At 47.6% G+C, this 57,671-nt stretch carries 50 protein-coding genes, 1 pseudogene, 1 riboswitch and 1 other annotated feature (2 of these 53 running past the window's edge); of the genes and pseudogenes, 24 read left to right on the forward strand and 27 right to left on the reverse strand.

The window, feature by feature from the left end; translation table 11 throughout:
* The 18 genes and pseudogenes from BP97_RS0134380 to BP97_RS0134460 form a co-directional block, all read right to left on the reverse strand.
* Positions 1-1,118, reverse strand: the 5' portion of a protein-coding gene (locus BP97_RS0134380; protein ID WP_028553119.1) for an NCS2 family permease. 280 nt of this gene lie to the left of the window's left edge; 1,118 of the gene's 1,398 nt are visible here — the first part of the coding sequence; the start codon lies at positions 1,116-1,118; its stop codon lies beyond the left edge, outside the window.
* A 170-nt stretch (positions 1,119-1,288) separates the two neighbouring features.
* Positions 1,289-1,389, reverse strand: a riboswitch (purine riboswitch).
* 254 nt (positions 1,390-1,643) lie between these two features.
* Positions 1,644-3,182, reverse strand: coding sequence for a glutamine-hydrolyzing GMP synthase (gene guaA / locus BP97_RS0134385; protein WP_028553120.1), 1,539 nt, complete (start codon positions 3,180-3,182; stop codon positions 1,644-1,646).
* Positions 3,183-3,250: 68 nt separating this feature from the next.
* Complete coding sequence (locus tag BP97_RS40545; RefSeq protein WP_156043510.1) at positions 3,251-3,409, reverse strand: hypothetical protein; 159 nt, start codon at positions 3,407-3,409, stop codon at positions 3,251-3,253.
* A gap of 191 nt (positions 3,410-3,600) precedes the next feature.
* Positions 3,601-6,147, reverse strand: coding sequence for a transglutaminase TgpA family protein (locus BP97_RS38500; RefSeq protein ID WP_081824510.1), 2,547 nt, complete (start codon positions 6,145-6,147; stop codon positions 3,601-3,603).
* 124 nt (positions 6,148-6,271) lie between these two features.
* Positions 6,272-6,613: pseudogene (locus BP97_RS41825) on the reverse strand (DUF58 domain-containing protein); the annotation flags it as partial.
* Positions 6,537-7,055, reverse strand: a complete 519-nt coding sequence (locus tag BP97_RS40875; protein ID WP_197035589.1) for a hypothetical protein — start codon at positions 7,053-7,055, stop codon at positions 6,537-6,539. The gene BP97_RS40875 and the pseudogene BP97_RS41825, both read right to left, overlap by 77 nt.
* Positions 7,056-7,258: 203 nt before the next feature.
* On the reverse strand, positions 7,259-8,236 hold the full coding sequence (locus BP97_RS0134405) for an AAA family ATPase (protein ID WP_036747100.1): 978 nt from the start codon (positions 8,234-8,236) through the stop codon (positions 7,259-7,261).
* Positions 8,237-8,561: 325 nt separating this feature from the next.
* A complete protein-coding gene (locus BP97_RS38505) occupies positions 8,562-9,734 on the reverse strand; it encodes an alpha/beta hydrolase family protein (RefSeq protein ID WP_051621234.1) in 1,173 nt (390 codons plus the stop codon).
* A 320-nt stretch (positions 9,735-10,054) separates the two neighbouring features.
* Positions 10,055-12,445, reverse strand: coding sequence for a glycoside hydrolase family 95 protein (locus tag BP97_RS0134415; protein ID WP_028553123.1), 2,391 nt, complete (start codon positions 12,443-12,445; stop codon positions 10,055-10,057).
* A 32-nt stretch (positions 12,446-12,477) separates the two neighbouring features.
* Positions 12,478-13,788 (reverse strand): ABC transporter substrate-binding protein, encoded by a 1,311-nt coding sequence (locus tag BP97_RS0134420; RefSeq protein WP_028553124.1) that lies wholly within the window; start codon positions 13,786-13,788, stop codon positions 12,478-12,480.
* 75 nt (positions 13,789-13,863) lie between these two features.
* Positions 13,864-15,483: an extracellular solute-binding protein gene (locus tag BP97_RS0134425; RefSeq protein ID WP_028553125.1), complete on the reverse strand. Its 1,620-nt coding sequence runs from the start codon at positions 15,481-15,483 to the stop codon at positions 13,864-13,866.
* 90 nt (positions 15,484-15,573) lie between these two features.
* Positions 15,574-16,440: a carbohydrate ABC transporter permease gene (locus BP97_RS0134430; RefSeq protein ID WP_028553126.1), complete on the reverse strand. Its 867-nt coding sequence runs from the start codon at positions 16,438-16,440 to the stop codon at positions 15,574-15,576.
* 30 nt (positions 16,441-16,470) lie between these two features.
* On the reverse strand, positions 16,471-17,430 hold the full coding sequence (locus tag BP97_RS0134435; protein WP_051621236.1) for an ABC transporter permease: 960 nt from the start codon (positions 17,428-17,430) through the stop codon (positions 16,471-16,473).
* 253 nt (positions 17,431-17,683) lie between these two features.
* On the reverse strand, positions 17,684-19,897 hold the full coding sequence (locus BP97_RS0134440) for a helix-turn-helix domain-containing protein (protein ID WP_028553128.1): 2,214 nt from the start codon (positions 19,895-19,897) through the stop codon (positions 17,684-17,686).
* An 88-nt stretch (positions 19,898-19,985) separates the two neighbouring features.
* A complete protein-coding gene (locus tag BP97_RS0134445; RefSeq protein ID WP_051621237.1) occupies positions 19,986-21,341 on the reverse strand; it encodes a polysaccharide deacetylase family protein in 1,356 nt (451 codons plus the stop codon).
* Positions 21,342-21,543: 202 nt separating this feature from the next.
* Positions 21,544-22,014, reverse strand: coding sequence for a thioredoxin-dependent thiol peroxidase (gene bcp / locus BP97_RS0134450; protein ID WP_028553130.1), 471 nt, complete (start codon positions 22,012-22,014; stop codon positions 21,544-21,546).
* 71 nt (positions 22,015-22,085) lie between these two features.
* On the reverse strand, positions 22,086-23,360 hold the full coding sequence (locus BP97_RS38510; RefSeq protein WP_051621239.1) for a serine hydrolase domain-containing protein: 1,275 nt from the start codon (positions 23,358-23,360) through the stop codon (positions 22,086-22,088).
* A 152-nt stretch (positions 23,361-23,512) separates the two neighbouring features.
* Complete coding sequence (locus BP97_RS0134460; protein WP_028553131.1) at positions 23,513-24,199, reverse strand: hypothetical protein; 687 nt, start codon at positions 24,197-24,199, stop codon at positions 23,513-23,515.
* 241 nt (positions 24,200-24,440) lie between these two features.
* Positions 24,441-24,722, forward strand: a binding site (T-box leader).
* A 52-nt stretch (positions 24,723-24,774) separates the two neighbouring features.
* Here BP97_RS0134460 and metG point away from each other — a divergent pair.
* Positions 24,775-26,406: a methionine--tRNA ligase gene (metG, locus tag BP97_RS0134465; RefSeq protein ID WP_028553132.1), complete on the forward strand. Its 1,632-nt coding sequence runs from the start codon at positions 24,775-24,777 to the stop codon at positions 26,404-26,406.
* Between the two features lie 125 nt (positions 26,407-26,531).
* On the opposite strand, the gene BP97_RS0134470 is transcribed toward metG, so the two are convergent.
* From BP97_RS0134470 to BP97_RS0134480, 3 genes are read right to left on the reverse strand one after another with little or no spacing between them, the layout of a single operon-like run.
* On the reverse strand, positions 26,532-27,317 hold the full coding sequence (locus BP97_RS0134470) for an ABC transporter permease (RefSeq protein ID WP_028553133.1): 786 nt from the start codon (positions 27,315-27,317) through the stop codon (positions 26,532-26,534).
* Positions 27,318-27,321: 4 nt separating this feature from the next.
* Positions 27,322-28,116, reverse strand: coding sequence for an ABC transporter permease (locus tag BP97_RS0134475; protein WP_028553134.1), 795 nt, complete (start codon positions 28,114-28,116; stop codon positions 27,322-27,324).
* Positions 28,109-29,161: an ABC transporter ATP-binding protein gene (locus tag BP97_RS0134480; RefSeq protein WP_028553135.1), complete on the reverse strand. Its 1,053-nt coding sequence runs from the start codon at positions 29,159-29,161 to the stop codon at positions 28,109-28,111. The genes BP97_RS0134475 and BP97_RS0134480 overlap by 8 nt, the downstream gene beginning before the upstream one ends.
* 460 nt (positions 29,162-29,621) lie before the next feature.
* On the opposite strand from BP97_RS0134480, the gene BP97_RS0134485 reads away from it, so the two are divergent.
* The 6 genes from BP97_RS0134485 to BP97_RS0134510 all read left to right on the forward strand — a co-directional run bounded on the left by BP97_RS0134485 (position 29,622) and on the right by BP97_RS0134510 (position 39,569).
* Positions 29,622-30,713 (forward strand): LCP family protein, encoded by a 1,092-nt coding sequence (locus tag BP97_RS0134485; protein WP_028553136.1) that lies wholly within the window; start codon positions 29,622-29,624, stop codon positions 30,711-30,713.
* A 201-nt stretch (positions 30,714-30,914) separates the two neighbouring features.
* A complete protein-coding gene (locus BP97_RS0134490) occupies positions 30,915-31,712 on the forward strand; it encodes a PhzF family phenazine biosynthesis protein (protein ID WP_028553137.1) in 798 nt (265 codons plus the stop codon).
* Between the two features lie 53 nt (positions 31,713-31,765).
* A complete protein-coding gene (locus BP97_RS0134495) occupies positions 31,766-33,118 on the forward strand; it encodes a glutamate-1-semialdehyde 2,1-aminomutase (RefSeq protein WP_028553138.1) in 1,353 nt (450 codons plus the stop codon).
* A gap of 448 nt (positions 33,119-33,566) precedes the next feature.
* Positions 33,567-33,749, forward strand: coding sequence for a hypothetical protein (locus tag BP97_RS0134500; RefSeq protein ID WP_028553139.1), 183 nt, complete (start codon positions 33,567-33,569; stop codon positions 33,747-33,749).
* 76 nt (positions 33,750-33,825) lie between these two features.
* Positions 33,826-38,376: a glutamate synthase-related protein gene (locus BP97_RS0134505; RefSeq protein WP_036747104.1), complete on the forward strand. Its 4,551-nt coding sequence runs from the start codon at positions 33,826-33,828 to the stop codon at positions 38,374-38,376.
* 197 nt (positions 38,377-38,573) lie between these two features.
* A complete protein-coding gene (locus BP97_RS0134510) occupies positions 38,574-39,569 on the forward strand; it encodes an aromatic ring-hydroxylating dioxygenase subunit alpha (RefSeq protein WP_036747106.1) in 996 nt (331 codons plus the stop codon).
* Positions 39,570-39,577: 8 nt separating this feature from the next.
* Here the strand turns inward: BP97_RS0134510 and BP97_RS0134515 are convergent, their stop codons facing one another.
* From BP97_RS0134515 to bioB, 6 genes are all read right to left on the reverse strand, one after another.
* Positions 39,578-39,895, reverse strand: coding sequence for a hypothetical protein (locus BP97_RS0134515; protein ID WP_156043512.1), 318 nt, complete (start codon positions 39,893-39,895; stop codon positions 39,578-39,580).
* A gap of 200 nt (positions 39,896-40,095) precedes the next feature.
* Positions 40,096-40,575 carry a hypothetical protein gene (locus tag BP97_RS38520; protein WP_051621243.1) on the reverse strand — a complete coding sequence of 160 codons (480 nt, stop codon included), beginning with the start codon at positions 40,573-40,575 and terminating at the stop codon, positions 40,096-40,098.
* 177 nt (positions 40,576-40,752) lie between these two features.
* Positions 40,753-41,415: a bifunctional 2-keto-4-hydroxyglutarate aldolase/2-keto-3-deoxy-6-phosphogluconate aldolase gene (locus tag BP97_RS0134525; RefSeq protein ID WP_028553143.1), complete on the reverse strand. Its 663-nt coding sequence runs from the start codon at positions 41,413-41,415 to the stop codon at positions 40,753-40,755.
* Positions 41,416-41,509: 94 nt separating this feature from the next.
* Positions 41,510-42,487 carry a sugar kinase gene (locus tag BP97_RS0134530; protein WP_036747110.1) on the reverse strand — a complete coding sequence of 326 codons (978 nt, stop codon included), beginning with the start codon at positions 42,485-42,487 and terminating at the stop codon, positions 41,510-41,512.
* Positions 42,487-43,242, reverse strand: coding sequence for a 2-dehydro-3-deoxy-D-gluconate 5-dehydrogenase KduD (gene kduD, locus BP97_RS0134535; protein WP_028553145.1), 756 nt, complete (start codon positions 43,240-43,242; stop codon positions 42,487-42,489). The genes BP97_RS0134530 and kduD overlap by 1 nt, the downstream gene beginning before the upstream one ends.
* A 178-nt stretch (positions 43,243-43,420) precedes the next feature.
* Positions 43,421-44,413, reverse strand: coding sequence for a biotin synthase BioB (gene bioB, locus BP97_RS0134545; RefSeq protein ID WP_028553146.1), 993 nt, complete (start codon positions 44,411-44,413; stop codon positions 43,421-43,423).
* Positions 44,414-45,313: 900 nt separating this feature from the next.
* On the opposite strand from bioB, the gene BP97_RS0134550 reads away from it, so the two are divergent.
* The 17 genes from BP97_RS0134550 to BP97_RS0134630 all read left to right on the forward strand — a co-directional run.
* On the forward strand, positions 45,314-45,706 hold the full coding sequence (locus BP97_RS0134550) for a sigma factor-like helix-turn-helix DNA-binding protein (RefSeq protein ID WP_231506563.1): 393 nt from the start codon (positions 45,314-45,316) through the stop codon (positions 45,704-45,706).
* Entirely contained in the window at positions 45,696-46,211 is a 516-nt protein-coding gene (locus BP97_RS38525) for a hypothetical protein (RefSeq protein ID WP_051621245.1), read from the forward strand. The genes BP97_RS0134550 and BP97_RS38525 overlap by 11 nt, the downstream gene beginning before the upstream one ends.
* Before the next feature lie 324 nt (positions 46,212-46,535).
* A complete protein-coding gene (locus tag BP97_RS0134560) occupies positions 46,536-46,982 on the forward strand; it encodes a hypothetical protein (RefSeq protein ID WP_028553148.1) in 447 nt (148 codons plus the stop codon).
* Between the two features lie 45 nt (positions 46,983-47,027).
* The gene (locus BP97_RS0134565) at positions 47,028-48,077 is read left to right on the forward strand and encodes a phage tail sheath subtilisin-like domain-containing protein (protein WP_028553149.1); all 1,050 of its coding nucleotides are present in this window, start codon (positions 47,028-47,030) and stop codon (positions 48,075-48,077) included.
* Between the two features lie 39 nt (positions 48,078-48,116).
* Complete coding sequence (locus BP97_RS0134570; protein ID WP_036747112.1) at positions 48,117-48,560, forward strand: phage tail tube protein; 444 nt, start codon at positions 48,117-48,119, stop codon at positions 48,558-48,560.
* 132 nt (positions 48,561-48,692) lie between these two features.
* On the forward strand, positions 48,693-49,082 hold the full coding sequence (locus tag BP97_RS0134575; RefSeq protein WP_028553151.1) for a phage tail assembly chaperone: 390 nt from the start codon (positions 48,693-48,695) through the stop codon (positions 49,080-49,082).
* Positions 49,083-49,251: 169 nt separating this feature from the next.
* Positions 49,252-51,246: a tape measure protein gene (locus BP97_RS39345; protein ID WP_051621247.1), complete on the forward strand. Its 1,995-nt coding sequence runs from the start codon at positions 49,252-49,254 to the stop codon at positions 51,244-51,246.
* Positions 51,243-51,959, forward strand: coding sequence for a LysM peptidoglycan-binding domain-containing protein (locus BP97_RS0134585; RefSeq protein ID WP_028553152.1), 717 nt, complete (start codon positions 51,243-51,245; stop codon positions 51,957-51,959). Before BP97_RS39345 ends, BP97_RS0134585 begins: the two co-directional genes overlap by 4 nt.
* Complete coding sequence (locus BP97_RS0134590; protein WP_028553153.1) at positions 51,956-52,969, forward strand: XkdQ/YqbQ family protein; 1,014 nt, start codon at positions 51,956-51,958, stop codon at positions 52,967-52,969. Before BP97_RS0134585 ends, BP97_RS0134590 begins: the two co-directional genes overlap by 4 nt.
* Positions 52,970-53,015: 46 nt before the next feature.
* Entirely contained in the window at positions 53,016-53,414 is a 399-nt protein-coding gene (locus BP97_RS0134595) for a DUF2577 family protein (RefSeq protein ID WP_028553154.1), read from the forward strand.
* Complete coding sequence (locus tag BP97_RS0134600; protein ID WP_028553155.1) at positions 53,404-53,814, forward strand: DUF2634 domain-containing protein; 411 nt, start codon at positions 53,404-53,406, stop codon at positions 53,812-53,814. The genes BP97_RS0134595 and BP97_RS0134600 overlap by 11 nt, the downstream gene beginning before the upstream one ends.
* Positions 53,814-54,863 (forward strand): baseplate J/gp47 family protein, encoded by a 1,050-nt coding sequence (locus BP97_RS0134605; protein WP_028553156.1) that lies wholly within the window; start codon positions 53,814-53,816, stop codon positions 54,861-54,863. The genes BP97_RS0134600 and BP97_RS0134605 overlap by 1 nt, the downstream gene beginning before the upstream one ends.
* A gap of 1 nt (position 54,864) precedes the next feature.
* On the forward strand, positions 54,865-55,434 hold the full coding sequence (locus tag BP97_RS0134610) for a putative phage tail protein (protein WP_028553157.1): 570 nt from the start codon (positions 54,865-54,867) through the stop codon (positions 55,432-55,434).
* Between the two features lie 18 nt (positions 55,435-55,452).
* On the forward strand, positions 55,453-56,814 hold the full coding sequence (locus BP97_RS0134615) for a pyocin knob domain-containing protein (protein ID WP_028553158.1): 1,362 nt from the start codon (positions 55,453-55,455) through the stop codon (positions 56,812-56,814).
* 11 nt (positions 56,815-56,825) lie between these two features.
* Entirely contained in the window at positions 56,826-57,068 is a 243-nt protein-coding gene (locus BP97_RS0134620) for a hypothetical protein (protein WP_028553159.1), read from the forward strand.
* A 12-nt stretch (positions 57,069-57,080) separates the two neighbouring features.
* The gene (locus tag BP97_RS0134625; protein ID WP_028553160.1) at positions 57,081-57,434 is read left to right on the forward strand and encodes a hypothetical protein; all 354 of its coding nucleotides are present in this window, start codon (positions 57,081-57,083) and stop codon (positions 57,432-57,434) included.
* 2 nt (positions 57,435-57,436) lie between these two features.
* Positions 57,437-57,671: the 5' portion of a hypothetical protein gene (locus BP97_RS0134630; protein ID WP_028553161.1), read on the forward strand. 20 nt of this gene lie beyond the right edge of the window; the window shows 235 of its 255 coding nt (coding positions 1-235); it begins with the start codon at positions 57,437-57,439; its stop codon lies off the right edge, out of view.

Here is a 57,671-nt window from a genome sequence, read left to right on the forward strand (position 1 = left end):
GTAGCGGAGCCAGGAATCAAAGCCGCAATCGGAGCGAGGAACAAAGCAAGCAGGAAACACACGCCTGTTGTAACGGCTGTCAAACCAGTACGTCCGCCTTGAGCAACGCCCGCCGCGCTTTCGACAAAGGCCGTCACGGTGCTTGTACCTACCAATGCGCCACCGCTTACTGCAATCGCGTCAACCATCATGGCTTTACCGACTTTTTTGTTGCCTTCTTCTTTATTTTTCATGAAACCAGCACGGTTCGCCGTACCTACCAGCGTACCGAAGGTGTCGAACAATTCAACAAATGTAAAGGTCGCAATGACCGAAATAATCCCTGCGTTAAGTACGCCTTTGAAGTCAAATTGGCCAAAAGCCAGTTTGCTCAGATCAGGAACCCAAGTGGTTTTAGCATCCGTCAAGGTGCCCAAATTCACTTGTCCCATTAATAATCCGACCACAGTCGTCAGCAAAATACCGAACAAAATCGCTCCGCGAACTCGAAGCACCATCAAGATGGAAATAATCAAAATACCAACGATACAGAGCACTACATTCGGATCTTTCAAGCTGCCCATATGAATAATGGATTCGAACGATAGCAGGTCCGTATATTGATGAGCCTTCACGTCATTGCTTGTTTCTACCGCAATAGCCATCATACCGCTGTTTTTCAAGCCGACTATCGTAATAAACAATCCGATACCCACTGTAATTGCGTGCTTCAAGCTGTCAGGCACAGCAACCAGCAGCATTTGACGTACCTTCGTAACCGTCAATACAATAAAGATCAATCCGGAAATAAATACTGCCGTTAACCCCATTTGGAAAGTAAACGTACCTTGTGAAGCCAAAATCACCGTTGCAAAATAAGCATTCAATCCCATCCCTGGAGCCAAAGCGACCGGAAAATTAACGAATAACCCCATCGCGATAGTCATAACACCAGCAGCAATCGCAGTGGCCAAAAATACGGAAGTCCAGTCCATACCTGTGGCACCGGAGCCAAAGCTACTGAGAATGTTCGGATTTACGGCCAAAATATACGCCATCGTCATGAAAGTAGTCAAACCTGCCATGATTTCAGTACGCACATTGGTACCGTTTTCCTTCAGCTTAAAAAATCGATCCATTCCCCAAATCCCTCCAATGGTTTTTGGAACAACGAAAAAATCCGGCTTTGATCAGTGATCAAATGGCCGGACTCACAAGCAAAGCCGGGTCAAGACTGTGCGATTCCCCCGAAACCACAGAAAAAGGCTTTCTTCAAGCCCTCTTTTGTCATTTCGGGAGAGCGACTCGTCTCTCCGCTTTGTTTGCTCGTAGCCAGATCATTTACGGTGATCTCGTAGAAACTCCCAGGCCAATCCCCAGGATTATACGAAACAGTTATTCCCTAATATTCTTCATTTATTCTAAATTTCATGACGAAACTTGTCAATGGATTTTTCCGAACATTAACGAAAGTTTTTTTATTCTCGTTCGTTTATTGCTAATGGTTTCCTCTAAATGAAATCGCTTCAACGAGGTCGAACTAGCTTAATTGCTTTATTGGATGTCCATAAACAAGAAAAGAGCCCTTCCCCTTTAACGAGGAAAGACTCTTCCAAGGCACGATGCTAGAAGCATTACGCCTATTTTACAGTGACAGAATTCGACTATTCCCATTCGATCGTTGCCGGCGGTTTGGACGTAATATCGTACACAATACGGTTTACGTTATCCACTTCGTTAACGATACGCACAGAAATTTTCTCTAGAACATCCCAAGGAATACGTGCCCAGTCGGCTGTCATTCCGTCAATGGAAGTTACAGCGCGGATACCTACTGTGTAAGAATACGTACGGGCATCACCCATAACGCCAACACTCTTCATGTTCGGCAAAGCTGTGAAGTACTGCCAAATTTCGCGGTCAAGACCCGCTTTGGCAATCTCATCACGCAGAATCGCATCGGATTCACGAACAATCGTCAGCTTCTCTTCGGTTACTTCGCCCAGCACACGGATCGCAAGACCCGGGCCAGGGAATGGTTGACGCCATACGATAGCTTCTGGAAGACCGCACTCCAGGCCTACTTTACGCACCTCGTCCTTGAACAGGGCTTTCAACGGCTCAACAAGCTCAAACTTCATGTCTTCAGGCAATCCACCTACGTTATGGTGAGATTTGATCGTATGCGCTGTTGCTGTGCCACTCTCTACAATATCGGTATACAAAGTTCCTTGTGCAAGGAAAGCAAAATCGTCAAATTGAGCCGATTCCTCTTCGAACACGCGAATGAACTCGTTACCGATGATTTTACGTTTTTGCTCCGGATCGTCTACGCCGGCCAGTTTACCCATAAAGCGGTCGCGCGCATCGATTTTTACCACTTTCATATCAAATTTGCCGACAAAGGTATCCATAACGCCTTCCGCTTCCCCTTTGCGCAGCAAACCATGGTCGATAAACATACAAGTCAATTGATCGCCAATAGCTTTGTGAATCAGCATTGCCACGACAGAAGAGTCAACGCCGCCGCTCAGCGCACACAGCACCTTCTTATCGCCCACTTGATTGCGAATATCACGGATAGCATCTTCAATAAAGCTTTCCATGCTCCACTGTCCTTCACAACCACATACATGGTACAAGAAGTTGTGGATCATATCATTGCCATACACGGAGTGACGCACTTCCGGATGGAACTGAACCGCGAACATTCTTTTCTCAGGATGGCTCATAGCGGCTACAGGAGCATGCTCTGTGCTTGCATCCACGACAAAACCAGCAGGTGGCTCAACAACAAGGTCACTGTGGCTCATCCATACCGTTTGCTTTTTGTCCAAGTTATGAACCAGGCTGCAATGGTCGGCGAAATCAACCTCTGCTTTTCCGTACTCACGCTTGGAGGCTCTTTCTACTTTCCCTTGCAGTTGATGTGCCATCAGCTGCATCCCGTAGCAAATACCCATAATGGGTACGCCAAGATCGTAAACGGCTGGATCTACCATTGGGGAATCTTCACCGTATACACTTGCCGGTCCACCAGAGAACACGATACCTTTCGGCTGAAGCTGCTTCAGCTTCTCCACTGGCGTATTATAAGGCAGCAGCTCACTATATACTCCCAAATCGCGAATACGGCGGGCGATCAGTTGGTTGTACTGTCCTCCAAAATCGAGCACAACAATAATTTCATTTGGCTTGTCCATAATTTCCTCCTTAGAGTTTTCGTAGAAAACTTTCTTCGTAAGCATTGCTGAGTTTTGTTTAGCAAAACTTACTTCGTAAGCAGTGCTGAGTTTTCGTAGATTACTTTCTTTCTTCCGTCAATCCATGTGCTGCAGTTCCGCGGACGCAAAACCAGGTTCACACGCAAGCTTCCGCCTCTTCCATTCAATGACCAAGACCTGAAGCTCTGCTCTAAATCAATAGACATTATTATAAGCTTCCGTTACAGAAAGGGCAATGCCTCCATCAAAAATGCACAATTAGGCAAAAAATTAAATGCTTCACAACTAGTATTTCCTACATTTTGAAGTAAAAAAGATGTCCATAAATATATGCGCACATAAATAATGACCAATGGCGTATGGACGGCAAAAAGCCTGCGGCCGTATAATAGACGGCTCACAAGCTTTTTCGTATATTGTGCCATGCTTCTAACAGCTGGCGTCGGGTTACCGCCGGTGGACCTGCATTATATTTCAAAGTCTCCTGCAGCCGGATAAAACGAAGCAGAGACTCACGTTGAGCATCGGAGCCATATGAACGTGTCAGCAAATACTCCCTTAGGGTCTGTGTCGGTTCCGCGCGTCCCCATCGACGCTGCAGCTTCTTCCACACGCGATCAGACGCCCGCTGTACGGCATAGGCACGTACTCCGCCAAATCTTGCACCTCTGCGGAGCCGAATAGGTTTTTCTGCCTGTTCATCTGGCCGGTTACCTGCTGCGCCGGATTTAAAAGTAATCCACATGTGGATAAATATAGCTATTAAGCATGCTGCAGCTATCCACAAGGATAAAGGCAGCCAAGGCCGAATCCACAGCCATCCATTGTGGAAAAATGCGACCCCTTCTTTAGCTAATGTGGATAGGGTCTCTAAGAGGCCGATACCAGTGGGGATAAGCTGCGATAAAGATGAAGCCTGGCTCAGCAAGCGCTGCCATACAGAGCCGTCCGCTTTCTGATCAGAGGAAGGAGCCACCGTTTCGGCTGAAGCCGTCCGGACGTTGCTATCGGGAGCCGCTCCGCCGCTATAACCCGGTGTCGGGTCAAATGGAACCCATCCTTCCGAAGGCACATATACCTCCACCCACGAATGTGCGTTTTTATTACGCACCTCCACGTTATAGACGGTAGCCCCGTTTGTCCCGCCCGTTTCCGTAGCAATAACCTGCCCTGGCGAAAAGCCCTTCACCCACCGGGACGGAATCCCAACCGCCCTAAGCATAACGGCCATTGCCGTAGAAAAATGATCACAATAGCCCATTTTTTGTTCGAACAGAAATTGATCGACAAAATCCTGTCCTTCCACCGGTGGCCGCGTCTGCTCCAGATTGTATGTGTAGTGGCTGCGTAAATATTTTTGAATCGCCTGGGCTTTATCGTATGGGGTTGAGCTATTCTTCGTCACTTCGTATGCCAATTCGGACACCCGTGAAGGCAGTCTTTCAGGCAATTGCAAATAAGCATCATCTGCTTCAATGACTCCCGCTGCTTCTGATGAAGACTGCGTACTTGCCGCACGGTCCCAGGATGCAACCTGAACGGAATAAGACGATAACGGATCTGCTAATGCCGGTAAAAAATAACGTCCTGACCTTTGATCCTTCCAAACCCATTCCGGAGAGATGGGCTGACCGTTCTGTGAAACAAGCGAATCGATTTGGGTCAATTCACCTCCCAAAAACAGTTGGGTAAAACGCTGCTTGAGGAAGATTTGCTGCATAACGATCTTTTTATCTGCATCTGCCGGGTTATGAACCGCCGTCTTCATCTCTGAAGCGTCACTACTGCTATCCGTCTGTGTAAACGAAGACGACATTTGGACCGGATCGGAATCCGATGCATACCAACCACGACCGGTGTAGGTCGCCTTCGAATCGCCCCGCCAATAAGTCAACTGCGTGGTCCTTGCCACAAAGACGACGGTATCATCCTGAATTAACGGATAGCCGAGGAGAGAATCGTCCGACCCGTAGCCTGTTTTTCCTGCGGAGGCCAACCTGTTGTCCGAAGCAGCCCCTTCCAGGAAATGCAAATGTTCCTGCCACGAGGCAAGCGGTCCCGACCAATCGATCGACTTTCCCTGTACCGGATGCTGCAGCGCCCCGGCCCATGCTCCTAGCATTAAGAGTCCAGTCAAAGCGCAGCTTGCTGCAATAGGTGTCCATAGACTCGAACGTTCTTGTCTATACGGAGGCGAACGGAATCCGTATGCACTGGTGCCGCTCCGTTTCCAGCGAGTCCATCGCTCCGCTTGCAGCCAACCTTGCAGCAGCAATCCTGCCCCTGCAGCGCTAAGCAGACCATAGGACATATCCTTGTCAAAAATAAGTTGCAAAGCGATGAGATAAATTAGCGTCATCATGACAAACCACAGCAGCTGCTGACGATCGGCTACGAACGATTGCAGCACCCAGATAAAAAAGCCCCAGCCTGTTACAAACAGCATGGTCCGCGTAGCCGGTGATATATATTCCAGCTGCCCTTGGGCAGCATGAACGGCATCCTGATTAAGATCATGCAGCCATGACAGCCACCAATCGCCTCCTGGAAGCCATTGTCCGCTATGAAGCACAGCTGTTGCTGCGAAAATAATCGCTATCCTGAGAGGCCAGGCGACCGCTCCGGGCATACGAAGCGTATCGAGAGCAAGAAATAGCGCGAAAGCAACCAAAAACGGCGTAATCCGGTACACTTCCGTGAAATCGGATAGCTGCTGCAGCGGAACGAGCCAAGCCCGGATGAGCCAGAAAAGGAGCAGAGCGTAACCGATACGCAGCGTCCATGGTTGATCCGGCTCAGCCACAGCATTAGGCTCCGGCTGCGGCATGATTGGCTTCTGCGCCATAACTCTCACCCCCTCCGGCGGTGCGTCGATTCGATGCGCTGACCGCCGTAAACCGGCATCCGGCAGCTTCAGCCTGCCGCCGCCACTCCTGCACGGCATCGGGCGAAGCCTCCTTGCCGTGAACGTACACCATGTGAACGGCACGCTCCCGCAGCCGGAACAGGACTCGCATCAGCTGCTCATCCGGCTGAGCCGTGACGACGGCGATCACAGCCCCTCGCCCGGCGTGCAGCACCTCGTGCTGCACGCTCGGTGCCAGGGGGCTGTCGCCATCGCATGACAGCTGCGCAAGCAGCTCGAGCAGCTCTGCGAAGCGCTCGCGTCCGCGCGCTTCGATGGACCGCCCTTGCCGATCCGTAGCGGCAAGGTGCACGCCCATGCCCAGCTGCAGCGCGCGCTGGGCGAGCCCTGCAGCGGCCTCGACCGCCGTCCCGAACGCCTCTGCGTTCGGCACGCCCTTGGCCGCGTCGAGGCAGATGAGCAGCCGGTCAGCGCCGGGCTGCTCGGTCTCTTTCGCGCGCAAAGCTCCTGCGCGCGCGGTGGAGCGCCAGTGGATCCGGTTCAACGGATCCCCCGGCGCATAGGGCCGCGTCCCGTACGCCAGCGTGGACGCGGCCTGCCGCTGCAGCTGAGGCTGCGGCCCCGAGCGCGGGAGCTCTTCTCCCGCGCCCTCCGCGGCCGTCTGCAGCTGCAGCGGCCTTGGCAGCACCAGCATTCGGTGCTGGCCGGTTTGCACGCTGCGGCGATGGATGCGCAGCAGCCCGAAGGCGTCGATAATCCCGGTGCCGGATTCCTCCAGCCGGTATAAGCCTCGCGGCATACCGGGCAGCAGGAGCAACGCCTTCGCCTCGCCGTTCAAATTTAAGCGAACAGTGTCCCGAACAACAACCGTCTCTCCAGTTCCGGTATTCATCCAGCGGTCCTCTATAAGCAGCCACCCAAGAGGCATTAACGGGAAGCCATACCTCAGTTGGAGGGTGATTTCTACCGTTTCTCCACTCCAGCACCGAATCGGCTCTTTGGGTCGTTCCACACGAATCGGGCGCATTAAGCCGATAGTGCCGACACCTAAATAGAGTAACAGCAGGCTGAACCCATAAAAACAAATCCAGGCTGAACGACCGCCGAACATCTCAGACCAATACCAAGCTCCACCCCAGCAAACAAACAGCAGCAGTGTAATGAATACATTTCGCATGTCTGGACCCCCTTACTGTGCCGGGGCGTAGCGACGTGCCGGAATCGGGGCCGCCGCAGCGATCGATTCCATAATCGTCTCGCTTTGTTTGCCCGCCATCGCCGCTTCAGCCGTTAGCATCAGCCGATGCGCGAGTACAGGAAGCGCCATCTGCTTCACGTCATCGGGAATAACAAAGCCTCTTCCGGACAAAAACGCCCTCCCTTGAGCCGCCCGCATCAAAGCAATAGACGCTCGAGGACTTGCCCCGAGCGCAATGTCCAGATGCTTCCTCGTCGAAGTCACCAGCTGCACAATGTAGCTTTTTACGGTGTCATCGACATGAACTCTCGCCGCTTCCTTCTGCAGAGAAACGAATTCTTCCGGCAGCAGCAGCGGGCGCAGCTGACTGATAGGATGCCGCTCCTCGACCCGGTTCAACAGTTCCATTTCTTCTGCAGCATCGGGATAACCGAGACTCAGTTTCATCAAGAAACGATCGAGTTGGGCCTCTGGCAGCAGGAACGTCCCGGAAAAATCAATCGGATTTTGCGTAGCCAGCAAAAAAAATGGCTCCGGCAGCGGATGTGTTGCACCGTCCACCGTAATTCGCTTCTCCTCCATAGCTTCCAACAGTGCCGACTGTGTGCGCGGCGTAGCTCTGTTCAGCTCATCAGCCAAGACGAGATTAGCCATTAATGGACCGGGACGAAATTCGAACTGCGATGTTTGCTGATTGAAGATGCTGCTTCCCGTCAGATCCGACGGCAGCAAATCAGGTGTACATTGGATGCGCTGAAAGCTGCCGTCGATCGTTCGGGACAAAGCGCGAACCAGCATCGTCTTCCCCACACCCGGAACGTCCTCCAGCAGCACATGCCCTCCGCATAAAAGGGCGATCAGCAGCTTTTCTATGACATCGCGTTTGCCGATAATTACTTTCTCCATTTGATAGATGACTCGTTCTAGCATTGCCTGCGGGGGATCAAAAAAAGATGAATGCACCTGCATCTTGAACCTGCCTCCTTCAATAGATTTCATTCTATTGAATCTAGTATTTCCAAACCTCCCTCCTTTTAGACTGTGCTATAAACGAGCTCCTTGCTTCCTATGGCTTCGTGCGCTATTTTTAATCCCTTTCTTCACTGCGGCTGCTGATAGAATCAAAATGAAATCTCCTTTGCCTGGTAGCATATAGCCCCTACTAATGTTCTTATTGCAAAACAAATAAGAGAGTGCCTCATTAGCACTCTCCTGAACTAGCTACAATTCTATTTAATCTCATTTAATAATAGCTTTATTAATTCATATTAGCGTCATCTGGCAGACATACTTCCTACACTAGATGTTGTATAGAAGAACAAACGACGCAATCCTGCTCATCCGTAACAAGGATAAAGTATGCCTTGGCCCCTTCAGGAATATCCGCTTTAATCACGCACTCCAATTGATCGATCTTCGCCTCGGCGATTTCCCAATTCATATGGAACCAGTCTGACGTATCCGCAGCATAGCGCAGCTCCGCTGCCTTAATCCCTCTCTCTGCTGCGTAGCGAACCGCGACCTGACCGTCAGCTGCTGCTTGTTCTGATAATTGCACGAGAGGCAGGCCGTCCCGAACGATTTGATCCGCAAACGCGTAAATCTCCTTGGGCTTCCACCCCATACCATGGGAGTGGCCTAGTCCGAATTGAATGCTGAGCAGCGATTCCTTACGTCGGCTTCGAGCCGTATCATACGACTTGCTAAACAGATGCAGCGGAAAATGTTGGTCCGCATTCCCATTCACCCACAGCATCGGCATCGTAATATGCGGCAAATGTGCCGAAGGGTCCCAAAGCCGCTTAATCTTCTCAGCATCCGCCTCGGGCATTCTTGCGAAGCCTTCGCCGTAACGATTCGTCGCCTCGTACAGGTAACCGCAGCCGTATACAGGAATGGAAAATACAAAACGCTGATCTACGCCGGACACAATGCTCGTTATGATGCCTCCCCAAGAAATGCCGTGAATCCCTACCCTTGCGGAGTCCACTTCATCTAACGAGCGCAGAAATGAATGCGCCTTAATAACAGCGGCTACCGCATGGTACATCCACTGCTCCTCGACTGGAAGCGCATAATCTTCAAATACTTCTTGTCGTGAAGGTCCGCTCCAATCATGCGACGGGCGCTTGCCTTCACTATCCTTGGCTAAAGGCAGATGTCCTTCCAAATCCATTGCGATGGCCGCATACCCGCGGTCCGTCCACAGCTTGATCCATTCATGAAAGGCTGTCCCCCCGCCGCCATGCACTAATACTACGGCCGGAACTTTTGTGTCAGCCGCTGAAGCAGGCACTCCGTAGTAGGCAAACACGCGAGTCGGCTTCCCTTGATAAGGCTCTCCCTCGAAATAAATCGCTTGAATGTCCCCCTCGTTCAGTTCAGGAACGGAAATGATCTCAGGAACTTGAGTCAGCTTGGCAAGATTCCAGGGGTGAGATACAGGGGTTTCAGATTGGCTAGACAAACGGTTTTCCTCCTCATGTACAATGGCTCTGAATAATTATTTAAAATTATAGCATTATGCTGAAACCGGGAACATTGCCTATCCTAATGTAAATTTGTATTAAATTCACTTAGAAAGCAAAAGAGGGGGTGCATAATGCCCCCCTGGTTCTGTCGATAAATCTGTATTTCGGGAAATATGCTTTATAGGTAAGTGGAGTGTGCCTCGGAGCGGGTTTCAACAGCGGCTGGAGGGATATACTCCACTGGAGTATATTAGCAATATTTCAAGTTTTTCAGGTTTCTTGATAATCTAGGGGTGCAGAATGCCACCCTCTTATCTTAATGCAGATAGTTTAATACAAGCCGAACGGGAACTCCCGCTTCCAGCTGTACATTACGAATGCGGTCTCCATCGACATTGAATCCTTGCACTTCTGCAACCGGCTGCGGAAGCTGAATATCTATGGTCTGGCTCCGATTTCTTGAGCAAAGCTCCAGTTCAACGGTACCTGCATCCTGATCCCAAGCAACGGATACTTCCACTGCTCCTCGAGCTAACAGCGGTCCTGCATGGCCCTTTCTCCACTTGGTCGGCAGCGCAGGTAGAACGCGGATAGTCCCGTTTAAGGAGAACAAGAGCATCTCTTGAATCGCCGCACTCCATCCCATGTTAGCGTCGATCTGGAACGGCGCCCAGTCCGCATCGACGCCGATGCCCATTTTGCGCCAGTCGTTATGGAACGTGTAGAAATTGTTGATGACACACGTGCGGCTCAGCAGATCAAGGCATTCCAGAGCCAAATCACCTTCACCCATCCGAGCGTAGTGATTGGACATATGAGCTAACGACCAGCCAGTCTGCTCCTTTAACCCAATTACCAACCGTTTTTTGGCGGCAGTAACGAACGCTTCGAACAGCTCAGGGTCATTGTCCCTGGATACTTCCGTACCCGGAAACACAGGATAAATATGGGATTGATGGCGATGGTGATAATTGTCATGGAAATCCGGATGCATCCATTCGCTTACCGCTCCATCCTCATTAATGCGGTAAGGGCGAATTTTACTCAGCATCGTCTTCCATTTGCCGATTTCATCTGCGAACGCCTCCGCTTTTTCGGCACCCTCAATCAAATGTGCAAGCACCTCCTTGGCAATCGCAAAGTCCATCGTACTGTTGATGGCCGTTTCCGTAAGTGGCTTTTTCCCAGGACCTTGCGAATAGTTGCCAGGGAAATTTTCCGGCGAATTCGAAGGACAACTGACATAGTAACCCTCTTCATCCTCAAAGAAGAAGTCCTCGTAGAATAGCGCCGTCTCCCTTAAGAACGGCAATGCGCGCTCCCGTAAAAACTGTACGTCACCCGTATACAAATAATAATCGTAATAGTGCTGTGCGATCCAACCGGCTGCTCCGGTCCAGTGAATGATATGCGGCGCCTTATGCTTCAATAGCCCTGTATCCGGCGATGTCGGCGCCGGAATGTAAATTCCGCGGCAGCCATACAGACGCTGAGCGTTTGTACGGAAATCGTCCATCAGCCGATCGAAATAATCAAACATCGCAAGCAACAGCTCTGGCATGTTCCCCGTTAATGCTTGCCAGTAGATCATCTGGATATTTTCGTTAGACATGTTAAACGCCCACATGCCTTCGTACTCACCGCACCATAAGCCATATAAGTGGCATGGCTGGCCCCCATCGCGGGAGCTCGAAATGAGCAAATACCGGCCGTATGCCCACATTTTTTCCGTCATTTCAAGCGACGCTTCGCCCTTGTACGCATCCAACAGCAGCTCCTCATTGGAGCGAGTGTAGCTCTCCGCGCCAAGATCTAGACTCACAGCTCGGAAAAGACGACCATGCTCAACGGCATGGCTTTTCAGCAGACTTTCATAGCTTGGTTTGATCTCAGCCAAGCTTCGTTGAGCCTGTGACCATTCGGCAGTACGTGCTCCCTTAACGAACAATTGAAGGATAACCAGAACACTATCCGCGCCATGAACCTTCAACCTGTCTTCCCCTGCTTCCAGCGTTCCTCCCTGAGGGATTACTCTGGCAACGGCACCGAAATCGGTTTGATCGTCGTTTTCAGCAGCATAGAACAAATACTCTCCGTCGGTCCTTTGCTCGACCTTCTCCGGAAGAGTAGCCGATTTACGAACGTCCTTCGGGTCGTGGAGCTCCAATCGAAATTCCGCCTGTACTTTATCTGCTCCCTCTGCCCGAATTTCATAGACGATGACATCGTCGGGACGGGAGACAAACAACGAACGATTGTAACGTGTTTCACCGTCACGCCAAGAAACCGCCACTTCCCCTGTCTCCATATTCAATTCCCTCTGGTAAGCTTTAAAACCGTAAGGAGAAGGCATAATGACCTTAAGGTCGGCAAGCGGCAGCGGCCATGCCATCCTTGGTTTATAGCCCCGCTCCTCCAGAGCATCTGCCAAAATCCGGTTGGCCTTGGGAGCATCGCCGCCCAGCATAAGGCTTCTTACTTCCGGCAGCTTGTCGCTTACATCCGGCAGTTCCGGCGTTTGACTGCCCCGCCATAGCTCCTCATGGGTAAGCATGATCGTTTCCTCATATACACTGCCATAGACGGCAGCTCCAATCTTCCCGTTACCGGAAGGCAATGCCTCGCGCCATTTGGCTCCCCACCAGGAGGAAGGGTAGCTAAGTATCAGTTTATTTTTCACAGATTGCTGTTGATCTTGCGAACTCATATCCATCGTCCTTTCATTCTCTATTCCAAGGGCTATTGCTGCTTCATCTGATCTGCAATCGATTTGTTAATTAATTCTTCGGCTTCCCGAAGCGCTGTATTGACATCCGCTTGACCCGTCGCTACCTTTTTGAACTGACCGCGCATGATCGAGAAGGCTGCCGCATCATATTTGGTTATTGAGGAGAACGGCTTTGCATTTTTATTTTTGATGAACGCTTCGCGGTTTTTACCTTTCAACACTTCGATATCCATCCCGAAGTCTTTGTTAATATCCGAGTTAGCCAGAATCGAGCTGTTACCATTCTTCGCAATAAGACGCTGCGCATCATCGGTCAACATCGCGCTAAGAGCCAGGAACGCCTGATCCTTATGCTTGGATGTTGTGGTAATCATTCGGGCGCCGCCCTCTACTTGAACACCGGTATTCGGAGCCTCCGGGAAGCTTGGCAGACTGACCACATCATAGTTCAAGCCGTTTTTAACAGCTTCTGGCATCGTTGAGAAAAACGAGCTGGTCGAGTACATCGCGAGCGTCTTGTCTTTGGAAAATAAATTCAATCCTTTTCCGTACGTTGTCGTATCCACCTCGTTGCCGGTAATCGTATAGAATCGGGACCAATTGTCGAATAGCTTCTTCCATTCGGCATTGTTGACGATCGCCTTATTCGTCTTCTCATCGATGATAGGTACCGACAGCTGATTGTATTGAATTTGGAACGCATCTTGAAAATCGTAACCCCGATACGCTACGCCGCCGTCGGTTCTCGTTACTTTTTTGGCAAGCTCATATACCTGGTCCCATGTCATGCCATCCGTAGGGTAAGGCACCCCGAAGCGATCAAAAATATCCTTGTTGTAGTACATCGTGACCACGTTGCCCGAAATAGGCAGAGCATACAGCTTGCCGTCTCCTGAATTTTTGCGAACCGTCTCCATAACGACCGGATCAATCTTGGCCAGATCCAAGTTAAACGTTTTCACAAATGGGGTCAAATCTTCCAGAAGCCCTAGTGTCTGATACTTTCCTATTGCCGAGATGTTGTCTCCCAGTATATCGGGAACTTCTCCCGATGCCATTAATTCGTCAATCTTTTTGGTCATCGGAACGAGCGTCAAATCAATGTGCGGGTATTTCAATTTAACCGGCGCTACAACCAGCTTTTGGAACAATTCCTCCGACATATTCCCATAAAAGGTAAGGGTAACCGGGTCCGTATTTATTTTCGCTGTGGCGTTCCCCTCTTCCTTCTTTACTTCCGTTTTTTCGGAGCAGCCTTGAATTAGAGAAGCCAGCAGCACGAATGTAGACGCTAGGATGAAGGTTTTTTTTGTCTTTTTCATACAATTATCCCCTTTGATTTTGAAGTATTTATGAAGAAGAGGAGCCTGATACAAGCCGCCTCTCTCAACATATCCCTACTTGAATTGGTACAATTTGTCCCGCAGCAGCGCTTTGTCTTTGTTCTCGCTATACCATTTGGCATACCAATCATCAACCTGCTTGCCGCCTGCTTTGTCCCACAAGCTTTTTGCTTCGGCCAATGCCTGATCCGGCGTATAGGAAGCTCCGCTCACAACAGCCTTGATCCAAATATCGTCGATCTGCTTTTTGATGCTTGTATCAATTAACTGAATATCGTCCGGAGGAGTCGGCATATGCTCCCCATGTGTAATGTCCGCAATCGGTCTCTCCGGATTCAAGTAATACTCATTTGCCTTTTTCATCATATTGTAGAACTCTTTTTCCTGCGGATTATCTTGGTTCAATGTCTCCTCATATTTGCCGCATTTACCTTCAAGGGCCGGCGAGAACAGCATTCGGAAATCTCCCGCATAGGACAGCTGCTTTTCCTTCTCTTTATCCACAAGGACCGGGCATCCATTCTTCCCTTGCGTAAAGTGAGTGCCCTCCAAACCGTACTTCAGAGTCTTCCCTGCGGTTTCCGATGAAATAAAGTCAATATATTTCATAATGGCTTCCGGATTTTTTGCTTCGTTATTAATGACCGCAGTGATTTGAACCGGATTTTGAATGGTGGGACTGAATTGACCGTACGAGCTCTTGGGAAGCGGAATAACGATCACTTCTGCCGACGGGTTGTTTTTCTTCAACGACTCGTAGATTTGCAGCCATGCGGCACCCGTCATTTGACCGCCCCACATGCCGATTTTGCCGTTCACCCAATCCTGCTGAGCCTTTTGGCCGCTCTTATCCGTCAAGTAATCTTTATCGACCAGTCCTTCGTCATACAGACGCTTCTTGAACGCTGTAGCGGCTTTGGATCGTTCCCAGTCATGAATCAGCTTGCCATCCTCGACAACCCATTTTACATTTTGGAACATCGCGTTAATAATCTGATTCGTGATGTAAGCTAACGAGGTACCGTACGTATCTTTCTTGTTGTTGCCATCCGGGTCTTGCTCTGCAAATGCCTTCATCACTTTATATAAATCTTCCGTCGTCTGGGGCGGTTCCATATTAAGCTTCTTGAGCCAATCCGCTCGAATGTACAGCGCATGGTTGGTCTGTAACCCGTTAATAATGCCGAAGCCGTACATTTTACCATCAGGCATAGTAGCGACTGTCTTTAGGACCGGATACTTCTCCAGCAGCTGCTTATAGGTCGTGCTGTACTTATTAATCAGGTCGTCGACAGGCTTAATCTGTTTCTGTGCATACAGCTGTCCTCGAAGTACATTGGAAAAGTCGAATATGAGATCCGGTGCACTTCCAGACGCGAACAGGGTTGTCAGCTTGGCCGTTGCATCATTGCGGGGAATCGCAGTGAATTTGACATTGACCGGCCCGTTGCTATTAATCCATTCGGTCCAGCGGTTTTTCTCGATTGTCCCTTCCTCTTGAGGCACCAAGCCGCGGTCGTATACCGTTGCAGAGATCTCGGGCTTTTTCCCGTTGGCATCCTTGGAGTTCGAATCAGCCTCTTTGGAGCCGGAACAGCCTGCAAGCGCAACCGTCGATGTCAGCACGGCCGCTACTCCAACGTTAAGCCATTTTGTAAATCCTTTGGTTTTCATTTCTACGTCCTCCAATAGATCTCTAAACTTTTCAATCGTCGCCCATTCGTCGTATCTCTCAACGGGAGCTGTTTCTGTACGTGATTGCCGCTACCCTTTAACCGCACCGATGAGCACGCCTTTTATGAAATATTTTTGCAAGAAGGGATATACCGCAAGCATAGGAATGACCATAACAACAATCCCTGCCGTTTTAATCCCCTCCGGTGTCATCGATGCCTGCATGTCGCTGGCGTTCAGCTCCTGCATTAACGATTGGCTCTGGATCATCTGTTGGACCAGCACCGTTAAATTATACTTGTCGGTCTGATTAATATAAATCAGGAGCGAGAAGAATGCATTCCAATACCCTACCGCGTAAAATACGGACAACGTAGCAATAACCGGCAGTGATAGCGGCAAAATGACCTGCAGCAAATAGCGCCACTCCCCGCATCCGTCGATGCGTGCAGCATCATCCAGCTCATCGGGAATTCCGTCAAAATACGTGCGCATCACCAGCATATTGAACGTGCTGATTAAACCGGGAAGCCACAAGGCGCCGTACGTATTGATCAGCCCTAGCTGCTTTAAGAGTAGATAAGTAGGGATGAGGCCCCCGCTGAACAGCATGGTGAAAATGGTAGCCATAGTGAAGAAACGGCGGAAGTAAAAGTAGCTGCGCGACAACGGATAAGCGGCCAGGATGGTAAATACCATGCTAAGTACAACACCGATGATTGTGATCGTGACACTATTTTTGAACGCATGGACGATTTTGGAGCCTCTAAATAACAAGGCATACGACTCCAGCGTCCATCCCTGAGGCCACAAAGTGACGATACCGGATGTAACGGCATGCGGACTGCTTAACGATACGGACAACACGTGCAGCATCGGAAGCAGGCAGCTAACAGCAGCGATGAACAATACGACACCGGTAATCCCGTGATAGATTCGTTCTCCTGATGATCTCATTGGTACCTCCCGACTAACGTGTTTCGCATACTACCAGATGCCCCTATTAAATCTGCGGGCTATCGTATTCGCTGTAATGACTAGAATGAAGCCGACTACGGATTCGAACAGACCCATAGCGCTTGTCAGACTGAATTGTCCCTTTTGCAGGCCGATTGTGTAGATGTATGTACTGATCACTTCAGATACGTTCGAGACGACAGAGTTTTGGAGCGTGTACACATGATCGAAGCCGACCTCCATCACCTTCCCCATGGAAAGAATGAGCATCAGGACGATCGTAGGCGTAATGCCTGGGAGTGTGATATGCCACATCTGCTTCCATTTACCTGCTCCGTCGATGCTTGCTGCCTCGTACAGACTCGTATCTATCGAAGAGAGTGCCGCCAAGTAGACAATGGCACTGAAGCCCGCTTCCTTCCATATCCCTGATCCTACGAAAATAAACATCCACGACGCCTCATTATAAAGAAATGGAAACGCGCTGCCCGTCCACTGCTGAATCCAATGATTAATAACACCGGATTCCTGAGAAAATATAGTAACCACGATACCGCCGACAATAACCCAAGACAAAAAGTGCGGCAAAAACACGAGCGTCTGAACCGTCTTTTTAAACCATATCTTTTTCACTTCATTTAACATAATGGCCAGCATGATTGGAAACGGGAACCCGATGAATATACTCATTAAGCTCAGTACGAGCGTATTGCGAATGATAAGCAGCGATTTCGGGTTACTGAACAAGATATTAAAGTTTTTCAAACCAACCCATGGACTACCGAAAATCCCATCTGCAAAATTGTAGCTTTTGAAGGCGACGATAACCCCCACCATCGGGGCATATTTAAAAATCAAATAAAAGGCGACGACCGGTATAAACATGACGATTAGCGGAAGGTTCTGCTTCAGCCTTCTTCTTTTCCGCAGGGAGAGGGAATCTCTCCTTCTGTCCGTTGGTATAGTTACGGTGTCTAGCTGTTGGCTCATGAATCCACCTCGGCTTTAGTTGTTGTTGTGAACCCAATGTAGCCGAAAGTGCAGCCGACTGACAATTGACAGTATTCCGTAAGGTCACCAAATTCCTTTTTTCCTTATTTAAACCGTTATTTAAAGGCAGTGGTCAGTTTTCCGGGAATGGACAGTTTTCCGAAAAGTACGCCAAAAAGCCGCTCGGACCAGCCCGAACGGCTCTCACATCGCTTACTCACGCCCCCATAGGAGACGCATCATTGTTCAATATCTACTCTTTTTTGCGGTATTCCCCAGGTGTTACGCCGGTCAGCTTTTTAAACACGCGCATAAAGGATCTTACGTTCGGATATCCGACCTGTACCCCGATTTCCTGAATGGACTCCCCGCTCTCCAACAGCAGCCTCTTGGCCTGTTGTATGCGGACATTACCCAAATAATCAAGAAAATTCACTCCGAACTCTTCTTTAAACATTTGGCTCAAATACTTGGCATTCAGTTCAAATTCGTCGCTTAAGTAAGTTAACGATAATTCCGGATTCGCATAATGCTCGTTAAGATACTCTTTGACCCGAAGCATTAATGGATGATGTGTACGGGCCGTCCTTAGATTCTCCAATCGATCGAAAGCTTCCGTTAGAACGACCGTAAACTCCTGTTCCAGCTCACTGATCGTATCTAATCGCTCCAATGCTTCACTCAACCGTGGCAGCGCTTCATTCGTCCATATATCCTGAAGCTCCACAGGAAGCTCCATCACCTCGCGCTGCATATGATAGATCAAATAATGAAGGATGGCAAACACATCGTCCCGGGTAAAAAATCCGTCTACCAGCTCGCGAAACAACTGCTCCTGCTCAAGCTTCCACTCTTTATCACCGAGCCGGAATTTTTGGCCCATCGAGCGCATCAAATGCAAATGCTTATAGACTTCTCCTTGTGATTTGTCCGAAACGTCGCCATGCTCGATAACACGGTTTCCTCCCAGCGACGATTTGTACTGCAATGCCTCCAACGCTTCTTCATGCGATCCCGGAACCTCATCGATGCGGTCAATGATCGCGCCGATACCTACAGTTACCGTAAAAGCAAGGTGCTGGTTCACCCACTGCTTCACCTTGTCGAACATTTGCGAGGCCAGTGCCGTCGTATCCGCATCGTCAGGAAGGTGCACCATGACGCTGAGTTGAGCATTTGAGGTCCATTCCATCCAGACGCGAATCCCCTCATTTTGCGAAATTTCCGTCACAACACTGCTAAGTGCAAATTTAAGCAAATATTGATCCCTTTGATTATAACGGCTGCAGTATTCCGCATACTTGTCGATTTCTACCACGGCTATCGCTAAAATCCCGATGTCCTCCTGCAATCCGTACAGCCTCATCTCCGTTTCGAACTGATCTGAACTAACGGGCCGGGTTCCTTCTATCAATTCCTTGAAGAAATTTCGTTTTCGAAAAATGAGATCCTCCTCACGCAGCTTTTGAAACGTCATGGTCCTCTCTACCAAATCATCCAGTGCCGTTTCAATGAACCGGAACTCGTCCTGGCCCGACAAGCCGGAGAGCGAGCTGCTCCGCTGGGCGGCATACGAATCGATCCTGGCCACAATCGACTCGATAGGCTGATAATTCCGACGCGTCACGTAGACGATCCAGACAATTCCGATACCAATCATCAGCAGATTCAAAGCTAACCAGAATGAGGAATAGGATGCAATAAATAAGGGCGGATTGTCGTTTAGCAGTCCACTTTGAATACGCCAGCCGGTATAATCAGATGTCACCTCCGATAACATCTTCCCCCCGGACTTGCTATCCACAATAGGCTGACCGTGTCGATCCGTAAGCTGGATAAAGTTCACATTCGATTCGGTCATATCCTTAATCAAATTTTGTATCGCCGAAGTCTGTACATTTACAACGATTATTCCCTGCTTGCCGCCTAACAGCGGAACGTTCTTGACTAACGTAACCACCTCTGACGATCTGATCTGATCGTCGAATTCCTTGTAAGCCCTCGCATCTGTCCATTTGAAGGACAGCTCTTGCTGAAGTGCGTTTCTTATAAACTCCCTATCTCCGAACTCCTCCATGGGGGCCATCAGCGTGTTACTCAGCACTGTGTAGTCGGATTGACGGACTAAATAGATCGAATCAATCATTGGGGTACTGGCGATTAGCTCTCTCAACTTATAAGAGACGTCATACAGCGTCATAGTAGAATTGCCGGTATAGTATTTGGCATAAAATTGCGTTATTTTTTCATTGGTTTGGATTTCTTTAATGATTTGCTGATCGATCGTACGCATCGTATGATCAATCATCTGCATCACATGCTCCGCAAACACTTGATTTGCCCGAATCGTTTCTTTTTTGGTAAGCTCGCTGGCCGAAATGGCGGAAAGAAGAATGAGCGCCAACGCCACGAAAAAAAAGATCGGCAAATAAGATAGCAGCAATCGTTTAAACCCGTTTTTTTTCATGTAAACCCCCGAACGAAGACTATAGTCTTGCCCCATTATAACCTATATCCTCACTCGAACCGATGGTTACATCAAAAAAATCCTTTCGTTAAAAACCAAGCTTCAGCATAATGCCCCCATTTAATTTCGCATTCACCTGCCTAAGTCCATCCTCTTCCCCATAAGATATGATTTGATTGCCGAGCATCTCCAGCGTATCCCGCAGCGGCACATATACTGTTCCCTCACGCAGCTCCATCCGGGCCACATGATACGCCGTCTCCTTGCCGCCTTCCTTTACACGTTGCTCCTGTCGAGAGAAATCATACTCCGCCGCGTACATGCCATATCGAACGACCGCCGTTCTATCCCGCTCCTGCCATTCAATTTGGCCGTCCATCGATTCGACAAGTAGTCGCAAGGGCACCTGGTATTGACCTTCCGATAAACGGTACTGCTCCGGATTCAGGTGCAGGGTTCTTTCTCCCAATGTAATATCCAATGGAACCTGTATAACAGGTGCATTCTTCAGTGCTTGGTTATCTCCTCCACCTTGTTGAACACCCTCCTGTCCTTTCTCCCGTTCTACAGCGAGCAGGTGATCCTCGGCTTGAGCAAGCAGCTTTTGATGTGTGGCTTCGGTAATCCCGCGTGTCCACTTCAGCTTACCAACTGGAAAATGAATAGGCGGTACTTGAGGGCTCAACGCCTCGAAGGAGTAGCCTTTATCCTTAAACAGCTTAATAATATCCGGCAGTGCCTTCACCGTCTGTTCGTGACCGGTCCCGTCATGCATCAGCAAGATCACTTCTTGCTTGAACGGGCCTTTTCTTACAGTTTGTATGATCTCGTTAGCCGGTACTCCGGGTCTTGCCGAATCTCCGCTATCGATATTCCAATCGTATACTTCGTATCCAGCTTGATCCATATAATAAAAGTAAAAAGCGTCAAAGTTGCTATAGGTGCCTCCTGGCGCTCGTACAAGCGTAGGTCTTATCCCTGCTTGCTCTTCCAATATATCCTCCGTCTTTTGGATTTGATTCCAGAAGGCCTCAGCTCCGGAATACAATTCCTTGTACACGTGATTGTACGTATGATTGCCGATGGCATGCCCTTCCTCCAATGCTCTTCGGACCAGCTCGGGGTGCGACTTAACCTCTCCTCCCAATACAAAGAAGGTCGCCTTAACATTCTCTTCCTTCAGTATGTCCAGCACTTTCCCTGTCAAAGGGCTCGGCCCGTCGTCAAAGGTCAAATAAACCGTCGGCTGCTCCGCAGGCACATAATTCTTATCCTTCCATATCGGTTTGCCGGATTTGAGTTCATTGTACAGCGCATGTTCGCTTAAACCGCTTGCGTAAACGGAGTCACCAGGAGCCTGAATAAGAGCAAGTGAACAAAGTAGGATGAAGGCAGCGATTGAGCATACTCCACGCATGAGAAGAGCTCGGAACGAGTTGAACATGAAAGGATCCCTCCGACATAATCTATTAATTTGACTTAGTAGACTATATGGGAGAGCGCTTGATCATATTCCTAATATCATTGTGTTCCTCCACGCAAAAAAGAGCAGCTGGGCCTTAAACCCGAAACTGCTCATTGGAATGACGCTTGTTCATTTTTTCATAGAAAAGAACCTGGTGTAGAAGAAAAGGCTCGATAGAAAACTATGCCAAGTTATCTCGAATAAACTGCAGCGACTCTTCGACATGATTCTTAATTTTGACCTTGCGCCACTGCTTGACCAATATTCCCTCTTTATCAATGATAAACGTAGAACGCTCCACTCCCATGTATTGTTTGCCGTACAAGGTCTTCAACTGCCACACCTCGTATAATTCGGCAACCCTATGCTCTTCGTCCGATAATAGTAAAAAAGGAAGCCCATACTTTTCAATAAATTTGGTATGCCGTTTTACAGGATCCGGGCTTATGCCAATAATGACGGTGTTCTGAGCCTCAAACAAATCAGAGCGATCTCTTAAATCACAGGCCTGTGTTGTACAGGTCGGCGTCATGTCCTTAGGGTAAAAATAAAGCAGCACATGCTTTCCCCGAAAATCGGATAGCTTGACAAGTTGTCCGTTGGAGGAGGGAAGTTCAAAATCTGGCGCTTGCTGTCCGCATTCCAATGTCATAAGTATTCTCCTTCATAGCGTATATCACGTCGAGTATAACGCTAATCCGGATATTTCACAAACTCCAGCTATTACATAGAGGAAGTAAGCTTAAATGACTGCAAGGATGCTCGGAGCTTTGCCGCACCTTCATCGTTAGACGACAACGGCTGGTCCGATTTCACTGCCATGATAGCTTTAATCAGCATTTGCTCCGGCATAAAGTCGTCTTCCTTATTCGCCGCGGTGATGGCCATAATCATATTCATATCCGGTACTACGAAGATACGCTGTCCGCCAGATCCTGCCGCATAGAACACATTATGGTGAACCGCTTTATCTCCGGGGATGACTATAGGCTTCAACCACCATAAGTAACCAAATCCGCCTTCGGTTCCATCGTCATACCTTTCAGCCGCCTGCTGCTGGATGGATTCCTCCACCCATTCGCCCGGTACGACCTGGTACGTTTCCCATCGGCCGTTATGCAAATACATAAGCCCGAACTTAGCCATATCCCTACAGGTTAATTGAAGCCCCCACGCGCCGATCAAATTGCTCTGCGGATCTTGCCCCCAGGATACATTCGTAATCCCCATCGGATCAAACAAGTTGATTTTGGCAAGAACGCTGAGCGGAATTCCTGTCGCCTTTTGCACTAGTACGGACAACAAATGCGCATTGCCGTTGCTGTATCTGAACGTCGTACCCGGCTTTGCAGCCATAGGCCGTTCCAAAATGTATCGTCCCCAGTCCGGCGAGTTGGCCATCTCATGCGAGGACCGCTCTTGCTTGTTGTCCCAATCGATACCTGATGTCATGGTGAGCAATTGCCTTACCGTGATTTGAGCCTTCAACGGCTCGAGCGCTGCTTCGTGAAACAGCTCTTGAAGCGTTTGATCCTCTCTTATGGAGTCTTGGTCGACTGCCATGCCTACAAGCGAGGAAGTTACGCTTTTCGTTACGGAGAACATCGGGTGACGCGTCTCTGCATCCCAGTCGCGATTATACCCTTCGGCCACCAAATAGCCGTCACGGATTAAAACAAAGCCATCCACGTGTTCATCTTTAAACTCACTTACCATTTCGGCAAGAGCTGCCGAATCCATCCCATGCTCTTCAGGCTCAGCCTCCTTCCAACCATCGGTCGGCCAATAGTCGAGCCTCTTATCTCTACGCAAGTTTTCAATAACCTCCGTATTGGAATACGGAATCGACGGAACCTGCAATTTTGTCCGAAAATCTACGACCCCTTTTCCACTTGGGGTTGCAGCCAACATATTGGAAAGCAAAAACTTGGAAGCAGCGTGACCTCCCTGATTTACTCTGTTTTTATTGTAGGGTTTATTTTTGTGTCTCTTCAGCATGTTTCTCCCTCCAAATCCTATTTTTATACTCCGAATAGATGTATCATCTGTAGCCACTCTCTCTTTTATGTGGCATCCGAATTTCAGCCTTCCAGCGCTGATAAGGCAATAGCCACCCCAAAATCCATGAGGCGGCCCAAGCTGTGTACCGGTTATTTTTTCTGAATAAAGCTTTGCAGGGACGGAGCCAGATCATCTTTTAGCTTGCTTATAAGTTGATCGTCAGTCATGCCTTTTTCCGCAGCAATCTCCGAAAGGCTTTTACCGTCTTTCAAGCCCTTCTTCAATTCTTGCTTAGTTATCCCTAATGCTGTCGCTAAATCCTCTGCCTTGAGGGTGGAACCCAGCTTCAACGAATGCTTTGTTTTTTCCGTTTTCTCTTTGGCTTGATAACCTGCTTCCCGTACAATCTTCTGAATCTTTTGGGTTGCTTTCTTATTCAGCGAAGCAGCTTCCTCTTGCGTAATTTGGTTGCTCATAAGCGCATTGTTAATCAAGCTTAACGTTTCCTCAGTTAATTTATCCGTTAAGTCCTCAGCACTTTTGCCTTGCTCAACCGCTATATTGGCAAGAGATTTGCCTCCTTTCAGCGCCTCATTCAAATCGTCATAATCCATGTCAAGAATCCCTGAAGCCTTAACGGCAATGAGATTCAATTCTAGATTGACGCGTTTGGAGAGCGGCACCGAAGTGTTTACTGCTGGCGCGGTGATTACCGTATCGGAATCAGCAACGTCATCGTCGGCATAGGCCGGATGGGTAATGGTACCGCCTAATCCTGCAATCAGCAAAGCGGCGGCGACGGTTCCCGCCATCATTTTGTGCTTCATAGACTTCATAGCTCTCTCCACCTTATCCGATTATGGTTTCTCTTTTTTTGTGAAGTCCTCTCCCTTACATGGATTAGTATAAGCGTCATATATGAACTAACTTTTACGCCAACATGAAAATTAGCTAAATGCCAGCTTAAAGTTTGCTTAAAGAATTTCCCTAATCCATCATTCAAGGATATTTATGGTCATCCATCCATTGATAAAAAGTTAATTACTGGATATAATGGTTCATTAAAGGAATATGATCTAAAAGGCTACGATGAGAAAGAGTAGTTGGAATCCTTCTTTGAACAGAGAGCTCCGGCAGCTGAAAAGGAGTAAAGAAGCATCTGACGAACATGGTCTCTGAGCCGTGCATCGAAATCCGCTCAGCTTGAAGCTGAATGGACGTAGGCTGCATCGTGTGCGCCCGTTAAAGCGCTAGGGTATAACCATCTTGTTTTCAAGGTGCCGTACCTGAAGAGGTCCGCTACTGTGAAGCGCGGATGAATGAAGGTGGTAACACGTGAGACACACTCTCGTCCTTTTTGGGGACGGGAGTTTTTTTGTTGTCTACTTTTTATAATTGGAGGCGAAGATCGATGACGATTTTTATCGGAGCCGCATGGCCGTATGCGAATGGTTCGCTGCATTTGGGGCGAGTGGCCAGCTTGCTGCCAGGAGATATTTTGGCGCGATATTTCAGGCAAAAAGGAGAGGAGGTCCTCTATGTTTCGGGGAGCGACTGTCACGGAACCCCTATCTCCATCCGGGCAAGCCAGGAAGGCGTGGAGCCCAGAGCCATTACAAACCGGTATCATCAGGAATTTACTGAATGCTTTCGTAAGCTCGGCTTTTCATACGACCTATATACGCGAACCGACGACAAGTTCCATCATCAAGTGGTGCAGCAGCTTTTTTTGATACTTCTGGATCACGGCTATCTTTACAAAAAAGCAGTTGAGCAAACATACTGCACGGTGTGCGAGCAGTTTTTGCCGGATCGTTATGTTGAAGGACTTTGTCCTCATTGCGGAAGCGAAGCACGCGGCGATCAATGCGATGCCTGCTCCGCCCTGCTTGATCCCTTGGAGCTCCACAATCCGAAATGCAAGCTGTGTAAACATACACCGACTATCCGGCAAACGGACCATTATTTTCTTGCCTTATCCAAGTTTCAGAGTCAACTGGAATCTTATGTGGAGAAGTGTGACGAATGGAGAGACAATGCCGTCCAGCTAACGCGGAGGTACTTGAACGAGGGCTTGCACGACCGTGCGGCAACCCGGGATTTGACGTGGGGCATTGATGTTCCTCTCGAAGGCTTCGAGGGTAAAAAAATCTACGTTTGGATCGAGGCGGTCAGCGGCTATTTATCTGCCAGCATGCAGTGGGCGGAAGCCACCAGCTCGAACTGGGAGAAGTTCTGGTCCGATGAAGTGACAGCATACTACGTTCACGGGAAGGATAACATTCCGTTTCATACCTTGATCTTGCCGGCAATTTTACTGGGTGTAGGACAGCTCCATCTCCCGGACCGGATTATTTCGAACGAATATTTAACGTTAGAGGGCCGAAAATTTTCAACAAGCAATCATTGGGCCGTTTGGTTGCCCTATGTATTGGATCGGTACCATCCCGATTCCCTTAGATACTTCCTAACCGCGAATGGCCCGGAGCAGAGAGATACCGATTTTTCATGGAGGGCTTTCATCCACAGCCATAACGGCGAGCTGCTCGGAGCCTTTGGAAATTTTGTTAATCGGAATTTAATGTTCTTAATGAAATCGTTTCAAGGGGAAGTGCCTTCAGGACAAATGGATGGTGCAGTTCGGCATCAGCTCGAGTCCTTGTACGTTCATATAGGGGCCCTGCTTGAGGCCGGTAAATGCAAGTTCGCTCTTGAGGCCCTATTCGCCTATATCCGCAGCGCTAACAAATTTTTCGACGAGCATAGGCCTTGGATACAAGTGAAGGAAAGTCCTGCTGATGGCGCAGACACCTTGTACACCTGCCTGCAAATCATCGCTAACCTATCGAATTTACTTTCGCCTTTTCTACCGTTCTCCTGTGACAAAATCCGTTCCTTCCTTGGCATCAAAGCGCCGGGATGGAGTTATATGGAGATACCGCCCTTAACTCAGCTTCAAGCACCTGAACCTCTATTTGAGAGAATTGACACGTGTCGAATTGAAGAAGAAACAAGCAAATTAAAGAACAGCTGTTGTCCATGAGTATGCAAAAAAGAGGCTGTACGTCCGATCCTCCACTGATAACGGGCATCTTGCAGCGGATATATCTATCCGTTACAGGCCCATTAACAGGGTGAAGCGTACAGCACAGCCTCATTCACTTTCTATTACGAACCAGCACCACGATATCGCTTGACACCGTAATTCCAAATGAACAGTGCGATCGTTAGGAAGACAGCCCCGACTACCGGAGTCAGCAGCGCGAACATCCCCCAATTAGCCCGATCTAGAAAATACGCCGCAGGGTAAAACCCGACAAAGCCGAAAGGCAGCACCCAAGTTAGCAGCAAGCTGATGAGTTTATTGTAGATCGTCATCGGATAGCGCCCATAGTTTTGAATGTTCCATAAGAGAGGCAGTATTCCCGTCGGTGAATCGGAGAAGAACGACAGCGACGTGAAGAATATATAAACGCCTCCGTAGATCATAATCGATCCGGCCACCAGCAGCACGAAGACGAACGGATCATACCAAGTCAGAGCAATACCGAGATGCGACCAGGAGTATACCATAATGAGGAAGCCCGTCAGTGCGCTGAATAGCGAGGAAGGGTCCATATTCTCCAGCATCAGCTGGACCAAATTATAAGCAGGCCGCGTCAGTATGCGGTCCATTTCTCCTTTTACAATGTATCGCTCACTGAAGCCCCACAAATTAAAAAAGGTAATAAAAATACCATATGGCACCATAAAGTAACCGTAGATGAACAATATTTGCTGCTCGTTCCAAGCGCCGATAAGCTGCGTGTGCTGGAACACAACCAAAATAAAAAATAGGTTCAAGCCGTTGAACATCAGATCCGAAAGCACTTCAATCCAGAAGTCGGAACGATACTCCATTCTTGTTTTCATGTAGTTTTTCAAATAATCGATAAGTAACCCAGCGTAAAACATCTTCTCAACCTCCCTGCACGAACAGCCGAGTTCGGGCTCCGCGCCATAGAACGACCAGCGGCACGATAAGAAGCACAAACCACAGCACCTGCACGCCCAGTACTTCATACACGGCGCTGCCCGCTACTTTTCCAGTAAACACAGCACCCGGCAAATACGTAATCGCCTGAAAAGGCAGCAGCTTCAGCAGCCCTTCCGCCCAGCCCGGGAAAAACGACATCGGTACGACAAGCCCGGAGAACAAATCGACGGCAACCCGCTTCATCCGCATCATGCCTTCATTATTTTCAAGAAAAAACGCGAACAGTCCGGTAATGATATTGATCTGGGAATTGATCAGAAAGCTCATAAACAGCATGAGCAGGAAAATGCCCCACACCCCGGGATCCGTAGGAAGCTTGACTGGGAATAAAAACGACACGATCACCATCCCCGGTGTGGAAAACAGCAATAGCCGAAACAAGCCTTCACCAAAGCCCTGCATCATTTTTACTATAATATAGTTGTAGGGACGAATGAATTGGATCGCCACGCTGCCGTCTTTAATCTCATTGGCTATTTCTCTATCCAGGTTGTTAAAGTAAAAAGCCCGCGCCATCCAGGATACCGCGACATAGGTTGTCATCTGTGCTACGGTCATGCCGCCAAGCGTTTCGTTGGCACCATAGATAGCCTTCCAAAGAAAATAATAAGCTCCGATATTCAGGGCATAAATGATAATGCCGCTGTAATAATTAACCCGGTAAGCGAGCATCATTAAGAAGCGGATACGGATCATATCAAGGTAAGCATTAAGCATGAACTTTCACTCCCTGCTGCCCTGCCTCTTGCTCGGACTTGACTTCCGCCGAACCGGATTTATAAATTTCACGAACGATATCATCCGTGTTCGTCTCAACAATCTTAATATCTTCAATACTCATCACACCGACGATACGGCTCAGCACCTCGGACACGTTAGCTTTCTCTTGAGGTATCCAAACCTTGGCACTCCGATCGTTGTCGAGCGTCCATTGTACCTCGAGCCCTTGAGTCAGTTCGTGCAGCCGATTCATCGTGACCGCATCGGTAAACTGAAGGATCACTTCTTTGCCTTTACCCCATGTCGATTTCAGCTCCTCCAGACCACCGTCATAAATGATATTTCCGTCGTCGAGCATAATGACGCGGGAGCAAAGGGCTTCGATATCCTGCAGATCGTGCGTCGTTAACAAGATCGTTGTTTCGTAACGCTGGTTCATCTGCTTCAAAAACTCACGAATTTCCGTCTTAACGACAATGTCGAGACCGATTGTCGGTTCGTCCAGAAACAATATTTTCGGATTATGCAGCAGCGATGCCGCCAATTCACAGCGCATTCTCTGTCCCAAGCTGAGCTTTCGAACCGGACGGGCCAATAGCTCGGCTAGCTGCAGCCGCTCTACCAGCTCGTTAAGACGCTGCCTGAAATCGGCTTCCGAGACACGGTACACTTTTTTCAACAATTGGAACGATTCAATAACGCCGATGTCCCACCAGAGCTGGCTTCTTTGTCCGAAAACGACACCAATGCCGCGCACGAACTTTTCACGTTCGAGATGAGGTATGTACCCATTAACGCGAATATCACCTGCGCTAGGTACAAGAATACCGGTTAGCATTTTGATCGTTGTCGATTTGCCGGCACCGTTCTCGCCAATGTAGCCGCAAATTTCCCCTTGAGGAATTTGAAAGCTGATATCCTTCACCGCTCTGACTTGGGTGTACTCCCGCCGAAACAGGTCTTGCACAGCGCCTCTCAGACCTTCACGGCTCTTTTGAACTCTAAATTCTTTGCGAAGATTGTGTACTTCAATTGCTTGCATAGCGTCCTCCTGATGATCATTATCGTAATGGTATTCCGAATCGGACTATCCTAGTCTATCCTTTTTCACCTGAACCTACAGGCTGTGCAAAACATGACCGAATGTGACGAAACTTGCTATAAGGAAACGGATCAAATTATAATGTAAACATCACCCAACCAAGCCGACTCCAATTGAAGCAGCTTCTGGGCGGTGTGCCATTGTACTTGTTTTACCTACCGTTTATGTTATGAATGATAACAATCGCTTGTTTCGTCTTCATCCGTTTACGATTGCAATTCGTGTGGTAAGTACAAACTAACAGGACCTTTTTCCCGAAGGATCGACACTTCTTGACGGCACCAAGCTTTCCTGTATCCTCCATGCATGTTCCTGCCGTATTGTCAAAACCTATACGTTATGATACACGAACCCAATGCAAAGGAAAAGCAGCTGACAACTTAAGGAAAGGAAGGATCAGATGGCCAGCAAAATCAAATGGGCTATACTAACAACAGTGCTTCTGCTCTTGGTAGGGGTCGGATATTATACATACGCATTTTTACATTTTGCCAATAACATTCAATCAAAACCGGATAGCGACAAGCTCTTCAGCGGTATTACATCTAAAAGCACGACTAAAGTTTCCGAGACGTACACGCCGCCTAAATGGGAAGGTAAACAGAGAGTTAACGTATTGCTGCTCGGAGGCGATTCCCGCGGGATGAAAAAAAATGAAATTCCGCGTTCAGACACATTAATGGTGGCTTCCATTGATCCAGTTACGAAAAAGGCGTCTTTATTTTCCATTTTGCGGGATACTTATGTGAAGATTCCAGGGCAAGGGGAAGACCGGATTAATGCGGCTCTAGCCATCGGCGGGCCGAACCTGGCGATGAAAACGGTCAGCGATCTTATGGGCATTCCCATTCAATATTATGTGTATACGGACTTTAAAGGCTTCATCGCTCTCGTAGACGCCATCGATGGGATCGATCTGTTTGTCGAGAAGGATATGAAATATTCCGACGCTGAAGACGGCCATGAGTACGATATTAACTTAAAAAAGGGAATGCAGCATCTCAATGGTAAAACCGCGCTGCAATACGTTCGGTTTCGTCATGACGCAATGAGCGATTTCTCTCGAACTGAGCGGCAGCGTAAATTTATTCAGGCCATTGCTCAGAAAATGCAAAGCACTTCTTCGCTGCTCAAGCTGCCAAAAATTTTGAACAGCATCGATCCTTATATCGAAACGAATCTGACGACGACAGATATGCTGAAGCTTGGCTCCCTCGGTTATGAGGCCAAAGCGGAAGGTATGAGCAGCCAGCAAATCCCTCCTTCCGATCTGTTGATCGAGAAGCGAGTTGGCGGAGCCGAGGTCATATCCGTCAACAAGGACAAACTGCAAATTTATGTAAAAGCAGTGCTGGATGGTCGTGATCCGACCGCTTCAGACAAAGTGCCTGCATCGAGCGAAAAGAGCGGCAGTGGGTCATCAAATGGCAAAACCGGCTCGAGCTCTGCTATATTATCGAGTAATCCTGGCAGCGGAGCCGTTCATAAATAAAATGAAGCAGCACTATGCGGATTACGAAAAGAGAAAGGAACTTGGGAAGCTCACGCTTCCGGTTCCTTTTTTGTTACCCCTTTATCCCCAGAAAATGAAAACTGTCTTAAGGTTTTCATTGGGAATGAAAATATCTATAATATAGGAAAGCACATTTTTCGGCAATTTGTTACTCCCATCATGTATAAGGAGATGTTCGGAATGATTTCTATTTATACAGTCGATGCGTTTACCTCTACCCCATTTACCGGCAATCCGGCCGCGGTTTGTATTCTTCAGGAGTTCCCATCTGACGATGCCTGGCTCAAGAAGATCGCAGCAGAGATGAACTTATCAGAGACCGCTTTTTTATGCCCTATGGAAGGGGTAGGTAACTACCAGCTCCGCTGGTTCACTCCTGAAAGTGAAGTCGATCTGTGCGGACATGCAACCTTGGCAAGTGCCAAGGTGCTGTGGGAGAGCGGTGTTGCTTATCGTATCGAACAGCTTCGCTTTCATACGAAGAGCGGGCTGCTGACAGCCAAGAGGGTGGATGGCGGCATTGAGCTGAACTTCCCCGCGGAGAGGGTTGCACCTGCTGCCATTCCTCCATTTCTAGAAGAAGCCATTGGCTTCAAGCCTGAGGCCGTTTATAGCAATCGAATGGATATGTTAATTGAAGCGGAGAATGAACAGACTTTGCGCGACTTAAAGCCAGATTTTCATTTGTTAAAGGATCTTCCCGCGAGAGGACTGATTGTCACCTGCCGTTCCGACAATCCGAATTATGATTTCGTATCTCGCTGCTTCTACCCAGCCTTAGGCATTAATGAAGATCCGGTAACCGGGTCGGCTCACTGTGCTTTGGCCCCTTACTGGCAAGAGAAGCTCGACAAAAAACAATTAACTGCTATGCAGCTCTCAGCACGCACTGGTGAATTGAAACTGCGAGTAACCGAAAACCGGGTACTGATGCAAGGACAAGCCGTTATTGTGGTTAAAGGGCTTTTGCTGCATTAAGCATTGATTCTTTCACAAACAACGAAATGAATTAACGATAAAGGAGTATCATTATGACATCCCCCATTCTACCAACAAACGCGAAGCCGCGTTCTGAAGCATTGTATAAAGAAGCATTGGAGCATATCGTCGGAGGGGTGAACAGCCCTTCCCGATCTTTTAAAGCAGTCGGTGGCGGCGCTCCCGTATTCATGAAGCGCGGACAAGGCGCTTACTTTTGGGACGAGGACGGCAATCGCTACATCGATTTCTTGGCAGCATACGGACCGGTCATTCTTGGTCACGCGCATCCTCATGTTACCGCCGCGATTTGCCGTGCAGCCGAGAACGGCACACTGTATGGGACACCGACTGAGCTCGAAATCGAGTTCGCCCGCATGGTCAAAGCAGCGATTCCATCGCTCGATAAGGTTCGCTTCGTGAACTCCGGTACGGAAGCCGTGATGACCACGATCCGTGTAGCAAGAGCTTACACGGGACGCAATAAGATCATTAAATTTGCAGGCTGCTATCACGGTCACTCGGACCTAGTGCTTGTAGCAGCGGGAAGCGGCCCTTCCACGCTCGGTATCCCGGATAGCGCTGGTATCCCGATGAGCATCGCAAACGAGGTCATCACGGTGCCGTTCAATAATCTCGAAGCGCTCCACGCCGCATTGGAGCGTTGGGGCGACGACATAGCCGCGGTGATGGTGGAGCCGATCGTCGGCAACTTCGGCATGGTTATGCCGAAGCCCGGCTTCCTCGAGGGGCTATGCGCCGCGGCTAGGAACAACGGCTCCCTCGTCATCTATGACGAGGTGATTACGGCGTTCCGCTTCCATTACGGCGCGGCGCAGACGTTCGATGGCTTGAAGGCTCCGAGCCTCGCAGCCATCGAACCAGACCTGACGGCCCTGGGCAAAATTATCGGCGGCGGGCTGCCGATTGGGGCTTATGGGGGCCGTAAGGACATCATGGCGCAGGTAGCGCCTCTGGGCCCGGCCTATCAAGCCGGGACGATGGCGGGCAACCCTGCATCGATATCGGCAGGCATCGCATGCCTGCAGGCACTACAGGAGCCGGGAGTCTACGCCCGGCTCGACAAGCTGGCCGCCACACTGGAGGTCGGCCTGGCACAAGCTGCGGGTAAACATGGCATCCCGCTCACAATTAATCGCATTCGCGGCTCGCTATCGACCCATTTCTGCGACCACCCGGTCACGGATTATGATGAGGCTCAGGATACAAATGGCGAGCAGTTCGCTCGTTTTTTCCGGCTGATGCTTGAACAAGGCATCTGCCTCGCTCCTTCGAAATATGAGGCGTGGTTCATGACCACCGCTCACAGTGAAGAAGATATCGCCTATACCATTCAAGCGGCGGAACATTCCTTCGCAATAATGGCCAGTGAACGGATTGTATAAAGGCAGAATATATATAGAAGGACCGCTATTCCCGAAATAGCGGTCCTTCTTTGTAAACTAACCTGACCCACCTCATATTTCCCCAAATATTCCTGTATCGTTCGGATGTTAACTAACGTTAATTAGGCTTATTAAAAGCTCTTGTCCTAGATATAGCCAAGGTCTTCTACTATCGCCTTCTAAAATATTAATTTTGTAAAGAAATCTTCCACGATACAAATATTGGCGATAAAACCGAACTATAGAATGATCACCTTAATTATTCGTTCGTTTTTAGCATTTCGACGATTTTCGTCCTTATTTTCCCTTTATTCACCAATTATGCAAAATAGATAACGCTTACATTCGCTCATTCCAGTGATTGTTCTATTGTGCAACCAGCAATTTCGTGATATTCTATTAATACTTTATTTTGTAAGAAAATCGGCTATTTTATAAGGTTTTTCGCATGAAATCCGTATCGGTATGCGCTCATTTTGTCGATATGGGCACACTGTTGCTCCATATACCAACGCTTCTCAGCGCCAACGACAAGCAGCAGCAAATTGCGGTTATGCATGAAAAATGTATATTTATTCATTTCGACATCGTCGATGAATTTGTCCGCTTTCTTATCGCCGCAGTGACATGAATAAACCTTGCTTGATGACGATTTAAGACTCGCATACTTTTATTGGGAGGTGACGGTCAGCCTGCTGACCACAAGAATGAATGAAGTAATGCGCAATGAAGGCCGTTTTCAGAATCTGTTAGGTACCGAGCACGACAGCTGCGGTATCATTTGCATCGTAGAGAAGGACGGGTTCCCATCCCGCGATAACATTCGGAAAACGATTGAATCCCTTGTCAAAATGGAGCATCGTTCGGGATTTATTAACGGCGAAGGGGACGGATGCGGTATTTTGACCGACATTCCAAGAGCCCTGTGGGAGAAAAAACTGAATGAAGCCGGACTTGACGGCAAGTTAGCTTACGAGACTCGCTTTTCCGTTGCCCACATTTTTGTTCCACGCAAGCTTGACATCTCCGTAGCTGACATGCAAAAAGGTATTCGCGAGCTGTTTGCACAATTTGGCGTTTCTATTATATTGGAACAAGAAAATCAAGTAGACAGCAGCGTGCTTGGAGAAAACGGCCGTAACGACGAGCCGACCTTCTGGCAAATCGCCGCTCTATGCGACAAGCAGGAAGTGGTTGTTGCCGATCATCTGTTCGAGCTGCACGTAGCTATCGAAGCCCGCTACAACGTTCACGTCGCTACACTCAGCAACGTAACCGCAGCCTACAAAGTCATGGGCGCCGCCAGCATTCTTCCTAAATATTATAACGATACTCGTGACCCTCTATTTGCAGCGCAAGTAACTATCGGTCACAACCGTTACTCCACCAATACACAATCCAGCTTTTTCCGTGTTCAACCGTTCTCTTTGCTCGGTCACAACGGAGAAATTAACACCGTTAAAAAAATGCGTCTCGAAGCAGACATGGTCGGCGTACAGTTAGTTGAGAGCGGAAGCGACTCCCAAGACATGAACCGTACGATCGAAACCTTCATCCACCGCTTCGGCATCAGCTTATTTGAAGCGATGGAAGTCGTGTTCCCTCCTATTATTAATGAAATGAAACAATTCCGTCCGGAATTACAAGACCTTTATGTATATTATCGTCAAATCTGGGGTCACTATGCTCAAGGCCCAGCAGGTATCGTCTCCCGTTACGGCAATGAATGTATTTTCAGTGTCGATGCGCTTGGTCTTCGTCCAGTTTGGATGGTAGAAAGCGATACATCGTTGTATTTCTCCTCCGAGCAAGGCGTTATTACTGTAGACGAAATGGTAGCCGATCCAAAACCGATCGCTCCAGGAGAAAAAATCGGTGTCATTCTGACACCAGGCGAGCATGTTCAAGTGATTCCTTACTCCGGAGTTCAATCCTTGGCCTATGAGCGCGCAAGCAAACGTGTTGATTTTACAGGCATGCGCAAGCATTTGAAAGATGGATTGCCGGTTGTAGACGCTGCTTCTCAAGACGATGCTGTCGTTACCGATGCTCTGTACAGCGCATTTGGTTGGGATCGCGAAGGAATCCAAATGATCGAAACAATGTCCGAAACCGGTGCAGAGCCGATTCGTTCGCTTGGTCATGACGGCCCGCATGCATGTATTAACTGGGAACGTCAAAACATTCCTGATTTCATCAAAGAAAGCGTTGCGGTAGTAACAAATCCAGCGATCGACCGTGACCGTGAGATGGAGCATTTCTCCACCCGTGTCGTTGTCGGCCCTCGTCCGATTGTGTACGGTCAACCGGATCAACGTCTTCGCGTTGAACTGTTAACTCCGCTTGTGCTTGAAGGCAGCAACGGTGTCGATTCCTTGGCTGAGCTTGGTCAACCTAGCTTCGAACAGCTTCGTGCCATGTTCACGGCTCAAGGCGATAATGCCGTAGCGACGCTGTCTCTTACATTTGCTCGCGGAACATCCTTGAAGGATGCTTTGAATCAATTGGCTACCGATGCGGTAGCAGCTGTTAAGAACGGTGCTGTACTGTTGATTCTCGATGATGCAGATGCACATCAAAATGATCGTTTATTTATGGATCCGCACCTTTCCGTTTCCAAAGTGGATATCGCACTTCGTGCGGAAAAATTGCAGTTCGGCGACAACCTTCGTCGTCAAACGACGGTTGTACTTCGTACCGCTGCGATCCGCAACCTGCATGATATAGCTGTTGCTTGCGGCTTGGGCGTTGATATCGTATCTCCATACTTGCTGTTTGCAACTTCCGCTATGAAGAATGGTGCGCCTGCAGCACGTAAAGTGTACACTGCTTTAACTAAAGGCTTGGAAAAAGTTATTTCCACTATCGGTACTCACGAGTTGCGCGGCTACACCCGCTTCTTCTCGTCCATCGGCTTGAAGCCTGAAGTATCTGATGTGTTAGATATCGTGAACTATCTTGGTAGTGAAGCGGCCGGTACTGGCTTTGCTGAATTGGAAAAGGACGCTGAAGCTCGCTATACCGACTTTACGAATCCTAAAGCTAAAGCGGGTCGTAACTTCCACTTCTTCCAACGTATGTGGAAGGCGCTCGGAGAGGCTGCTGCCGGAACGGCTCCTTATACCGATTACCGCGATAAGCTGCGTGAAGAAGAGAAACGCAATCCGATCTCGATTCGTCACGTTGCTGACTTCAATTATGATTTGGCCCTTCAAGAAGGCCGTAAGCCTCTTGATCCATCTCAAGTCGATATCGGTATCGGCGGTCATGATTTGCCTATGCTGATCTCCTCCATGTCATTTGGTTCCCAGAACGAAACTGCGTTCCGCGCTTATGCGGAAGCCGGTGAGCGTCTGAACATGGTTACCATGAACGGTGAAGGCGGAGAAATTAAAGATATGCTCGGCCGTTACAAAAGAACACGCGGTGCGCAAGTCGCTTCCGGTCGTTTCGGTATCAACGTAGAGCTGGCTAACGCCGTAGCTTTCCTTGAAATCAAAATCGGTCAAGGCGCTAAACCGGGCGAAGGCGGTCACCTGCCGGGCTCCAAGGTTACAGCTAAAATCGCTGCTGCACGTAACGCGACAATCGGTTCCGATTTGATCTCGCCATCCAACAACCACGATATTTATTCTATCGAGGACTTGGCACAAATCATCTCCGAGCTGAAAGAAGCAAGCGGCCGTAAAGCCAAAATTAACGTTAAGGTTCCAGTCGTTCCAGGTATTGGTACGATTGCGGTCGGTGTTGCCAAAGCAGGTGCGGATGTAATCACTTTGTCCGGCTTCGACGGCGGTACAGGTGCTGCACGTATCCACTCTTTGACACATGTAGGCTTGCCTACTGAAATCGGTACGAAATTGGCTCACGTAGCCTTGATCGAAGCCGGCTTGCGTCATAAAGTCGAGCTGTGGTCCGACGGCGGCTTGAAATCCGGTGCGGATGTAGTGAAAATGATGATGCTCGGTGCTAACCGTTGCGGATTCGGAAGTATCTCCATGCAGGCTATCGGCTGTACAACATGCCGTGGATGTCACTTGGATACTTGTCACGTAGGTATTGCAACACAAATTGACTCGATGGAAGAAGCGGAAGAAAAAGGTCTTCGTCGTTTCGTACCACGAGTATTCGATACAGCAGTAGACTCTCTCGTTCGTCTGTATGGAGGAATGGGCCAAGAAATTCGTGAAATCGTCGCTCAGTTGGGCTTCTCCAGCGCACAAGAGCTGGTTGGACGTTCCGACCTGCTGCAGCAAATCAGCTGCCAGGATAAAATTGACTTGTCCGACATTTTGCGTCCGGCTCCACTTTCCTTCGCAGCAGCGCATGAAGCTCAGCAAGAAGCTGCAGCTACGATATCCTCTGATATTCGTATCGCAGCAGGCGCTGAAGGGCAAGAATTCTTCCCGGATTCCTTATCCTTCGACGCTCCGGTTACTCGCAGATGGTCTAAAGTGGACGCGGAATCCCGTATTCTCGGAAGCCGCTATGCAAGCCATCGTGTAAGAGACCGCTTTGACGGTAGCTATGATGAATTGCCTCCAGTATCGCTTACTTTGACTGACGGTTCCGTACCAGGTAACGGCTTGGGTGCGTTCAACGCACGCGGCGTTGACATTACGGTACACGGCGGCGCTGAGGACGGCGTAGGTAAAATGTCGTTCGGCGGTAAAGTTGCGATCCTGAAATCACCAGGCAGCCACGGTCAGTTCATTAACGGTTCCGTTGGTAAATCGTTCGGATACGGTGCTCAAAAAGGTTTGTTCCTGATTCAAGGCAATGCAGATACTCGTGCTTGCATCCGGTTCTCCGGCGCAGACGTTGTATTTGGCGGCGAGATCACTTCTCCGTTGGAGGATGAATTGGGCGGACTTGCAAGCCGCGCGAACCTGAAAGGCTTTGCCTTCGAATACATGACCAATGGTCGTGCTGTAGTACTCGGTGACCCAGGTCCTTGGATTTGCGCAGGGATGACTGGCGGTGTTATTTATCAACGCCTTAATCCTGAAATGGGTATGAACGAAGCGGCAATTGAACGCCGTATCGCAAAAGGCGCGAAAGTAAAAATCGAGAAAGTCGGCCCGCAAAGCATCAAAGATCTGAATGAGCTGCTCGGCGCGTATCGTCAAGAGCTTGCTGCATCAGGTCAAACAGAGGCTGTTGCGAAAGTAGATCATCTGCTCGCTAATCTCGACACCAGCTTCGTCCGTATCGCTCCGGTTAACCTTCAAGCTGACCAATCGGTCGCTACAGAGTAATCAGACGATTATAAGAACTTATATAATCCCATCAGAACCTTCGCGTTCTGGTGGGATTTCTTTGTTTATGTTTCGAACGAAGCATTTCGGTATAATGATTATATAGACAGCGGATGGTAAGATAGAAGTCCTATGAGGAACGGACACAATGACTAATTTTAATCCGGATCAAGCTATATATAAGGAGGTGCAGTGGGATGGTTGACGAACACTACAGAATTGCTCGAAAAGAAGATCATGAGGTATTCCCCTGTACTTGGTATGCGATTGGTTGGGCAAGGGAATTGAAAGATAAGCCTATCAAAAAACGGCTGCTCGGACGGGATCTCGTCCTATTTCGAGATCAACAAGGCACAGCTCATGCGCTTCATGCTTACTGTCCACATAGAGGAGCCGATTTATCTCTTGGCCGCTGTGACGGCGGTCTGCTGGAGTGCGCGTACCACGCGTGGTCTTTTGATGGCACTGGAAAGTGTCTGGACATTCCGGCTCATCCTGGCCGCACTATTCCTGCTTTTGCTAATACGAAGTCTTATCCTCTTATAGAAAGTATCGGTCTGCTTTGGATCTATCCAATGACTAGAGATCAGCTGGAGAGCGAGCCAGAGCCACTAAAACTCATTAACCCGGTCTTAGAGAATCAGGACTATGTAATGGCACCTTACGATACCGTATGGCAGGCTCATTTAACGCGGGTAGTAGAAAGCGTTCTAGATGTCGCCCATGTTCCAATCGTTCATAACAAAACAATCGGTAAGAAGTCCCCGAAGGAAATAACCATAGAATTTGAAGCTGATGATAACCACATTCGAATTCGTAACGGCGGCGGTATTCTGCATTATGATTTTCCGCAGCAATGGCTGCTTACCCCTGTTAAGACGGAGGGAAGCCAGTTCATCAATTTTGTTACTTTCACACCGATCGAACAAGAGGTAACCGCGATTTACGGGCTTGCAGGGAGAAATTTTGCCAAGTTTCCCGGCATGAACTACGTTTTCTCCAGATACAGCAGTAAGGTGCTTAAAGAAGATCAAGGGATCGTTGAGAGTCAGCATCCCCGACCGATCCCCGATGCTTTGAGAATGGAAGCTCATGTGCCTGCGGATGGTCCCCAAGTGAGGTTCAGGCAGCGCTGGTACCAATTTTTGACGAGCGATGAACCGAGAATCGTGGTTAGCGAAGCAAAAGCTTAATCATGTAGTTACATTGCCTCCTTCCAAGCTTCATAAAAGCTTTTGATACTTTCATAACGATCTTCTGGAAGAGATGCGGCAGCTTTGCTGGCAACATGGTACAGTGGCTCTGAAGCTCTCCAATCGTTTAGCTCTCTACTTCCATTAGCAAGAAAAACGAAAGCTACCGCTCCCATTGTATAAACATTTGTCCGCCAATCAATTAAGCTTCCGCGAATGTATTCCTCTGGGGCCATAAAACGGCTGGAGCCGAACAATCGGTCTTTCTCCAGTATAAAAGCTCCTCTAGTGTAATGATCGAAATATATGGCTTTGCCCGCCGGCATGATTAAACATATAGGAAATTTTACCAAAAATATAGACTTTATACTTATCCCGCATTTATATTAGGATTATAGGGAGCTGAAATTAGCCCCCCTCTATTTGCAAGCACCCATCTATGATCTGAATGACACCATTAAGGTGTCTTTTTTTATTTTCATTAAAAGCATCTGGAACAAAAAAAGCGGTGCCTAAGCCCGCCTATTTACTTCCTATTCAATTGCATAACAAGAGTAATGCCTATCCCAGCTACAATCAGCACTCCGGAGATAATGGCAATAGCCAACTCCAGACCAACATTACTTTTCGTTCCAATGGCTATCGTCTCACCGAGCGTTTGTTCGTCGAAGGAACTAGCTAAACCGGTATTACCGCACAGCATGGGACGCAATTTTCCATTATCGGTCCCCACGAAAATAATGTATTCCTCTCCAACTTGAAACTTGGTCCAATAATTCTGACTTAACGTAACGGTTTCGTTCAGATCCCCCTTCCATGCTTTAAGCACATGAAACTTTAGCTTGTCATTCGTTTCCGATAACAGCCTCCCTTTAAAAACAAGCTCGGAATAGCCCATCTCTTCCTTTGGTGCCCGGGGTGGTGCGCACGATAGTGCCGATGCGGAGGGAATGGAGGCTCCCCAAAACAATACTAACGCAATCAACAACCCAATCCATTGCTTCATTTGTTAAACTCCCCTTCATCAAGGCATTTTCAAATATCTTCCTGATGTGCTTTATAACGAAGGTTGGCAGAACTATGTTGCAGCGGAGTTCACTTATTGATAACTTAAGGTATTATTTCCTTGAAAAAAGAAGCCATAGCTCTTAAGGGAGCCATGGCTTCTTTAACTCTGTTGCTATTATTGTTTAGCCGCGCGATAAGCTTCAATGTATTGAGCTGCTTTTTTCGCTACAAGGCTGTAATTACGTTCTTTAACCGCTTCGGTAGTCAGGTCGGAACCGATACCTACCGCAACAGCTCCTGCTTTAATCCACTCAGCCAGATTGCTGAGAGATACGCCGCCGGTAGGCATAATGTTAGCCTGCGGCATAGGCCCTTTAATCGCCTTGATGGTCGAAGGCGAGTACAGGTTGCCTGGGAACAGCTTCACGATGTCTACGCCAAGCTCCAACGCTTGTTGAATCTCGTGAACCGTCATAACCCCTGGCATAACAGGTACACGGTACCGATTACACAGTGTTACTGTAGCTGGGTTCAACGAAGGTCCTACGACGAACTCGGACCCGCTTAGAATTGCTGCGCGCGCTGTTTCTGGATCCAGTACTGTACCTACGCCAATGATAGCGTATTTGGATGGATCCTGCGTCGTGCTGGAATATTTCTTCGCAAGCGTCTCGATCGCTTGCAGAGCGAATGGAACGGTCATCGTAACTTCGATGACCTTAATGCCGCCCTCGATGGCTTGTTCAGCCATCTCTACAACTTCTTCCGGAGTCTCGCCACGAAGTACCGCAACGACACCTTCCGTTGTAATTTGCTGAAGCAGCTTTAATTTTTTCATATATGGTTTCTCCGTTCCTTAGCATCTAGTTTGAAGCTGATCAATGAAACAACAAGCTGTAAGCGACAGTCAGTCCCTAAACGTATACCTAGGCTTAGCGCTCTACGTGCTTCACATTGTTCAGCACAGCCTCTACTTGCTCCCAAGTCGGGATACCTTCCCAATCGCCTTCCATTTGTACAACCATGCAGCCGATTAAATTGCCGAGGCGAACAGCTTCAACATGGCTGTAGCCCTTCAACAGACCGACGATAAACCCAGCGCAGAAGCCGTCTCCGGCTCCAACCGTATCCACAACTTGCTCCGCCTTGAAATACGGCACAGCAGTAACACTGCCCTTCTCCACCACATAGGTTTCATCGTCTCCACCCTTGACGATACTGACCGCGTTCAATTCACCCAAACGCTGAATAATTTCGTCAAAGCTCTCCGTTTGATACAGCAGCTTAAGCTCGTCCAAACCAGGCAGGAAGTAATCCGCTTCCTTTGCCATATCGAGCAGCACGTCGCTCGCTTCTTCGATGGACCACAGCTTCAAGCGCAGATTCGGATCGAAGCATACTTTCACGCCATGCTTGCGGGCAAGGCGCATAGCTTCTTTGGCAGCTTCACGGCAGGATTCACTTAGTGCCGGTGTAATGCCGGTAACATGCAAGTATTTAGCCTGCTTGATGTAATCCTCGTCAAGATGCTCCGGCTTCAGCGTGCTTGCTGCCGAGTTTTTGCGGTAGTAGTATACCGATGTTTTACCGGATACGACTTCGCGGAGCATCAGCCCTGTAGGAGCATCCGTCGTCAATTCAGCACGGGATACGTCCACGCCTTCGCCGCGAATTTTTTTCAGGATCATCCGTCCGAACGGATCTTTGCCCAGTCGGCTGAACCAGCCTACACGATGACCAAGACGAGCAACGCCGATTGCTACGTTGCTTTCAGCACCGCCGAACAATCCTTGAAACTGCGATGAATATTCGATTCCTTTGGAGCCTGCCGGCATCATGAGCGCCATCGTTTCCCCAAAGGTAATGATCTCCGGTTGAAACATTTGAGTGGTACCCTGTTGTGCCGCCATTACCGGTTCATCCATCCGCCGTCAACGCAAAGCACGTGACCGTTCATGTAATCGGAAGCTGCGGAAGCCAGGAATATTGCAGGACCTTGCAAATCTTCCGTAGTGCCCCAACGAGCTGCTGGAATACGAACCAAAATTTGCGAGCTGCGCTCTTCATCTGCACGCAATGCGGCAGTGTTGTCCGTGGACATGTAGCCTGGAGCAATGGCATTAACTTGAATGCCTTTGCTTGCCCATTCGTTAGCCAATGCTTTGGTTACTCCAGCAATAGCATGCTTGGAAGCCGTGTATCCAGGAACGTTGATTCCGCCTTGGAAGCTCAGCATCGAAGCGATGTTGATGATTTTACCGGAGCCTTGCTTGATCATCTCACGGCCTACCAGTTGGCACAGGAAGAAGGATGCGTTCAGGTTCAGGTTAATCACATCGTGCCAATCTTGTGCCGAATGCTCAGCAGCAGGTGTACGACGAATAATCCCTGCATTGTTAACCAAAATATCAATTTTACCGAACGCGTTCAGCGCTTCGCTAACTACGCGCGGATATTCTTTTTCATCGGACAAGTTCGCAACGACAGTATGAACTTTACGGCCCAGAGCTTCAATTTTTTCTTGAGTCTCTCTATTGCGGTCATTGCTCGTAACAATCACGATATCTGCGCCCGCTTGTGCTAATCCCAAAGAGATTCCGCCACCAAGACCTACGGCACCACCTGTTACGATAGCTACTTTACCGGTCAAATCAAAAAAATTCATCTCTACACCTCGTTTAAACGTTTTATATAATAACAAAACCCCAGTTCCTGAGGTTGTCCACACTTATTATTATAAGTGAAGTACCCCCAATGTGCCAGAGCGCCTCTGAAAATTTCATCATCATTCTTTCATAATTGGCCATTTTTCGATATTTCTTCACCATTAGGGATTTTCCCACTTACAACGCGCATAACTCAATTTCGAAACCGAGATCTTCAATCATTCGCTGATCTTCAGCAGCTTCCTGACCCGATGTAGTCAAATAATCGCCAACGAATATGGAATTCGCCGCGTACAGTCCTAGTGGCTGCAGTGACCGCAAATTGACCTCTCTTCCCCCTGCTATCCGGATTTCTTTGGAAGGATTCATGAACCGCATCAGAGCGAGCACCTTCAGGCATTGTCGTGGATTCAGCTCCTTCAGGTGTTCCAATGGTGTCCCGGGAATTGGATTCAAAAAGTTTACCGGAATCGAATCCGCCTCCAGCTCACGAAGTGCGTACGCCATTTCAACAATCTCCTCGTTCGTCTCCCCCATCCCCACGATACAGCCGGAGCAAGGCGACATCCCTGCTGCCTTTGCCTTCTTTACCGTTTCTTGACGGTCGTCATAAGTATGTGTCGTAGTAATCCTGGGGAAACGGCTGCGGCTCGTATTCAGATTGTGATTATATCGGTCCACTCCGGCATCCTTCAGTCGAACCGCCTGCTCCTCAGATAGAATGCCCAGGCACGCACATATTTTCAACGGCATTGTAGATTTAATCTCCTGTACGGCTTCAATGAGCTGATCGAGCTCTTTGCTTGTAGGACCTTTTCCGCTGGCCACAATGCAGTATGTACCAACCTTCATTTCCAAGGCTTTGCGTGCACCGTCTAACAGCGTGCTTTTCTCGAGCAGTGGGTATTTCGATATCGTCGCTTTGGATACTATCGATTGCGAACAGTAGCCGCAGTCCTCTGGACACAGTCCGCTTTTCGCATTAATAATCAAGTTGAGCTTCACTTTGTTCCCGTAATAATGATGTCTTACCTGATATGCGCTATTCATTATCGCCAATACTTCATTGTCATCCGCCTCTAGCACGGACAAGCCTTCCTCCATCGTTAACGGCTGCCCTCTCAATGCTTTCTCAGCCAACGTAGTCCAATCCTTATGTATTGCTTCCATGAGGTCCCTCCCGATCTCGCATTCAGCTTCATTGCTTTCAATTTCGTACATCTTACGATATTCATTTTTGTACAACTTCAGTTAATTGTCAACCATATAATTAATATTCTGGTTGACAATAAATACGTTATTAAGCAATGTCCAATCCCGCTAAAAAGTGAACGCTCCTTATAAAGATAAGAACAAAAAATACGAACAGTACTCTACCATTTCAGTAAAACGTTCCTTTGGTGAATCAAGAAAACACCTTAGCTAGACTCTCCAAAAAAACCATTGGAGATAAGTTCAACAAAATGAAAACAAGCGAATTCAGCCGAAAAAAGGCGAATGAAGAAGTCTTAATTCAAAGAATCTCCTATCGAAAGCACTCTCTCTTTCACTAAAACGATCATTTCCTTCTTGCAATCGGAGCTGGAAGAGATTAGAATAATACGCGAACACATACGAACATTTGTTCTTGTTTTATTGTATGTGTTTGTACTACCTTTCGGGACTTATATCATGAACCTACAGCAGAAACTAGAAAGGAGTTGGTTGTTTTCATGTCCTGCCGCGACCTTAAAGATTCATGATTAAGGGTGCACAAACAAAAAAGGATCGACAGCGCTAACTGTCCATCCTCCATCGGGAATTGTACCCGATTCTATTTGGTGACACAGATGGTTGCACCCATTCTGCGTCGTCTCATCGCCCAAGCTTAGACCAAGCTGTCCAACTGCAAGACTCGCTCTTTACAAGCAAGATCAAGAACAGGCCCTACGTCCGTGCTATAGCGATTCGACCGCTTTATTATACCATAACATCCTCTAGCCGGAACAAGTAGCAATTATAGCGCTTCACGTTAATAAAAAGATTTTTATCGTTTTAACTACTACTTGGAGGTGTTTTTAATTGGGTAAAGTGAAAATAGATCTACTCAAAGGTGAACGAAACTATTCAGAGAAATATGCTCTCATTGATGCCAAAAGCATTGCTATGCTGCTTCGTGATGGTCATCTTATCCGATCCCGTACCTATTATGCCGGTGATTATGCCGGAGTCGACATATTGACTGATTTGCAAACAGCCATGAAATCAGCATCGCTTACTCCCCGTCAATCCGAATCGATAGCTTGGGTGTATGGACATGATGTTACGCTGGATGCCGCAGGAACCCTGATGGGCATTACGAAGCAAGCTGTTCGTCACGCGGTGACTACCGCTACTGAGAAAATTGCCGCGGTTTTTAAACAATGGAATTACAGCGAAACAAACGGTGACCTGTTGAAGGAGGGTGAAGCCATTGCACAATGAGCCATTGGATTTCCACCTCGAAGTAACTAAACTTCTTCAATTACGCATCATAGACCGTTCTTCCCGAATGGAGACGGTCCAAGCACTGATTGAGAGATATTGGGAGCAGGCAGGGAAGTCGCCGGATTCTGCGCAGCTAGAGCGTTTAACCGACTATATCTTACAAGAAGAGCTGCAGGACCCGGATCCGTACAAAATGTCCCACAATGATCATCCGATCATGAGCGCTTGGCAGTATGATCTGCGCCGCCAGAGGGAATCGTCACTCAAAATTGCCGAAGAAATAGGCTCTGACGGCAAGCGTTACAGTGCCCCTCATCGCCGTCGCCGCTCCAAAGTAGAAATGCTTTTCATGGACGAACAGGCTCGAATCCGCAATGCTCAGCGTGCTTCCCAATATGCGAAAGCTACAGAAGCCGGACCGGTAGTCACCTATCATTTACGTGACCTCGGCGGAACTTTGAATGAAGCTCCTTTCTCCGTTGAAACCCTCACCAAAAAATAATTACTTTTCCCCTTTTACTTTTGGTTCATCTCAAACCTATACGTTATGAAGCGGTTGATGATAAGCCGCTAGGGTTGACCGCCGCTGAAAGCATGGCGAGTGTCGGTCCCCTCTTCTGCAGATAGGCGGCAACAAAGAGTTCCTTTTTGTCCGACTCTGCTGATCTTCATTTAACTACCCACAATAAAACAAGGAGGTGCCGCTTATTCTTTCAATAGAGAGAAACGTTAAGCGTCATTTGCAGTCCGAGCTTTGTCGAGGAGATCCATGGGTGTATTCACTGGAGCTCCGCTATGGAATTGGCTGTATAAAAGGAGGGATGATATGTCGATCCTGACCGAGTTCAACTCCATCGAAGCCTTTCTGAAGACGGTGCTTCCTGACGTCACTGTGACTAAGCATGAGAATCCGGCAGCCCCCTCTCCACACACACTGCTGCTTCGCTTGAATAGCGATGCTCGTCAGTCAGAGACGAATCTGCTCGTTCGAACCGAACGGGAATATTCCCTGCAATTATGGTCAGGCAGCGCAGAGGAAACGCTCGAGACGTTGGACAGGCTCAGCACCGCATTGTATCAAACTCAGCTTATTCCTGTACTGGGAGCTGCGCGGTTTATAAGGGTCCGATCATTCGCTTTCAATCCAACATCTTCGATTGACCCTAACCTATACACTTATACCGGTATATTACGAACCGAGGGGCGCCAAGCCCGAACCCAGGAATCATACGAAAAGATCCAACATGTATATGCACAGCAAATTACACTTTAAGCTGCGCATTTCCTATACATCAACTTACTATTAGGAGGTTTTACAATGGCTGGAGGCAGTTGGGATATTACATCTTTACCGGTTCGTCCGGGTCTTTACATCAATTTCAAGGAAGCGGCGACAGCTCAAATTTCTGGAGGAGCGCGTGGAATCGTTGCGATTCCGCTAACTTCTTTTAAAGAGGGTACAGCGGTAGCTAAAACCTTTTACACAGTGAGCAATGAAACAGAAGCCTTAAAGCTGTTCGGCACCGACCATATTCAGTCCATTCGATTCGCACTTCAAGGCGGGGCCAAGTATATACTCGTATATACTCTTCCTGATTCGGCTACAGCTGCGGATTATGCTGAGATGCGCACTGCTTTCGATACACGTCCGTTCAATGTATTTGTGTTTGACGGGGAGTATAGTTCGGAGGAACAAGCTGCACTAAAAGCTTGGGTCGCTGCAAACCGGGACGAAGGCAAGCATTTCATGGCTGTTATCGGAGGAAATGCAGCGACGGATGCAGATTCTGTGCAGGGTAATTCCCGCTCCACACTGAACAGCGACATGTACATCGTCAACCTGATCAACGGCGTATCCATTAATGGCACTAATTATACCTCCTCGCAGTTTGCGCCGTTCATTGCCGGCCTTATTGCTGGCTCGACGATTAATCGTTCCATTACGTATGCACCTGTTAGCGTAAACGATGTAACCAAACGTATGACCAACTCGCAAATTAAGGATGCTCTTCAAGCAGGCTCTCTCGTCCTCACTCACGATGGAGAGAAAGTGAAGATCGAACAAGGCCTGACGACGAGCAAGCATAAAATTCGTGCCATTCGCACCCGTCAAGCCGTAAGCACCGACATCACCAAGACAGCTAACGATTCCTATATCGGCAAAATTGACAACAACGAGGATGGACAAGCTGCCTTGATCAGCGCTGTCAAAGCCTATCTTGAAACTCTAGCCGCGTCCAACGCTATTGCTGAAGTAGATGTCATCTTAGACCCCCAACATGCCAGCAAGGGTGATTCTGTGTACCTCTCCATCAGTTACCGAGAGGTAGATTCAATGGAGCGTATTTTCTTAACGGTAACTATTTAACACATCAATCATTAATCTACTAAAGGAAGGTGTATATCAATGGGTTTGTTAGACGCAACCAGAACAATTCAAGGCAGCTTCGGTGAAATTTGGTGTGACGGTGAATGGCTGTCCAACTTTTATTCCGGGGAAGCAACTGCGGAAATTGCATACGAGAAAATTAAACGCGCAGGCACCCGCAAAGTCGGTAATAAAGCCGGTACTATTGAACTGTCCGGTACTATTAAAGGTTATAAAGTGACATCCGAGCTGGCTCGTAACGTCTCCAGGGTCATGAATGACGGTGTCGGGGCTATGGTTACCCAGTTAACCATGAAGCTCGCTGATCCCGAAGCATATGGCTACGAACGTGTCGTACTGAAGGGAGTCCAATTCACTAAAATTGACATCATGAAGTTTGAGCATGGCGCAATTGTCGAGACAGAATGGCCGTTCGTCTTCGATGATTTTGAATGGCAAAATGCCATTCCGAAGCAAAGGTAGCTCCTTGTAGCGCTTACTTATTGAGATTAGTGCCTTTTTTTCTTCACTCCCCCTTTCCTATACCTGCAGGGATCTGGCGCCAGACGTCGGGTTCCTCTTTTTTAATAACTACACATTTTGGAGGTTAAACTCATGGACGCATTGCAAGCTTTTTTAACCGCGGATTTACATATTGAAAAAGATATATTCCTTCAGCGCCTCAATGCCTCGTTGCGTATCAAATCGATCGATTCCGCGTCTTTGGATCAGGCTCGTGAACAAGCCACTTTTAGCGTAGGATCAGGGAAAAAGAAAGAACGTGAATGCGATAACGAGAAGTTCAAAGCTATTCTTATTACCAAAATGATTGTAAACCTCGATTTCGGAAATCCCGATCTCATGAGTAAGTACGGCGCCACTGATAAAGTGGACTGCGTACGCAAAGCGCTTCTTCCTGGTGAAATCGAGCGTATCGTTGATGCTGGCCTAACGTTATCCGGCTTCGGCGATACGGACGAGACCATCGAAGAGCTAAAAAACTAATTCGGTCAGGTGGTGTACCGTTTCTGGCACATGCAATATTTCAACGCCACCACATCCCACCTGACGAATTTTACGCCAAGCCCTATGAAGCACGTATGGTCATGCTCGTCTCCATGCTCGTGCAGCTCGAAGATGAGGAACGTGAAGTGAAAAAAGGAGGTGACAGGTAGTGGACAATGTAAAGGTCACGATTACGCTTAACGATCAGTTTACAGGTAAACTGCAAAAAATCTCAAACGAGCTCATCAATCTCGAACGAACTACGAAAAAAGTTTCAACTGCCATCGAAAGAATGACCCGCTTCAATGAAGCTGCTGCAACTTCCTTCAAAAAACTAATGGATAAAGCAACGAAATCATTTTCGGAAATCAATCGCAGTTCCTTGTCCAACGCGACCTCCAAAGTCAAGCACCTTACCGATCAAATGAACAGCTTAACCCAAGCCGCTCAACAAGCGTCGGCTGCTGTGAAAAATGTTTCGAACTCAGGCTCAGGCAGCAGCGGTTCGGGTAAAAATGGCGGGGCACCTTATTCTGGCTTAGGCACAAAGGTCAAAGATACAGCGAAAAAAATAGCCAAAGGAACCTTTTCAGCAGCAAAGTGGATTGGGCAAAAGGGCATAGCTTTAGGCAAATTCGCGGTTTCAGAAAGTATGCCGGGTCTTCAGCTCTCGTCAGATACCGAACAGGAAAATATAGCCTTTGCAGCACTGCTTAATAGCGAAGAAAAAGCCAAGAGCTTTAACCGAGAATTGGTGAACTTCACGAACGGTACCCCATTCGAGCTTGCTCAGATACGAAATGCATCTAAACAGCTTCTTTCCTCTCAAATGGAGCCTGAAGATGTAAAGAAGACAATGAAAGCTGTCGGCAACGCGGCAACGGGAAATGGTACAGGCAGTAAGGGCTTTGAGGACATTACGGGTGCTTTGAGCAGAATGAGGCTGGATGGCAGCGTGACCGAGAAGGAGATGCTGAATTTGGTTTCCTCAGGTATCCCGGCTTGGGACATACTTGCAACCAAGATGAACAAAACGACCGAGCAAATCAAAGCCATGACCAAAGCAGGAACCTTGCCAGCGACGCAAGCCGTAAATGATTTGGTAGACAAAATGAATCAAATGTCCCCTGAGGCTATGGATAAACAAGGGGCTACGCTGGCAGGGCTTTTCTCTGTTATTAAAAATACGTTCAACTACGAGCTCTTGGAAAGATGGGGTGACGGTATTTCTAAGGCCCTCCAGCCCCGTCTTCAACAGCTTGTCACGTGGATCAACAATAATGGTGCGACTATAGCCAGATGGGGCCAGACGATTCAAAACTGGGCTTTTTCCATTACCAATAGCCTGTCTTCGAAGTTTGAAGGGGTTTTTACTTATATACAGCAGAAGTATTTGAATAATTCTTTTTTTCAAAAGCTTACTCCTCCATTGCAAATCAGCTTTGTTATTTCAGATCTTTTAAGCAATTTTAATAAATGGTTATCATCTGGAGGGAGTGAACAAATAGAATCCATTACAAAAACCATTACTGAATCTATTTCCAATGGATTAACAGTAGCAATCGCTCCCCTCTTTGTAATTGCCTATAAATTAGGCGTAAGTATAGCTAGCGGACTCATTCTAGGTTTAAAACAAACCATTGCCAATCACCCTGGAATGTCTGTTCTTATTGGGGCTGCTACAGGAGCCTATGTAGGAGCAAAAGTCGGTAAAGGCTACGGTGCGCTTATTGGAGGTGTTGTAGGCGGTGTCGGAGGGGGACTTACGAGCTATTTTGCCAAAAGATCGATTGAACGTGAGAATTCGATAAAGCCAGAGGATTTCATAAAAAACCTAAATGATCGTTCAAATAAACAAATTCCTAGTGCAGCGCTTAATCCCAACGCTACAATATCAGACATACTATCTTACTCCGGTTTGCCAAACGATGGCTTACCCGGCGAAATTTTTGATTTCCCTAGCATATCAGATAGTCAATTTAATGGTAATCTTGAACAACTACTTGGTGATAGCCATCACTCAGACAAGCCATGGCGCAACAATCAAACCGGCTCTTTACCGATTACTTTCAACTTCAATTATCATGGTGAGCGTATGGGCGAGAAAGAAATTGACGAAATGATGGGCATCTTTACGCGGAAATTGGAGGCGGTAGCACCATGAGCAACTTGTCCATCTGGTTATCGTTCAATAACGACGCTGAACGTTTCCAACTTCCCGTTAATCCCGAGGCCATTAAAGTATCTACAACACGCGGCTACGAGGATATAGAAGTAACGCAGCTTGGTGAAATCACGTTGATCGGTAATGAAAAGCTGCGGGAGTACACCTTCTCCTCCTTTTTTCCGAAAATATACAACCTGTCCTATTGCGAGTACGATGACAGCAGTAGGAACAAATCCCCTTGGGAAATTGTCCAACTCATCGAGAAATGGATGTCCAGCCGACAGCCGATCCGCTTAATGGTAACAAGCTTATCACCGGATCCTAAGGACATGGCAGCTCTCCCTAAAAGCACCTTAGAATCCAACGTCGTTAATGTACCTGTAACCATCCGTTCTTTTAATTACGAGGAGCGTGCCGGTCATGTCGGAGACCTCTATTACGAACTAACCCTAAAGGAATACCGTTTTATCGAATTCAAAAGACTTTTAAAAGATGGCGATACATCGTTTAAGGAAGAAACTGAACGCCCGGAACCTAGGATAGCACCGGAAACATATGAGGTACGGTCAGGAGATACCTTATGGCATATTGCCCAAAGAACCTTAGGCTCTGTTGATCAATGGCGTCATATTTATGAAATCAATCAGGAACTCATAGGTCCGAATCCTAACCTCATATATCCTGGCCAAGTGCTGGTGATAAGCGAATGACCATTCAAATTTTGTACAATGATGATTCCTACCTTGATCCTATCGTCAATTCTATCACCTGGTCAGGAGACATTTCTCAAACTCATCGAAAACTGGAGGTATCGCTATCCAATACTACTAATGGTACGGAACAAGCAGTTCCAATCGAGCTTGGAAGTGAACTAAAGCTCATAGCCGATGGGATGGAATTGTTTCATGGTATCATTTTTCAGCACCAAATCGACGCCCAAGGAAAAATGTCGATCACAGCCTACGATGAGAATATATATTTGACCAAAAACACAGACACCAAAAAATTCATCAATATGACCGCTTCTGCTATCATTCGTGAGCTGTGCTCTAGTTTCGAAATTCCTATTGGAGATATTGCTGATACTAAATATGTCATTCCCAAGCTGATTCTAAGAGATAAAACTCTACGTGATATGATGATAACTGCGCTGACCGAAACGCAAAAACAAACGGGTGAGCGCTTTTTGTTGTCCGCTAAACAAGGCTTCTTACATCTAATCAAACGTGGTGAAAAAAGAACCGATTGGATTATCGATAGTTCAACGAATCTGTTTGGAGCTTCTTATTCCCAATCTATCGAAGACATGCACACTCAAATTAGAGTCATAGGTGGCGACGAGGACAAGAACCCCATCGGCGCATTAGTAACTTCTCCTTCATTGGGACACAAGTACGGTGTGATGCAGCATCTGGAGCACGCCAACTCCGATATGAACATGTCCCAGATCGTCCAAATGGCAGAGCGCCTCGCACAAGATCTCGGAAAAATAAAAGACGAAGCCCGTGTAGAATCAATTGGCAATGTAGAAGTAACTGCCGGAAGCGCCATTTACGTTCGAGATCCTATGACTCGTATCGTTGGCGCTTTTTATGTTATTACCGATTCTCATGTATTTGAAAAAGGCTCTCATCGCATGAGCCTCACCCTATCTGGAGATGAGGGGTTACCACAAATAGATTATGAACAACCTAACGAGCCAGATCAGGAACACGGTTAATCTTAATAAAAAGCGTATCTCCAAAGTTAAAAAGGAGCGATGCAAAATGATAGAAGGCTCGAATGCAAGCAAATTTGCGCAATTAATAAAGAAAATCGGCTTCAACGAATTCGACCGACTAGACTTGGCTACTATTATTTCCGTATCTCCAGTTCTTCGCATTCAAGTCGACAATATGAAGATCGAGCTGGATGCATCAGATGTGATAGTGGCCGAACACTTAACTGACCACGAACGAATCGTGACGATAAAAAGTGATCTAAAAAGTGATCCCGATAGCATAAGTGAACTTGATAAAGGACTCTCTTCCTCTGATGATATTGAGAATGCGATCCTCACCGTTAAATCCCCTTTGAACACAGGTGATCGCGTGATCGTAGCTTCCGCTAACAGTGGCCAGTCCTATGTCATTTTAGATAAGGCGGTGATTTACCGTGGCACTTAGTCCTCTTATAAATCCACAGGAGCGAACCATCACAGTTTCTAAGAAAGCAAAACCTTCCAGAACCTATTCGCTGGAGTTCGATAATGGAACCATTGGTGAGCTTATCGATGGGACTGCCGCGCTTCGGCAGTTTATTCGTAAAGCTTTGGCTACTCCAAGATATCGGTATTTAATCTATAACGATCAATATGGATCCGAAGTGGAAAAGCTCATCGGTCAGGACCTGCCTTTGGCGCTCTTGCAATCCGAAATACCAAGACTAATCAAAGAAGCTCTCATTTACGACGACCGTATCAGGGATGTTTACGGCTTCGAAATTCGTCGTGAATTCGATACGCTATATATATCATTTTCCGTTTCAACTGTAGTTGGAACTATTCAGGAGGAGGTGACCCTTTAATGGCCTATGAAGAACAGACCCAATCCGCCATATTACAACGAATGCTGGATGCGACATCCGCTACGATCGATAAACGTCAGGGAAGTGTAACCTACGATTTGCTCTCACCCGCTTCTATTGAAATGGCTATGGCCTATATGGAACTGGACAATGTCCTAAAACTAGGCTTTGCCGATACAGCATACGGTCCTTATTTGGATTTACGCTGCAGTGAAATTGGAATTGAGCGAAAATCTTCAGTCAAAGCATCGGGCAGCTTGACCTTCAACGGACCAGACGGAACCATCCTCCCAAAAGGAACTGAAGTATCGACAGGTGGAAATGCACCTGTTTATTTTCTCACTACAACAGATGGAACTCTAAGTGGGGATTCCATAGCCATTCCGGCTGAGGCCAGATCAGGAGGAGCCACCGGTAATGTAACTATCGATGCGGTTAAACTTGTCCTTGGCCCGCTTAGCGGCGTAGTGAAAGTCAGTAACAATGCTCCTTTTAACGGGGGCATCGATACAGAATCGGATGCAGACTTACTTGCGCGATATATGGAACGCGTCCGTCGTCCTGCAACCTCTGGTAATGCCAATCAATATCGCCAATGGGCACTTGAAATAGCCGGCATTTCTGACGCCAAGGTTTACCCCATCTGGAACGGTAATGGTACAGTGAAGGTCTCTTTGCTCGACATGAATAAGCGTGCACCGGAAGACTCAAAAATTGCAGAAGTAGCCAATTATATTGATTATGTACGTCCTATTGGTGCAACAGTAACCGTCGTTGCCGCCACGGAGATTAATATCCATGTGAGTGGGAGCTACACCTTAAAGGAAGGTTCCACACTAGAGGAAGCACGCTCCCAAATAACAAAAGGGTTAACCGATTATTTTAAAACGCTCGCCTTCCACGATCCCATTGTTCGTTACACACAAATTGCTAATATTTTATTGGCAGCTGACTCTATCGTTGATTATAGCGAGCTCACTATCAATGGGGGAACAACTAATATTACTATTCCGGATGGCAGTGTCCCAGTGGCTGGGACGGTGATCTAAAATGAGAGATTACCCACTCGTTCGAATGAGCATGGCTGATTATATGCCTAATTATTACAGGGACTCTCTGGTTGTTGATAACTTACTCGATCGCGAAGCATCCTTTATTGCTCACATAAACACGGAAATGAATGAAGTACTGGCGCAATTTTATATCGATACGGCAACATGGGGACTCACGCATTGGGAACGAATTTGCGGGATTAGAACCGACTCTACGAAGCCAAACGATCAGCGCCGATCCGTCATAAAATCAAAGCTGCGCGGCATCGGGACAGTTACAGCAAAACTTATTAAAGATGTCGCTGAGGCTTATGTAAACGGAGAAGTTGAAGTAACAGAGAATAACACACTTTATCATATTACGATCACGTTCATCTCTACCCGCGGAATCCCCGCCAACCTGGATGATATTCAGGCTTCACTTCGTATGATTATACCGGCACACATTGGCATCAACTTTGAATTTACGTATTTGTCCTGGCAAGAGCTTAATGCTTTAGATTGGACTTGGGATGACCTTGATGCACGAAAGCCCACCTGGAATGAATTAGAGACCTATAGACCGTAACGAAACGGAGGAATGAATATGCCAGTTGTAACACCACGCCTAGGGATAAAAAAGCCATTAGGTAATGAGAATGTAACTAGAGAGGCATTTAACGAAAATTACGATATTATCGATGCCAATGCTGCTAAGAAAACCGAAGTGGATGCTGCTTCAGCCGCCGCTACTACCGCTAAAAACGCTGCTTCAGCCGCTCAGAGCACAGCGAACAGTGCTCTAGCTCGGGCGAATGCTAGCTTACCGAAAGACGGTAGCGAAGATATGACTAGTCACCTAACATTACAAAATGGAGCCGGATTTTTTGTAAGGAAAACCGATGGTAACCGTGGGAATGCGCTATTGCACCGAACTACGGGGAATACAATCGTTTTAGGCGATGATTCCGAGGTTGTATATACTTGGACCGGTCAAAGATTCTGGCATGAAAAAAACTTAGTTATAGGTAATGCATCTGGAAATATTCCTCAAAGGGATAGTAACGGCAGACTCTTTGCAAATGTTCTTGCAAGTACAGATACTAGGGAGGTAAACTCCCCACCAAATTATTACCCAATGGGCGTGCAAGAGGAATTCAAAAGAGGTAGCGTTATCGGCATACCAATTGAAACTTGGCTACATGTTAGAACTATACGTCCATGGACTGATGATAGCGCAGGATGGACTTTTCAAGAAGCTTACGGAACCCAAACAGGAAAAAAATATGTGAGACGTGGAAATAACACCACATGGCAAGCTTGGGGAACTGAATGGGATTCTACTAACGATGGGAATGGTAGCGGGCTCGATGCTGAATTGTTATGTGGGATGACTACAAGCGTTAATTCAGAAGGAAATACAATTGTTGCAAGAACTTCAAGTGGTTCAATAAATGCAGATACCCTATACGCTTCTTCTGTAGGTATCGGCGTTCCAGTATATGCCAAAAATCCAGCAGGGGAAATCAGACTTTATCCGTTTAATGATGGATTTGATTATATCCAAACAAAAAATGGTTTAAAGCTTACTGGGTTAGATGGTCAAAAATCGTCTAAATTTTCTTTAGACACCAATCAATTTCTATTCAACGGTGAGATACAGCCTGTATTCAGATTCAGCAACGGATACCTAGAATATCTTACAGAAACTGGTTGGCATTCAACTGGAGGCATCAAAAAAGTGCAACGCGGGCTTTACACCCATTCAACTGGTGATGAACGTACTCAAACTATAGGACAAGTAAACCCTGATAAAGCTTATATCATCATTTCTTATACTGGCGAATATTCCACCTATGCAATTAACTCCGATATTAGGGCGAGAATTTCCAGCTCTACCGAGATCGCATTTTACAAACGTTCTACAAATCCAGTTGAATTGCAATGGCAAGTAATAGAGTTCTACTAGGTGGTGATTCCATGTTTAAAAAGGTTCAACGCAATAATTACAACATATCCAGGTCTCAAAGCAAGGTGCCTATAGCGATACAAGCCGTTAATAGAGACAAGAGTGAATTACATGTAACTTGGAGTGGTGAAGCAGATAATAGACACATTCGCGGCGATGTTCAGATTTCATTCATAGATAATACGACTATACAAATATACAAAAATTCATCTTATGAAGTTGAGGTTGCTTGGGAAGTTGTCGAATACTTTTAAGAGGTGAAAAGCATGACTAATGAAAAACTAGAAAACGGAATAAATCCAAATGGCAAAGGTAGCGAACAAAATCATAGTCCATTTGAAGTAACGCGTCATTACGCTTTTATAAACGAAAATAAAGTTTGTTATGCAATCAGCAGCATAACAGCTGATCTTCCAGAAACAGAGGAATGCATCCATTTGGAAGAAGGTTATACCATCAATACAGGAGACAAGTACATTAATGGAGTTTGGAGTCCAGCCGCAGTAGAGCCGTCGCCAGATGAACCGTCAATTTTTCAAAGACTCGAAGCAGAAAACGCTGAGTTAGCAAAAAAGAACGTGGAATTATGGGAAATCTTAGTTTCGCAGGGGGTTATTTAATTATGGAGACTACGATCTATCCAGCACTAGTTAGTGGTTATGCAAAAACGATATATATCGACGGTACGAGGACTTTTCCAAGTATCATACCAGTCTATGTAGATCATGTTAAAGAGTATGCCGCAACAGGCCTTGTAAACGGCTCAAACTATTATCCGGCTTTCAAAGGCTATTCACTCTCTCAACTCGAAAATGCTTTATCACAAGGTCGAATTTCACAGGATGAGTTCCAAGACA

It is taken from the genome of Paenibacillus sp. UNC451MF (assembly GCF_000686845.1).
Taxonomy (GTDB): Bacteria; Bacillota; Bacilli; order Paenibacillales; family NBRC-103111; genus Paenibacillus_S.

What these genes read in the sequence shown, in the direction of transcription:
- guaA (WP_028553120.1), bottom strand. Translation starts at nt 3,182, where the DNA reads ATGGACAAGCCAAATGAAATTATTGTTGTGCTCGATTTTGGAGGACAG.
- BP97_RS40545 (WP_156043510.1), bottom strand. Translation starts at nt 3,409, where the DNA reads ATGTCTATTGATTTAGAGCAGAGCTTCAGGTCTTGGTCATTGAATGGA.
- BP97_RS38500 (WP_081824510.1), bottom strand. Translation starts at nt 6,147, where the DNA reads ATGCCGTGCAGGAGTGGCGGCGGCAGGCTGAAGCTGCCGGATGCCGGT.
- BP97_RS0134405 (WP_036747100.1), bottom strand. Translation starts at nt 8,236, where the DNA reads ATGCAGGTGCATTCATCTTTTTTTGATCCCCCGCAGGCAATGCTAGAA.
- BP97_RS0134415 (WP_028553123.1), bottom strand. Translation starts at nt 12,445, where the DNA reads ATGAGTTCGCAAGATCAACAGCAATCTGTGAAAAATAAACTGATACTT.
- BP97_RS0134420 (WP_028553124.1), bottom strand. Translation starts at nt 13,788, where the DNA reads ATGAAAAAGACAAAAAAAACCTTCATCCTAGCGTCTACATTCGTGCTG.
- BP97_RS0134425 (WP_028553125.1), bottom strand. Translation starts at nt 15,483, where the DNA reads ATGAAAACCAAAGGATTTACAAAATGGCTTAACGTTGGAGTAGCGGCC.
- BP97_RS0134430 (WP_028553126.1), bottom strand. Translation starts at nt 16,440, where the DNA reads ATGAGATCATCAGGAGAACGAATCTATCACGGGATTACCGGTGTCGTA.
- BP97_RS0134435 (WP_051621236.1), bottom strand. Translation starts at nt 17,430, where the DNA reads ATGAGCCAACAGCTAGACACCGTAACTATACCAACGGACAGAAGGAGA.
- BP97_RS0134440 (WP_028553128.1), bottom strand. Translation starts at nt 19,897, where the DNA reads ATGAAAAAAAACGGGTTTAAACGATTGCTGCTATCTTATTTGCCGATC.
- BP97_RS0134445 (WP_051621237.1), bottom strand. Translation starts at nt 21,341, where the DNA reads ATGTTCAACTCGTTCCGAGCTCTTCTCATGCGTGGAGTATGCTCAATC.
- bcp (WP_028553130.1), bottom strand. Translation starts at nt 22,014, where the DNA reads ATGACATTGGAATGCGGACAGCAAGCGCCAGATTTTGAACTTCCCTCC.
- BP97_RS38510 (WP_051621239.1), bottom strand. Translation starts at nt 23,360, where the DNA reads ATGCTGAAGAGACACAAAAATAAACCCTACAATAAAAACAGAGTAAAT.
- BP97_RS0134460 (WP_028553131.1), bottom strand. Translation starts at nt 24,199, where the DNA reads ATGAAGTCTATGAAGCACAAAATGATGGCGGGAACCGTCGCCGCCGCT.
- metG (WP_028553132.1), top strand. Translation starts at nt 24,775, where the DNA reads ATGACGATTTTTATCGGAGCCGCATGGCCGTATGCGAATGGTTCGCTG.
- BP97_RS0134470 (WP_028553133.1), bottom strand. Translation starts at nt 27,317, where the DNA reads ATGTTTTACGCTGGGTTACTTATCGATTATTTGAAAAACTACATGAAA.
- BP97_RS0134475 (WP_028553134.1), bottom strand. Translation starts at nt 28,116, where the DNA reads ATGCTTAATGCTTACCTTGATATGATCCGTATCCGCTTCTTAATGATG.
- BP97_RS0134480 (WP_028553135.1), bottom strand. Translation starts at nt 29,161, where the DNA reads ATGCAAGCAATTGAAGTACACAATCTTCGCAAAGAATTTAGAGTTCAA.
- BP97_RS0134485 (WP_028553136.1), top strand. Translation starts at nt 29,622, where the DNA reads ATGGCCAGCAAAATCAAATGGGCTATACTAACAACAGTGCTTCTGCTC.
- BP97_RS0134490 (WP_028553137.1), top strand. Translation starts at nt 30,915, where the DNA reads ATGATTTCTATTTATACAGTCGATGCGTTTACCTCTACCCCATTTACC.
- BP97_RS0134495 (WP_028553138.1), top strand. Translation starts at nt 31,766, where the DNA reads ATGACATCCCCCATTCTACCAACAAACGCGAAGCCGCGTTCTGAAGCA.
- BP97_RS0134500 (WP_028553139.1), top strand. Translation starts at nt 33,567, where the DNA reads ATGAAATCCGTATCGGTATGCGCTCATTTTGTCGATATGGGCACACTG.
- BP97_RS0134505 (WP_036747104.1), top strand. Translation starts at nt 33,826, where the DNA reads ATGAATGAAGTAATGCGCAATGAAGGCCGTTTTCAGAATCTGTTAGGT.
- BP97_RS0134510 (WP_036747106.1), top strand. Translation starts at nt 38,574, where the DNA reads ATGGTTGACGAACACTACAGAATTGCTCGAAAAGAAGATCATGAGGTA.
- BP97_RS0134515 (WP_156043512.1), bottom strand. Translation starts at nt 39,895, where the DNA reads ATGCCGGCGGGCAAAGCCATATATTTCGATCATTACACTAGAGGAGCT.
- BP97_RS38520 (WP_051621243.1), bottom strand. Translation starts at nt 40,575, where the DNA reads ATGAAGCAATGGATTGGGTTGTTGATTGCGTTAGTATTGTTTTGGGGA.
- BP97_RS0134525 (WP_028553143.1), bottom strand. Translation starts at nt 41,415, where the DNA reads ATGAAAAAATTAAAGCTGCTTCAGCAAATTACAACGGAAGGTGTCGTT.
- BP97_RS0134530 (WP_036747110.1), bottom strand. Translation starts at nt 42,487, where the DNA reads ATGGCGGCACAACAGGGTACCACTCAAATGTTTCAACCGGAGATCATT.
- kduD (WP_028553145.1), bottom strand. Translation starts at nt 43,242, where the DNA reads ATGAATTTTTTTGATTTGACCGGTAAAGTAGCTATCGTAACAGGTGGT.
- bioB (WP_028553146.1), bottom strand. Translation starts at nt 44,413, where the DNA reads ATGGAAGCAATACATAAGGATTGGACTACGTTGGCTGAGAAAGCATTG.
- BP97_RS0134560 (WP_028553148.1), top strand. Translation starts at nt 46,536, where the DNA reads ATGTCGATCCTGACCGAGTTCAACTCCATCGAAGCCTTTCTGAAGACG.
- BP97_RS0134565 (WP_028553149.1), top strand. Translation starts at nt 47,028, where the DNA reads ATGGCTGGAGGCAGTTGGGATATTACATCTTTACCGGTTCGTCCGGGT.
- BP97_RS0134570 (WP_036747112.1), top strand. Translation starts at nt 48,117, where the DNA reads ATGGGTTTGTTAGACGCAACCAGAACAATTCAAGGCAGCTTCGGTGAA.
- BP97_RS0134575 (WP_028553151.1), top strand. Translation starts at nt 48,693, where the DNA reads ATGGACGCATTGCAAGCTTTTTTAACCGCGGATTTACATATTGAAAAA.
- BP97_RS0134585 (WP_028553152.1), top strand. Translation starts at nt 51,243, where the DNA reads ATGAGCAACTTGTCCATCTGGTTATCGTTCAATAACGACGCTGAACGT.
- BP97_RS0134590 (WP_028553153.1), top strand. Translation starts at nt 51,956, where the DNA reads ATGACCATTCAAATTTTGTACAATGATGATTCCTACCTTGATCCTATC.
- BP97_RS0134595 (WP_028553154.1), top strand. Translation starts at nt 53,016, where the DNA reads ATGATAGAAGGCTCGAATGCAAGCAAATTTGCGCAATTAATAAAGAAA.
- BP97_RS0134605 (WP_028553156.1), top strand. Translation starts at nt 53,814, where the DNA reads ATGGCCTATGAAGAACAGACCCAATCCGCCATATTACAACGAATGCTG.
- BP97_RS0134610 (WP_028553157.1), top strand. Translation starts at nt 54,865, where the DNA reads ATGAGAGATTACCCACTCGTTCGAATGAGCATGGCTGATTATATGCCT.
- BP97_RS0134615 (WP_028553158.1), top strand. Translation starts at nt 55,453, where the DNA reads ATGCCAGTTGTAACACCACGCCTAGGGATAAAAAAGCCATTAGGTAAT.
- BP97_RS0134620 (WP_028553159.1), top strand. Translation starts at nt 56,826, where the DNA reads ATGTTTAAAAAGGTTCAACGCAATAATTACAACATATCCAGGTCTCAA.
- BP97_RS0134625 (WP_028553160.1), top strand. Translation starts at nt 57,081, where the DNA reads ATGACTAATGAAAAACTAGAAAACGGAATAAATCCAAATGGCAAAGGT.